Source organism: Nocardia blacklockiae (genome assembly GCF_015477355.1).
Taxonomy (GTDB): domain Bacteria; phylum Actinomycetota; class Actinomycetes; order Mycobacteriales; family Mycobacteriaceae; genus Nocardia; species Nocardia blacklockiae.
Genome location: NZ_JADLRJ010000023.1, coordinates 1 through 57671, shown reverse-complemented (window position 1 = coordinate 57671; position 57671 = coordinate 1). Strand labels below are relative to the sequence as shown.

The window sequence follows — 57671 nt, the reverse complement described above, 5'->3', positions numbered from 1 at the left end:
GGTGCGGCGTTGATAGGCGTCGCCGGCGCGCAGGACGGTCGCCTCGTCGAAATGCCGGCCGCTGACCGACATCGACAGCGGAGTGGTGTCGGCGGACAAACCGATTGGTACGGCCAGCGTGGGATTTCCCAGCGGATTCCAATACGGCGTGTGCAGCGAGGACAGCGCGCCCAGCGGCCGCAGCGGATCCAGGGTGGCCAGCGGCGGCGCGCCCAGGTGCCCGGTCGGCGTGACCACCAGGTCGACCCGGGTGAACAGCTCGGCCATCCGCCGCCGCGCGACGTGCCGAACCCGTTGCGCCTGGACGTAATCCGGCCCGGTGACCGCGGCGCCGCCGGCGAGCACGATCCGGGTGCCGCGCCCGTAGTCGGTCCACCGCTCGCGCAGGTCGCCGCGGTGGTAGGCGTGCGCCTCGGCGAGCATCACCAGCAGGTCGACGGCCACCAGCTCCGGATACATCGGCAGTTCCACCGGGACCACCGCGGCGCCGGCGGCCCGCAGCGTCTCGACGGCCTCGGCGAACAGCCGCGGCTGCTCGGGATCGATGCCGCCGTCGGCGAACCGGTTCAGATCGTCCACGCCGACCGTGACGCCGTGCAGGTCGCCGGTGAGCGCGGCCGGGTAGTCGGCGGCCGGGACGTCGGCGCTGTACGGGTCGTCGGGATCCGGGCCGGCGAGCACCGAGAGCAGCAGCGCGCAGTCGGCGGCCGAGCGGGCCAGCGGGCCGACGTGGTCGAGGGTGTAGCCGAGCGGCACCACGCCGGACTTCGGCACCCGGCCGAACGTGGGCTTGAGCCCGGTCACGCCGTTGAACGCGGCCGGGATGCGGATGCTGCCGGCGGTGTCGGTGCCGATCGCGGCCAGGAAATGCCCGGCCGCGACCCCGGCGCCCGAACCCGAACTGGAACCGCCGGCCCAGCGCTCGCGGTCCCAGGCGCAGCGCGGCACCGGGAACGGCTTGTCCGGGTCGGGCACGCCGATGGCGAATTCCATGGTGCTGGTCTTGCCGGTGATCACGGCCCCGGCCTGCTCGAGTCGGCGGACCACGGCGCAGTCCCCGATCCCGGCCGACCACGCGGGGTCCAGCACCAGGCTCTGCGCGGTGGTCGGTGTGGGGGAGTGGGCCAGAATGTCCTTGACGCCCACGGGAATTCCGGCGAGCGGCGGCAAAGCGGCGCCGGCGGCCAGCTGCCGATCGATCTCGGCCGCGCGGTCGCGGGCGCGGCCGTCGTGGCGGGTCAGGTAGACGCCGAGATCGTCGGTCGTCGCGAGGGCGCGCTCCACCAGTTCGGTGGCGGTGACGTCGCCGCGGCGCAGCGCCGCGGCCGCGTCGGTCACGGTGTCGAACGAGGTGGGGCGAAGGGCGGTGTCGGTCATAGGGAGTCCTTCCGGTGGGCGCCGGTGAGATCGACGCGGGGAATGTGGCCGATCTCGATGAGCAGTTCGTTGCGGCAGGTGCCGAGCGCGTAGTCGACCACCCGGCCGGCCGCGTCCCGCAGGCGCTGCTGGACCAGCAGCACCGGCTCGCCCGGCAGCACGTGCAGCAGCGCGGCGGTGTGGCCGTCGGCGGCGGCGGCCTGCACGCCGACGTCGCAGCTGGCGGTGTCGATGCCGCCGGAGTGCAGCAGCGCGTAGAAGTCGCGGCGGAACAGGGACTGGTCGACCCGGGCGGCCTCCGGCGCGCGAATGTAGTTGGTGAACACCGCCAACGGCCGCTGCTCGGCGAGCAGGACGTATTCGACGCACAGGCAGTCGTCGCCGGCCGCGGTGTCGTCGAGGTGGGCGGCGATCACCCGCGGCGCCGGCGTCCAGGCCCAGTGCAGCAGGCGCGGCGTGATCCGCCCGACGGCCAGATGCTCGTCCAGCGCGTGGCCCTGCGGCGGCAGCGCGCCCGGCACCACGTATTCCGCTCGCACGGCCGAGGTGCCAAGCCCGCGCCGCCGCTCGATCAGCCCGTCGCGGCGCAGCAGGTCCAGGGCCTCGCGCAGGACGTCGCGCGGCACCCGGTACTGCGCCATCAACTCGGCCTCGCCCGGCAGCCGCCCGCTGCCGAATTCACCGGCGCGCAGGGCGGCCCGCAGCAGGTCCCGCACGCGCCGCGCCGCCAGATGCGAAGCGGTGGGCAGTATTTCGCGCACCTGCTCACCGAAGAGCCGACGCTCGCGCGCCGCGTCGGAGGACCGAGGGCCCTCGGATGCGGCGTGTTCGCCGCCGGGCCGGACCGTGCTGAAGGACATGGCCGTAGCGTGCCCACCGCTCGATTACGCGGCGCGACATCGCGGTAAAGGTCGAGTTACGCGGCCCGCGACACCGCCTCACAGGCCGCTGACCACCGCATTCCACGCAATGCCGGAACGGTTCCGCGAGGCGGTGCGGAACTCCGAATTCGCCACCGCCGCCGGTACGGGTCGTTCTGCTGCCGTGCGGAAGCTACTTTCTAACTATTGCATTGTATAGTCAGAGTGCGTTCGAGAATGCTTGGAGGAGCGATGGATACGGTGCGGTCGGCGTACGCGGCGGTGCAGCGGGCGTGGACGGGGCAGGACTGGCGGGCCTGGGCGGACACCTGTGCCGCGGGCTACCTGTTCGACACGGGCACCGGGTTGCGGCTGGACCTGGCGGGCACGCTGGCCTGGAGCCGGGCCTGGTTCGCGGCGTTCCCGGACTATGCCGAGGAGATCGCCGAGGTGCACGTCGACGGCGATTCGGTGGTGGCCGAACTGGTCGGCACGGGCACCTCCGCCGCGGATTTCGTGCTCGGCGAGGCCACGCTGCTGCCCGCCACCGGCCGCCGTTTCCGCCTCGCCTACGCGAAGGTCCTCACCTTCGACGACGAGCGAAAAGTGGTGCGGGACCGGCAATATCAGGATCGCCTCGGCCTCTACCAGCAGCTCGGCGTCGCGGTGCCGGGCGGGCGCTGAGGCGGCTACCGCACGGCGTGGGGGAGCAGCGCGAGAATCTCCGCGGTGGTGGCGGTCTCGCCGAGACGCGGGAAGATCTTGGTGACGCTGTGCGCGTGCGAGTCGGCGTCCCGGTCGGCGCTCGCGTCGGTGGCGACGGTGACGTGGTAGCCGTGCTCGTACGCGGCCCGCGCGGTCGACTCGACGCCGATACTCGTCGCGACGCCGCCCAGCACGATCCCGGTCACGCCGCGGCGGCGCAGTTGCAGGTCCAGGTCGGTGCCGTGGAACGCGCCCCAGTTCCGCTTGGTGACCACGATGTCGCCGGGTTGCACGTCGAGCTGGTCGACCAGGGTGTCCCAGCCCTGCGGCCGCGGCCCCGCCGCGCCCGGCACCTCGGTCCGGCCCTGCGGCGCGTCGGCCCCGTCGTCGGCGAACGAGACGCGCACGAGGACCACCGGCTGCCCCGCCTCCCGAAACGCTGCGGCCAGCTCCGCGCTGCGGGCGAGCACGTCGGGCACACTGTGCGGCACGGTCGGCGCGCCGACGATGCCCCGCTGTAGATCGATGAGGACCAGCGCGGTGTGCGGGTCGAGGGTGGTGGCGGGCATGAAATCCTTCCTCCAATAATCAGTCGTCGAGCAGCCGGCGCAGCAGCGGAATCGCCGCGAGCAGCGAATCCTGTTCGGCGCGCGAGAGTTTCGCCGCCAGCGCCTGCGCCAGCCAATCCTCCTTGGCGGTGCGCGCGGCCGTGATCAGCCGCTCGGCCGCCGCGGTCGGGCGCAGCAGCACCTGCCGCTGATCGGTCGGGTGCGGTGCGCGTTCGACCAGGCCGCGCTCCGCCAGCGCGGCGACCGTCAGCCGCATCGATTGCGGCCGGACGTTCTCGGCGCGGGCCAGCGCGGCCACCGTGGCCGGGCCGTCGGTGAGCAGGCGGCTCAGCGCCACCGACTGCGAGGGCGTCACCTCGAGACCCGAATAGGTGGCGCGCAGCTGTCGTAGCAGCCGGCTGACGGTCACCCGCAGTTCGGCCGCCGCGGCGGCCAACTCGCCCGCGGTACGGCCGTCGGCGGGGTCGGAATGCCGGTCGGCCGCTGTTGCCATACCGCCCAGTCTGTCATTCGACAGTAAGACTGGCAAGTTTCCCTGTCTTTCAGTGACCGACCGACCAGCCTCTTGTATATATAAAGATGCGTGCATATGATCGCGGACGGCGCATTCGAGCGAGAAGGGACGACGATGGGCGCAGGACACGCACACGGCCACGCGGCGGGGCATTCGCACACGCACGCCACACCGGACAGCGACAGGCGCTGGCTGGCGGGCGCGCTGGCGCTGATCGTGGTCTTCCTGCTCGGCGAGGTCGTGGTGGGCGTCGTCGCGGGATCGCTGGCCCTGCTGTCCGACGCCGCGCACATGCTCACCGATGCCGCCTCGATCGCGTTGGCGCTCTGGGCGATCCGGCTCGCCGCCCGGCCCGCCGCCGGGCGGATGACCTTCGGCTGGAAGCGGGTGGAGATCCTGTCCGCGCAGGCCAACGGGCTCACGCTGCTCCTGCTGGCGGTCTGGCTGGCCTACGAGGCGATCCGGCGGCTGGCCGACCCGCCCGAGGTCACCGGCGGGCTGGTGCTGGGCACCGCGCTGGTCGGCATCGTGGTGAATCTGGCCGCCACCTGGATGATCTCGCGGGCCAATCGCGCCAGCCTGAACGTCGAGGGCGCCTTCCAGCACATCCTCACCGACCTGTTCGCCTTCATCGCGACCGCGGTCGCCGGTGTGGTCATCGTCGTGACCGGCTTCGCTCGCGCTGACGTCATCGCGACGCTGATCGTGGTGGCGCTGATGGTGCGTTCCGGCGTCGGGCTGGTGCGCGCGTCGAGCCGGATCTTCCTCGAGGCCGCGCCCGCCGATCTGGATCCGGCGGAGATCGGCCGGGCCATGGCCGCCCGCGACGGCGTGGTCGAGATCCACGACCTGCACATCTGGGAGATCACCTCGGGCTCGCCCGCGCTGTCGGCGCACGTGCTGGTCGAACCAGGCCGCGACTGCCACGCCGTGCGCGAGGACCTGGCGCACTGGCTGGTCCGCGAACACCACATCGAGCACGCCACCCTGCAGGTCGACCACGCGCAGCCGGAGCTGATCGAACTCGGCACGCGCTCGCCCGCGCACTGCGAGGACGCGCACGGCCCGGCGCACGCGGCGCGCTAGCCCGTGACGGCCGGGCGCTGACCGAAACACGCGACACCGCCGTCGGTCCACCGAAATCCGGCGGCGCGGGTGGACCATGAAGGTATGACGCGACCTCGCTCGCTCGCGCTGCGCATCGTGCTGGTCGCCGGATCGGCCGCGGGTCTGCTGGCGGCCGGTTCCGGGCTCGCGACCGCGGCGCCCACGGCGGCATTCCAGGGTGGCACCACCATCACCGCGCACGTCACCGGGGCCAAGCCCGGCTACGACTGTCAGATCGCCGCGCGCGACATCGACGGACCGTGGCGGGCCGTGTCCGCCGACGGCGTCGTCGATCTCGATTCCGGGCCGGTACCGGCCGGACCGCACCGGGTGCGGATCCTGTGCGAGGACCGCAAACGCGGCGACGTCGCCACGCACCTCGTCGGCCGCGAGGCCGAGGTGCGCACCGGCTGACCTCGCCTCAGATCTTGCGGATCACCGTGACTACCTTGCCCAGGATCTGGGCGTCGTTGCCGGGGATCGGCTCGAACAGCGGGTTGTGCGGTAGCAGCCAGACCTGCTTGCCGGCCCGCTTGAACGTCTTCACCGTGGCCTCGCCCTCGATCATCGCGGCCACGATGTCGCCGTTGTCGGCGACGTTCTGCTGGCGCACGACCACCCAGTCGCCGTCGCAGATGGCGGCGTCGACCATCGACTCGCCGACGACCTTGAGCAGGAACAGCGAACCCTCGCCGACCAGCTCGCGGGGGAGCGGGAACACGTCCTCCACGGCCTGCTCGGCCAGGATCGGGCCACCGGCGGCGATGCGGCCCAGCACCGGCACGTAGGTGGGGGCGGGCTGATCCGGGGAGGCCTCGGTGTCCACCGCGCGCAGCTGCGCGACGTCGCCGACCGCGCGCACCACCGTCTCGTCCAGGCCCCGGACGTCCACGGCGCGTGGGCGATTCGGGTCGCGGCGCAGATAGCCCTTGCGCTCCAGCGCGCGCAGCTGATGAGCGACCGAGGAGGTCGAGGTGAGGCCGACCGCGTCGCCGATCTCGCGGATGCTGGGCGGGTAGCCGCGCTCGCTGACCGAGCTGCGGATCACCTCGAGCACCTTGCGCTGACGGACGGTGAGATCCGCCCCGGCGCCGGGTGATTCGACGCCGTCGGTTGCGGTGGCGGGGGCGTCCACCTCGGGATGCCCGCCTACCGTGCGTTCGCTCACTGTCGCCGTCCTCCGTTCCTGGGATGTGCTGGTCCTGCGCTCGACTCGGGGTCGCACCGAATGCGTGCCTCGAATGTAGTCCGCCCGCCACCAGGTTTCAAACATCTGTTCGACGCATGTCGCGCGAAGTCGTGACTTTGTCGGTGCCCCGTGGTAAGAATCGAACATCAGTTCTTCGAACAGATGATCGAATGCCGAGTATCCGTCACGCACAGGGTTCCGTCCCGCACCCACCTGGAGGTCTGTCCGATGCGCACCGCGATCCGTGAAAACGACTCCGCCGAAGGCGATCTGGGCTTCGACACCGTCCCGCGCGTGGCGTGCCCGCCCGCGCGCTCGCGCACCCTCGCCCGCCCGGACGGTGACCCGCGCCGTCCCCGGGGCGACCGGCCGCGCTCGGCGGTCGTGCGCTACGACCGGCCGCGCACCGAGCTGTCGCGGGGCCCGCACCCGGCCGAGCGCGTCGAGCGGGCCCGGCTCGGTTTCGCGACGCTGGCGGTCGCGGCCTTGGTGAGCGCCGCGGTGGTGTGCGGCCTGATCGGCGTGGCGCAGCTGCGGGCGGGCGCCCCGGCCCGGGAGTCGACGCAGACGGTGCAGGTCGGCGAGGGCGAGTCGCTGTCCGAGGTGGCGGTGCGGGTGGCGCCCGGCGCGCCGGTGCGCGATACGGTGCGAAAGATCGTGGAGCTCAACGGGTTACGTGGCTCGGAGGTGACTTCGGGACGTACCCTGATCGTCCCGGCGTCCGAGCGGTGAGGGGTAGCGGCGGCGGGCGAATCCGCCGCGCACCGGCCTGACCGGTCGGTTCGAGCCGTGATCCGAGCGGGGTTGTCCGGGGTGCACCCGGTCATCGTCGCTGTCCTGCGGGTATCCTCGGGGTTGCTGTGCGTCACACACAGCGTGCGCTGGACCCAAGCGGTGGCGACCCACGTCGCCGTAGCCCGATGCAGGCATCGACGAAGGATCTCGGATGCATTGCCCGTACTGCCGGCACCCGGATTCGCGGGTCGTCGACTCGCGTGAGGCCGAGGAAGGCTCGGCCATCAGGCGTCGCCGTGCCTGTCCGAAGTGTGGGCGGCGGTTCACCACGGTCGAGACCGCGATCCTGTCGGTGGTGAAGCGCAGCGGCGTCACCGAACCGTTCAGCCGCGAGAAGGTGATTCGCGGCGTGCGTCGCGCCTGCCAAGGGCGCGAGGTCGACGACGACGCCCTGAACCTGCTCGCCCAGCAGGTGGAGGACGCGGTGCGCGCGAAGGGCTCGCCGGAGGTGCTCAGCCACGAGGTGGGGCTGGCGATCCTCGGTCCGCTGCGCGATCTGGACGAGGTGGCGTACCTGCGGTTCGCCTCGGTGTACCGATCCTTCAGCTCAGCCGAGGATTTCGAGCGCGAGATCGCCGACCTCCGCCGGCACCGCACCGAACACGCGGTCGGCGCCGGCGCGGACTGATTGCCGGATCCGCGGTTCAGCGCGGCGTTTTCGCCGGCGTCGAGCGCACCGCGGCGATCGCCTTCTCGATGCGCTTGGCCGACACCGGATACGGCGTGCCGAGCTGCTGGGCGAACAGGCCGACCCGCAATTCCTCTGTCATCCACCAGATCTCGGTGACATCGCGGCCGGTGCGGCGCGCCTCCGGCAGGCCGTCGAGCAGGCGCTGATACGCGGCGAGCGCGCGATCCAGTTCGGCCATCCCACGCCGATCGCGGTCGGCCGAGGACGGCAACGCCTCCAGGCGGATCACCGCGCCCTGCAGGTAGCGGGGCAGCTCCCGCAGGCGCGCGCTGCCGAACTCCCGGACGAACCCGGGGAAGACCAGCTCGTCGAGCTGCTGGCGGACATCCTCGGCGATCTCGCGATCGGTGGTGTCCGACAACGCCGTTCGCACCCGATGTGCCTCGGCGAGCACCGGGACCACCAGCCGCACGATCCGGGCGACGGTGGCCGAGAACTGGGGCCGGATCGCGTCCACCAGCGCCCGGAACTGCTCCGGGCTGCGGACCGGGCCGCCGTGCGCGGCGATCAGCTCGTCGGCGGCGGCCGCGCGGCAGTCCTCGACCAGCGCGTCCAGCGAGCCGTACGGGTTCTGGCTCAGCGCCAGGCGGTCGGCCGGCGACAGGCCCGCGGTCACCGCCCGCGGCGAGGAGGGTAGCTCGCGCAGCACCAGCGCACGGGTCCCGGCGCGCATGGCGGCGGCCTGCTGCGCCGGGGAGGACAGCACCCGCACCGCGACGCCGTCGCCCTCGGGTACCAGCGCCGGATAGCCGGTGATGGTCTGGCCGCCCACGTCGCGGCGCACGGTCGGCGCCAGGGTGCCCAGCGACTCGGAGGTCCAGACGGTCGCCGGGGCCCGCTCGGCGGCGGCCGTGGCGCGCGCGACCGACTTCGAGACCTGGTCGGCCAGCGCGGTTTTCAACGCCGCCAGGCTCTTGCCGCGGTCGATCACCGTGCCGTCGGGCGCGGTGGCGGCGAAGGTCATCCGCAGGTGGTCGGGCAGTGCCGCCGGATCAAGGTCGTTCGGCGTGATGGTCACCGAGCCCAGCCGCGACAGTTCCCGGGCCAGTCCGGTGCGCAGCGGTTCGGCCCGCGGGGTGAGCCGCGCCAGCGCCGCGCGCGCGAAGTCCGGCGCGGGAACGACGCTGCGGCGCAGGTGTTTCGGCAAGGTCTTGATGAGCGCGGCGGCCAGTTCCTCGCGCATGCCAGGAACCAGCCAGTCGAATCCGACCGCGCGCACATGCGCCAGCTGGGCGACCGGAATATGCACCGTCACACCGTCATCGGCCTGTCCCGGCTCGAATTGGTAGGTCAGTCCGAGAGTCAGTTCGCCCTGACGCCAGCTGTCCGGGAACGCCGTCGGATCCAGGCGGGCCGCGCCCTCGTTGACGACGGTCGCGGCCGAGAAATCGAGCAGTGCGGGATCGTCGCGTTTCGCTTTCCGCCACCAGCTGTCGAAATGCCGCACCGACACGATGTCGGCGGGGACGCGCTGGTCGTAGAACTCGAACAGCACCTGGTCGTCGACGAGAATATCGCGCCGGCGCGCCCGGTTCTCCAGATCGGCGACGTCCTCGAGCAATTCCCGATTGCGGTGGAAGAACTCGTGGCGGGTCTGCCATTCCCCTTGCACCAGCGCGTGTCTGATGAACAGCTCGCGCGACAACTGCGGATCGATGCGGCCGAAATCGACGCGCCGCTGCGTCACCAGCGGAATGCCGTAGAGCGTGACCCGTTCGTATGCCATGGCGGCGCCGCGCTTGGACGACCAATGCGGTTCGGAATAGGTGCGTTTCACCAGATCGCCGGCCAGTCGCTCGGCCCATTCCGGTTCGATGCGGGCGGCCATGCGCCCCCACAGCCGCGACGTCTCCACCAATTCGGCGGCCATCACCCAGCGCGGTGGTTTCTTGGCCAGCGTCGAGCCGGGGAAGATCATGAACTTGGCATTGCGCGCGCCCAGGAATTCGCGGGTCTCGGCCTCCCGCACGCCGATGTGCGAGAGCATGCCCGCCAGCAGCGACTGGTGCACGGCGGTGGCATCCCAGGGCAGCGCGTCGGTCTCGTCGGGCATGGGCGCGATCGACCCGTCGCTGTGCCAGCCCAGACCCTTGGTGATGGTGCGCAGTTGCCCGTGCAGGTCCTGCCATTCCCGGATGCGCAGGTAGTGCAGGAACTCGTCGCGGCACTTGCGGCGGAACTGGTTGGACGACAACGCCTTCCGCTGCGCGCGCAGGTAGTCCCACAGCCGCAGGTAGGCCAGGAAGTCCGACCCCTCGACGGTGAACCGGGCGTGCTTGGCGTCGGCCGCCTGCTGGAATTCGGCCGGCCGCTCGCGCACGTCCTGGATCGAGAGCGCGGCCACGATCACCAGCACCTCGGGCAGGCACCCGTTGCGGTTGGCCTGCACCAGCATTCGGCCCATCCGCGGATCGACCGGGATCTGCGCCATCTCGCGCCCGACGGGCGTGAGCACGAGATCGCCGACCATCGCCTCCTGGCGGCGGCGTCCGCGCCGCGCACGAGGGGCGGGCTCGGCGGTCGCCTCGGGCTCGGAAGTGTCCGGGACCGAAGGCTTCTCGTCGTCGGGGCGCCGTGCCAGCGCGCCCAGTTCCTCGAGCAGCGCGATGCCGTCGCGGATGGCGCGGCGGTCCGGCGGTTCCACGAACGGGAAGCTCTCGATGTCGCCGAGTCCGAGCGCGGCCATCTGCAGGATGACCGCGGCCAGGTTGGTGCGCAGGATCTCCGGTTCGGTGAACTGCGGGCGCGCCTCGAAATCCGCCTCCGAGTACAGCCGGATACAGATGCCGTCGGCGACGCGGCCGCAGCGACCGGACCGCTGGCGGGCCGACGCCTGCGAGATCGGCTCGATCGGCAGCCGTTGCACCTTGGTGCGCATCGAGTAGCGGGAGATTCGCGCGGTGCCGGGATCCACGACATAGCGGATGCCGGGAACGGTGAGCGAGGTCTCGGCCACGTTGGTGGCGAGCACCACCCGTCGGCCGGTGTGGGACTGGAAGACCCGATGTTGTTCGGCCGCCGAGAGCCGGGCGTACAGCGGCAGGATCTCGGTGCGCGGCAGCCGCAGATCGCGCAGCGCGTCGGCGGTGTCGCGGATCTCCCGCTCGCCGGACAGGAAGACCAGCACGTCGCCGTCGCCCGCGGCGAGCAGCTCGGTGACCGCGTCGCCGATGGCGTCCACCGGATCGCGCGCGGTGCCGAGCCCGGCGGCGCGGTCGGCGGGACGCGGGTCCTCCTCCTCCTCGTCCTCGTCGTCGGTCGCGGCCTCGGGAGCCAATGGCCGATAGCGGATCTCGACCGGGTACGACCGCCCAGACACCTCGACGATGGGCGCGGGCTCGCCCTCGGCGTCGGCGAAATGGCGCGCGAACAGCTCCGGATCGATGGTGGCGGAGGTGATGATCACCTTCAGATCCGGCCGCCGCGGCAGCAGTTGCTTCAGGTAGCCGAGCAGGAAGTCGATGTTGAGGCTGCGCTCGTGCGCCTCGTCGATGATGATCGTGTCGTAGCGGCGCAGCAGCCGGTCGCTCTGGATCTCGGCGAGCAGGATGCCGTCGGTCATCAGTTTGACCAGCGTGCGGTCGGAGGCCTGATCGGTGAAGCGGACGGTGTAGCCGACCACGTCGCCCAGTTCGGTGCCCAGCTCCTCGGCGATCCGTTCGGCGACGGTGCGCGCGGCCAAGCGGCGCGGCTGGGTGTGGCCGATCGTGCCGCGGATGCCGCGGCCCAGTTCGAGGCAGATCTTCGGGATCTGCGTGGTCTTGCCCGACCCGGTCTCCCCGGCCACCACCACGACCTGGTGCGCGGCGATGGCCGCGGCGATGTCGTCGCGGCAGGCCGACACGGGTAGCTGTTCGGGGTAGCGGATCTCGGGCACGGCGGCGCGCCGGGTGGCGATGCGCTGTTCGGCGGCGGCGATGTCGTTCTCGAGGTCGCCGAGATCGCTGCCGCGGGCCTTGTCGAGCCGCCGGCGCAACCGGTGTTCGTCGCGGATCGAGAGATCGGCCAGGCGGGTGCGGAGCTCGCGGGGAAGGGCGGCGGTCCTGGTCATTGCATCAACCAGGGTAGCGAAGTCGCCGATGCGGCCGGGTGGCGCGGGTCGGCCCGCGGATTACCGAACGATTGCTATCGGATCGCGGACGTTCCTTGCGTACCGATCGGTATGCCACCATCGGGACATGACCGCTGGTACCGGAACGCCGAGGTGGGTCCGCGCCCTGCGAGTGGTCTCCGTGCTGCTGGGGATCGCGGCTCTGCTCAGAGACGGGGCCCGCGCCCTCACCGCGCGGACCGCCGCCGGGCTGCGCGGCCCGGCCGACCGCATGCGCGACGGCGGTCGGGGACAGCCGCTCGGCTCGTCCTGAACCCGGTGGATCCGGGTGCGTAGTCCGCCGACATACTGATCGCCGCGTCCGCTTCCGACATGCGCGGAGTGCGTCGATGATCCATCGGCGACGTGTTTCCACGTGCCATGATCGACGGCATGGCCACCGGAGTGGGGACGCCGCCGTGGATTCGGCTGCTGCGGATCGGGTTCGGGGTGCTCGGTGTCGTCGCGCTGGTGTGGATCCCGGTGCGCAACAGCGGGGCGGGCGGCTTCTCGCTCGCCAACTATCTGAGTTACTTCACCATCGAATCGAACATCCTCGGTGTGCTGGTGCTGCTGGTCGGCGGTCTGGTCGACCCGCGCGGTCGGCGCTGGCAGCTGGTGCGCGGCGCGAGCGCGCTGTACCTGCTGATCACCGGGGTGGTCTACGCGGTGCTGCTGGCCCACATCGACGTGATGCTCAGCGACAAGTGGATCAACGACGTCCTGCATCGAGTGCTGCCGATCGTGCTGGTTGCCGACTGGCTGCTGGTCCCCGCCCGGCTCGGGGTGACCGCGAAGCTGATCGGCGGCTGGCTGATCTTTCCGGCGGTCTACGGCGGCCACAGCCTGATTCGCGGCGCGTTCGTCGACTGGTACCCCTACCCGTTCCTCGACCCGCGCGATCAGGGCTACCCATCGCTACTGATCGGCCTGGTCCTGCTCGCGGTGGTGTTCGCCCTGCTGGCGACCGCCGTGGCGGGGGTGGGCGCGCTGCTCACGCGCCCCGGCCACGCGGCAGGTCCCCGCGGACCAGGAACGGTCGCGGGCGACGGCGAGAGGAGCCGCCCGCGCGGGTAGTCTGGCCCTGCGGTACGGGTTTCGGCCCTGCATGGTCGACAATCCGAGTAGCCGGATATTCGCTTCGCGGCGCGGTGTCGCGCTCGTGGTGTGGGCGACATGCTCGCGCTGCGGGTGACGTGCTCGTGGTGCGGGCGATGCGCTCGCGGTGTGGGTGACGTGCCTGCGGTGTGGGCGACGTGCTCGTGGTGCGGGCAACGCGCGCGACGTGTGGACTGGACGGTAGTGCCGCGCGGTGCCGTGGGGCGGATGTGAGGAGAGGAGCCCTGGATGGGTGCGTTGTGGCATGGGTTCGCGGATATGGCGGGCGTCGAGCGGGACGGTGCGTTCGTGGTCGCTCGTGGCGAGGGCGCCTACGTGTGGGACGAGGCGGGTAATCGCTACCTCGATGCCACCGCCGGTCTCTGGTTCACCAACGTGGGGCACGGCCGCCGGGAGATCGCCGATGCCGTCGCGGCGCAGCTGTCGAACCTGGCGCACTACTCCAACTTCGGTGACATCACCGCGCCGGTGACGCGGGACCTGGCGCAGCGGCTGTCCGAGCTGGCGCCCGTGCCGGGCAGCAAGATCATGTTCACCTCCGGCGGCTCCGACTCGGTCGACACTGCGGCCAAGCTGGCCCGGCGGTACTGGCAGGAGCTGGGCCGCCCGGGCAAGACGCTGCTCGTCGGCCGTCGGCTGGCCTACCACGGCATGCACGTCGCGGGCACGGCGCTGGCGGGCATCGCGGTCAATCACGACGGCTACGGCGAGCTGATGCCGGACGCGCGGACCGTCGAGTGGAACGACGCCGGCGCGCTGCGGGCGCTGATCGACGAGGTCGGCGCGGACCGCATCGCGGCGTTCTTCTGCGAGCCGATCATCGGGGCGGGCGGGGTGTACCTGCCGCCCGAGGGCTATCTGGCCGAAGTGCGCCGGCTGTGCCGCGACAACGACATCCTGTTCGTCGCCGACGAGGTGGTCACCGGGTTCGGGCGGATCGGCGGATCCTGGTTCGCCTCTTCGCGTTTCGGCCTGGAGCCGGATCTGATGACCACCGCGAAGGGCCTCACCTCCGGCTACCTGCCGATGGGCGCGGTGTTCGTGGCGCCCCGGGTGGCCGAACCGTTCTTCGCGGGCGGGGTCTGGTTCCGGCACGGCTACACCTACGGCGGCCACGCGGGCGCCGCGGCGGCCGCCATGGCCAACCTCGACATCGTCGAGCGCGAGAACCTGCTCGACGCCAGCAAGAACCTGGAATCGATGCTGCACGAACACCTTTCGCCGCTCTCGGCGCATCCCCGGGTGGCCGAGGTGCGCAGCGGCCTGGGCGCGGTCGCCGCGATCCAGTTGACCGATCCCACCGCCGGCCCCGCCATGGTGAAGGCCCTTCGCGCACAGGGTGTTTCGGGCCGCGCCGCCGGCCAGGGCGCCCTCCAGATCTCGCCCTCGTTCGTTATCACCGAAGACCAAGTCGCCGAACTGGCCGCCGCACTCGCCCGCGCACTCGGCTGACGCCCCCGATACTTCTCCCCGGCGGCAGCCCGATTCCGGGTGCGGTGATCCAACGTCGGGCGGGGGAGTGCGATGTCGTGCGGCCTTCCTATGCCGGGCGCGCTCGGCGGTATCGCCCGTAAAGGCAGCGGGGGGACAGGTCAGGGGCAGGGGGGTAAGGCTGTTGTCGGTGCACATCTCGATGCGAGCATGGAGGGGACCGGCTCGGCGGCGAGAGGTGTGGTGTGGGCGCTTTCGTGGTGGAGTACGAGGGACTGCGCTGGGGTGTGACGGCGGCGTTCGCGGTGACAGCCGTGCTCGTGGCGGCGCGGCTGGTGGCGGCTCCGGCGGTGGAAAACGACGGCGGCACACCGGTTTTCGTGTCGCCGATGGATCGGGAGTCCGACGCGGCCCATCTGCTGATGTGCCTGGTGATGCTGGCGATGCTGATGTTCCCGGCCGCGCCCGCGGCGGTACAGGGCGTCCTGACCGCGATGGTGGTGGTCTACGGGGTGCTCCTGGCCGGGCGGGTGCTACAGCGGCGCGCCGCCGCACCCGGCGCGATGGTCCCGCCCGTGGCCCCGCTCGTCTACCACGTGATCGCGGCCGCAGCCATGCTGTGGGCGATGTCCGGGCACGCCCACGGCGCCCACCACAGCGCGCCGCAGTTGCCGATGTTCCTGCTGGCCGTCCTGTTCACGGTCGACGCGGTGCTGCTGCTGTCGCCCGGCACGAGAAACCCGCTGCCGCACGTCTTTCCGCACCACGCCGGGCCCGCCGCCGTCGTCCCGCACCTGGTGATGGATCTCGGCACGGCCTACATGCTGGTCGCCGCGGCGCTGGGCTGAACCCTCAGACGACCACCGGGTGATCGGCGACCGTGCGCCCGCCCAGCCGGACCCACCCGTCGGAGTCCCACTCGGTGAACAGCTGCGAGCCCGCGCCCTGGGTGATGATCAGGCCGCGGCGCAGCCGTGCGGTGAGCGCGATCGCGGCCGCGCCGGTCGCCTCGTCCTCGGCGATGCCCATGGCGGGGGCGAACATGCGGGTGCGCACCACGCCGCGTGCCTCGTCGGTCCACGCCCACACGTAGTGCTGGCCGTCGGGGAAGTCGGCCGGGTCCAGGGTGGTGAGCAGCTCGAGATCGTCGAATTCGTGGAAGGTGAACGCCGGCGCCCATTCCGCGCGGGCCTGCACCCACGTCAGCCCCTCGACCGGGGTGACTGCGACCGGCCCCGCGGGCACCTCCAGCACCTTCACCGGCGTGCCCTGCTCCGACAGCCACCACGCGGTGCCGACGGTCGGATGCCCGGCGAAGGGCAGTTCCACGGCAGGGGTGTAGATGCGCAGCCGCGCGATGTCGTTCACCGGCTGTTCGACGACCACCGTCTCGCTGTACCCGGCCCGGGCCGCCAGTGCCTGGTGGTCGACGTCCACCACGTCGGCGGCGCGCGCGATGCCCAGCGGATTGCCGAACCGCCCCGCCGCGTCGGTGAAGACCCGGACCACCTCGAGCTGCGTCCCGTCGCTTTCCAGTACGCCCATGGTCGCCAGCCTACTCGCGGCAAACGTGCCCGCGAGCGGCGAGGCGCTCGCACCGCCGGCTCGGGTCGCGGCGACCCGCCCCGGGATCGCCGTGTCTGCGCGGCGGCGCTCCCGCTCCCTCGCCCGGGCATGGCGTACATACGAGAAGTGCCCTGCCCCAAGCGGATCGGGGCAGGGCACTGCTCGTACCGGAACTCAGACGGTGGCGGCGGCCAGCGTCTCGGTGGTCTGCACAGCCTGGCCGACACCGGCGACGATGGCGGCCACGCGCAGCGCCTCGAAGATCACCTCGCGCGACACGCCCGCCTCGCGGAGGGTGTGCTCGTGGGCCTCGAGGCAGTGCTGGCAACCGTTGATCGACGAGACCGCGAACGACCACAACTCGAAGTCGGCCTTGTCGACACCGGGGTTGCCGATGATCTGCATGCGCAGGCCCGCCCGCAGGTCGTCGTAGCGACCGTCGAGGAAGGCCTTGCCCCGATAGAACACGTTGTTCATGCCCATGATCGAGGCGGCGCCGAGGGCGGCGTTGTAGGCCTCCGCCGACAGCGTGTCGGCGGCCTCCTCGGCGATCTCACGCAGCGTGCTCGCCGAGCGGGTGGCCGCTGCGGCGGCGAGCAGGGTGCCCCACAGCTGCTGCTCGTTCAGCACGGTGGACCGCGCGATCGAGGACAGGTTGAGCTTGAGGTCCTTCGCGTACTCGGGAAGCGAGTTCTTCAGGTTCTCGACAGACAAGTGATGCTCCTGTTCGAACAACGGCGCCGGCGCGCCGCGAATCAGACGCTGGCGGACAGCAGTTCGCCGGCGTTGATGGTCGGGTCGCCCTTCTTCCAGTTGCAGGCGCACAGCTCGTCGGACTGCAGCGCGTCGAGCACCCGCAGCACCTCGTCGACGTTGCGTCCGACCGAGCCGGCGGTCACCGACACGAACTGGATCTCGTTGTTCGGGTCGACGATGAAGGTGGCGCGGTCGGCGACGCCGTCGGCGTTCAGCACGCCGGTGGCGGTGGCCAGCTCGCGCTTGATGTCCGACAGCATCGGGAACGGCAGGGTCTTCAGGTCCTCGTGCTGGGCGCGCCACTGGAAGTGCACGAACTCGTTGTCGACCGAGGCGCCGAGCACCTGGGCGTCGCGGTCGGCGAACTCGTCGTTCAGCTTGCCGAACGCGGCGATCTCGGTCGGGCACACGAAGGTGAAGTCCTTGGGCCAGAAGAACACGATCCGCCACTTGCCCGCGTAGTCGTCGCTCGAGACCTGGGTGAAGTAGTCGTCGGGCTGCTGAGCATTCACCTTGGACAGATCGCCACCGATCACCGCGGTGAGGTTGTAGGCGGGGAACTGGTCGCCGATGGTCAGCAGGGCCATGCTTGCTCCTTCTTCGTTTGTCGGGGTTGCCGTGCGAAGTGTTCGCGGTTGATCTTGCACGGAGGCCGGTAAAAGGTAAAGGTGATCAGTCGCACTACACTCATAGGCGTGACTGATCAGACTTATCAGCCCACCCTGTCACAGCTGCGTGCGTTCGTGGCGATCGCCGAGTATCGCCACTTCGGCACCGCGGCCGCCCGGCTATCTGTGAGCCAACCCACGTTATCGCAAGCGTTGGCATCACTGGAAAACGGGCTGGGCCTGCAACTGATCGAGCGCAGTACGCGCCGGGTGCTGGTGACCGCGGCGGGCAAAAGGCTACTGCCGCAAGCGATGGCGACGCTCGAGGCCGCCGACCGGTTCGTCGCCTCGGCCGCGGGCGACGGACTGCGCGGCACGCTGCGCCTGGGTCTCATCCCGACCGTCGCCCCGTACGTGCTGCCCCGCCTGTTACCCGAATTACGCAGGCGGTTACCTGCATTGGTGCCGCACGTGATCGAGGACCAGACCGCCCGATTGCTCGACGGGCTGCGCACCGGGGTGCTCGACGTGGCGCTGCTCGCCTTGCCGAGCGAGGCCACCGGGCTCGTCGAAATCCCGCTCTACGCCGAGGAATTCGTGCTGGTGACCCCGCCCGGTCACGAGCTCGCGGGGCAGACCGGCGTGGCGCCGGCCGCGCTGGACAACCTGCCGCTGCTGCTGCTCGACGAGGGCCACTGCCTGCGCGACCAGACCTTGGATCTGTGCCGGTCGCAGGACGTGCGGCCCGGACCGGTCGGTGACACGCGCGCGGCGTCGCTGGCGACCGTGGTGCAGTGCGTGGCGGGCGGGCTCGGGGTGACCCTGATCCCGGAGATGGCCGTGGCGACCGAAACCGGCCGCGCCACACTGGATATCGCGCGGTTCGCGCCGCCCGCGCCGGGACGCACGCTGGGCCTGGTGTTCCGCGGGTCGACCGCGCGCACCGAGGACTACGAACAGCTCGCGGAAATCATTCGCGCACAGCGTCCGGTGTGAGTTCGCACAACCTCCGCCGCGACCGCTCGGCCCCGCTGCCAGTGCGATTGACCAGCGGCGGAGCGTCTGGGACCCTTCCGACGTGCGGATTCATCACCTCAACTGCGGCAGCATGGCCCGCGGCATGGTCGACCACTGCCTGCTCATCGAGACCAGGGCCGGTTTGGTGCTGGTGGACACCGGCTTCGGGCTCGACTGCGTGCGCGAGCCCGGGCGGCTGGTGGGTCCGAGCCGGTACCTGCTGGGGGCGCGGTTCGCCGAACACGAGACCGCGATCCGGCAGCTCCAGGGCCTCGGCTACGACCCCGCCGACGTGCGGCACATCGTGCTCACCCATCTCGACCTCGACCACGCGGGCGGGCTGGCCGACTTCCCCGAGGCGACGGTGCACGTGCACGGGCCGGAGTTCCGCGCCGCGACCGCGGGCCGCACCGCCTCCGAACGGATGCGCTACCGGGCCGCGCAGTGGGCGCACGGCCCGCGCTGGATGGTGAACGAATTGGAGGGCGGCGACGAGTGGTTCGGCTTCCGCGCGGTGCGCGACCTGCCCGGGCTGCCGCCGGAGATCCTGGTGGTGCCGCTGCCCGGGCACACGCGCGGGCACGTGGGCGTCGCGGTCGACACCGGCCGCGGCTGGCTGCTGCACGCGGGCGACGCCTTCTACGTGGACAGCGAGATCGACCCGGCGGGCCCGCGCACGCCGCTGGTGTGGCAGCTGTACGAACTGGGATCGATCGTGCGCGGGGCCTACCGCGAGAACCGCCGCCGCCTGGTCGAACTCAACCGGGCGCACGGGCACGAGATGACGATCTTCTGCTCGCACGATCCGCACGCGTTCGCGCGGCTGTCGGGATCGGCGGTGCGGCCGGCGGGCGGACGCTGAGCGCTCCAGCTATCGGTCAGCGTGCGCTATTTGCCCGGAGTGGGCGGCTTTTCGCGGTCGGTGCGGTGTGCCTCCTAGTTGTTGTCGCGGTGACTGTCACCCGCCGGTAATGCGGTTATACCGTGGACAAACGCGGGGTGAGAAGGGTCACGTCGGCATCCGGCCCGGTGCGCGGCGGGCATTCGGCACAGTGGACGCATGGGATGCGAGTGTGCGACGGCGAGTGTGCTCGGAAATGCGGCAACAGATCAGCGAACCGTTGATCCGTGGCGGGGTGCGGCGTGAACGCCCGCCCGTCCGCGCGCCTCGACGGTGTGGGGGACCGGTTGTTCGTCTACGGCACGCTGCAATTCGGCCCGGTGCTGGAGGCGCTGCTCGGGCGCACGCCGGACCACGACCTCGCCGTGGCGCCGGGCCACCGCGTGGCGGCGCTCCCGGGCCGGTTGTACCCGGGCCTGGTGCCGCGGCCCGGCCGGATGGCGGGCGGACTGGTCCTCAACGGTTTGACCCGCGCCGAATGGGAGACCATCGACGCGTTCGAGGACGACGAGTACCACCTCGAGGCGATCCCGCTGATCGGCTACGAGAAGCCGGTCCCCACCTACCTCTGGACCGCCGACGTCACCCGAAACGACTGGCTCGCAGAGGTTTTCGCCACCGACCACCTCGACCGCTACCTCGCCCGCCTCACTCGCGCCGGGGAGGCGTCGGCCCGCTGAGCGGGGGTTGCTCCCGGGGCGGGTTGGGCAGACCCAGTGCGGAATTGAGGCGGTAGGCGCCGCCGAGGCCGTGGAATATCGCCATGGCCAGCATGCCGGTCAGGAGCGCGGCGAGTCCCGCGGAGGCGTGGGCGGGGACATCGGCCCACCAGCCGCAGGCGACCGCCAGCGCCAGTCCCAGGGCGCCCGCGACGGCATTGCGCAGCGAGTTGCCACCGCCGACGAGGATCCCCGAAAGGCGTTGGGATCACGGCATTTTCAGCCGTGCCTGGTTGCGCCGCCCACATCGTCTCGGTGGAAGGTCAGGCGACGGTGGCGCGGAAGGCGCTGGGGCTCAGGCCGCGGTGGCGTTTGAAGGCGGCGCTGAAGCCGAAAGCGTCGGCGTAACCGATGGTTTCGGCGATGCGGGCAATGGTGAGGTCGGTGTCGGAGAGCAGCACCTCGGCCTCGTCCATGCGGCATTCGGTGAGGTAGGTCAGGGGTGGGCGGCCCATCACCTCGGTGAAGCGTTTGGCGAAAAGCGCTCGGGAGACGCCGGATTCGGCGGCCAGTGCCGCGACGGTCCAGCTGCGCGCCGGACGGTCGTGGAAGGCGCGCAGCGCGGGCGCGAGGACCGGATCCGACAGTCCGCGATACCAGCCCGGCGCGTCGGCGCCCGCCTGGTCGAACCAGGTGCGCAGCGTGCAGACCAGCGCCCAGTCCAGCAGCCGGTCCATCAGCGCCTGCGCGCCGGGCGAGCGCAGCGCGGCATCGGCGGCGGCGGACTCGAGCCACGCGCAGACCTCGGTGTCCTCGGTGACCACGAGAACCGGCGGCAGCGCGCGCAGCAGACGCTCGTGCCGGTGGCCCGAGGCGCGGTAGGCGCCCGCGATCAGCGCCGTCGCGCCGTCCGGGTCGTTGCCCCAGCGGATTCCGCCGAGCTCCTGCGCGGTGCATTCGACATCCGGTGTGAAGCAAGCGATCTCGTACTCGACCGGGGCGCGGTCCGAATCGGCGGGGTGGTGGGCCAGCCGGAAGGGTTCGGGACCGCGCACGACGGCGGTGTCACCCACGCCGAGCGTGCGCCGGCTGCCGTCGGCGAGCAGCAGCGTGCCGCCGCCCCGCAGCACGCTGACCATGGTGAGCGGCGCGCGGTCGGCGAAGCGGACGGTCCACGGCGCCGACAGCACGGCGTAGCTGACCACCGATCCCTCGGCCCGGATGCCGCCGAGAAGCGAACTCAAAGGATCCACCTCGCCCAGCGTAGACGATCTCCTATATTTCGGAGCGTTTCTCCCATGGATCATCCATTTGTTGCCGGGTGTACTGGGACGGACCCGATCGCCGACAGTAAGGAGACATCGTGCAGCACAACGCAACCGCGTCCGCCCGGACCGCGCTCGTGGTCGTCGCGCACCACCGGTCCGATTCACTCACCGCGCACACCGCGCGCCGGACCGCCGCGCAACTCGAGGCCGCGGGTTACCGCGTCGACGTCCTCGATCTGCACGCCGAGGGATTCGACCCGCGCATGACGGTCGAGGATCAGCCCGACTGGGGCAACCGCGACAAGGAGTACTCGGCCGAGGTGCGATCGCACATGCGCCGCCTACTCGCCGCGGACGTCGTGGTCGCGGTCTTCCCGGTGTACTGGCAGCACCTGCCCGCGGTCCTGAAGGGCTGGATCGACCGGGTGTGGAACTACGGATTCGCCTACGGCCGCAGCAAGCCCCGCCTGGCGGGCAAGAGCGTGCTGTGGCTGGGTCTGGCGGGCGCGACGTCCGACGACCAGATCATCCCGGGCATGCAGGCCATCCTCGACACCGCGCTCAACGAGGGCATCGCCTACTACTGCGGATTCGCCCGGTCGTCCGTCGGCCTGCTGCCCGACGCGGAGGAGCGCCCGCAGCGCCTCGACGCCGACGGCAACCTCCTCGTCGGCGACGCGGTCGCCGGTGCGGAACGCGAGGCGCAATACGCCGACTTCGATCGCCGCGCGGCGGAACTGGTGGAGAAGTTCCTGACGGGCGAGCCGGTGGCGGCCTGATCGGGCCGGTGTGTTGGCCGCGGTGCCGCCCGGCCCTCGGTATCGTGGCGTGTTACGGATCACACCACACCGCACACACTGCATAGCCGGTGCCAAGTTGGGTGACGCCGATTTGCGCACTTTGCTCAAAAATAGATCCATCTATTGATCACTCAGCGCTGCGGGGACAGGATGGCGGCGACGAATGCTCAACTAGGACGGCGCCCGACCGGCGCCGACCGGACGGGTGGAACGATGACCGAGCTCGCCGACCGCGAACTGATCACAGCACCGTACGACCTCGCCGACCGCTACCGCGTCGGCGCGGGCACCGTCGTCCTGACCGGCGTGCAGGCGATCGCCCGGCAACTGGTCGAACAGCACGTCCGCGATCTGCGCGCCGGGCGCCGGGTGGGCACCTTTGTCTCCGGATATCAGGGCTCGCCGCTGGGCGGGGTGGACCGCATGCTGCACGGGATGCCGGAGGTGCTGGCCGAGCACGACATCCGATTCGTGCCCGGGCTGAACGAGGAGCTGGCCGCCACCTCGGTGTGGGGCAGTCAGGGACAGCTGCCCGCCGGGCACGCCACCCACGACGGGGTGGTCGGGGTCTGGTACGGCAAGGGCCCGGGCCTGGATCGGTCGACCGACGCGCTGCGGCACGCGAACATGTACGGCGCGAACCCGGACGGCGGCGTGCTGCTGCTCGTCGGCGACGATCCGGCGGCGAAGTCGTCGACCGTGCCCGCGGTGTCCGAGCGGTCGCTGGCGGCACTGAACATCCCGGTCCTGTTCCCGCGCAACGCTTCCGAGATCGTCACGATGGGCCTGCACGGGGTGGCGCTGTCGCGCGCCTCGGGCTGCCTGGTGGCGTTGAAGATCGTCGCCGACGTGGCCGACGGCGCCTGGACCGTTCCCGGCACGGTGGGCGACATCGAGACCCTCGTTCCGCGAATCGACTGGGAGGGAATGCCTTTCACCTACCGGCAGCGCCCCATGGCGGCACCGGCCGACAGCGTGCTCGCCGAGGCCGATCTGTACGGCCCGCGCTGGGCGCTCGTGCAGGCCTACAGCACGCTCAACGAGCTCGACGTCCTCGAGGCGGATCCGGACCGGGCGAGCGTCGGAATCGCCGCCACCGGAACCACTTTCGACGCGGTCCGGCAGGCGCTGCTGGACCTTGGCGTCGACGACGACGCGCTCGCCCGCGCGGGCGTCCGGCTGCTGCGCATCGGCATGCCCTTCCCGCTCGCCCCGGAGCGGGTCCGGCAGTTCGCCGACGGGCTGTCCCGGGTGATCGTGGTCGAGGACAAGTCGGCGTTCCTCGAGACCCAGATCCGCGACATCCTCTACGGCGCCGCGGACGCGCCCCGGATCATCGGCAAGCGCGACGACGCGGGCCGGCCGCTGTTCCCGCAGGACGGCGAGCTGACCGCGGGCCGGATCGCGGGACCGCTGCGGCGCGCGCTGGACGGCTGCGTGCCGACGAAACGCCCACTGCCGCAGCCGTTGTCGCTGTCGGTGCTGTCCACCAAGCGGGCCGCGTACTTCTGTAGCGGCTGCCCGCACAATCGGTCCACGGCCGTGCCGGAGGGTTCGCTGGCCGGCGGCGGCATCGGCTGCCACACCCTGGTGACGATGTCGGGACGCGACGACAGCCGGGTCACCGGACTGACCCAGATGGGCGGCGAGGGCGCGCAGTGGATCGGGCAGGCCCCGTTCACCGATGTGCCGCACCTGTTCCAGAACATCGGGGACGGCACGTATTTCCACTCCGGCCAGCTGGCGGTGCAGGCGTGTGTCGCGGCGGGGGTGAACATCACCTTCAAACTGCTCTACAACGACGTGGTCGCGATGACCGGCGCCCAGGACGCCGAGGGCGCGCTGGCGGTGCCGCGGTTGACGCACAAGCTGACCACCGAGGGCGTCGGGCAGATCATCGTCTGCGCCGACGAGCCGAAGAAGTACCGCCGGCGCGACCTCGCCCCGGGAACGCTGCTGTGGCACCGCGACCGGCTCGACGAGGCGCAGCGCACGCTGCGCGAGATCCCGGGCGTGACGGTGCTGATCTACGACCAGCACTGCGCGGCGGACGCGCGTCGGCAGCGCAAGCGCGGCACGTTACCGGCGCGGCGCACCCGGGTGGTCGTCAACGAAGCGGTGTGCGAGGGCTGCGGCGACTGCGGGGTGAAGAGCAACTGCCTGTCGGTGCAGCCGGTGGAGACCGAGTTCGGCCGCAAGACTCGCATCGACCAGACCTCGTGCAACACCGACTACAGCTGCCTGGACGGCGACTGCCCGTCGTTCGTCACCGTGGAGCTGCCGGAGCCGTCGAAGTCGAAGCGTCCCAAGGAGTCCCGCCCCGAGCCGCCCGCGCTCGACGAACTCGCGCACACCGCTCCGGCCACCACCCAGAACGTCTTCCTGGCCGGGATCGGCGGCACCGGCATCGTCACCGTGAACCAGGTACTGGCGACCGCGGCGATGCGGGCCGGGTACGAGGTGGCGAGCCTGGACCAGATCGGGTTGAGTCAGAAGGCGGGACCGGTGGTCTCGCATCTGCGATTCGCGCCGGGCGCGCTGGAGCCGTCCAACCGGCTCACTCCCGGTTCGGCCGACTGTGTCGTCGCGTTCGATCTGCTGGCGGCCGCGGACGCCAAGAACCTGGCCTACGGGTCGCCGGAGCACACGCTGTCGGTGGCCTCGACCAGCCGCACCCCGACCGGGGACATGGTGTACGACAAGTCCGTCGAGTATCCGGAGACCGACGAGTTGCTGTCCCGGCTGCGTCGGGTGTCGCGCACGGTGCGGTCCTTCGACGCGCTCGCGGCCGCGCAGACACTGTTCGGCAGCACGGCCGCCGCCAACTTCCTGCTCGTGGGCGCGGCCTGCCAGCTCGGCGGAATCCGGTTGCCCGCCACGGCGATCGAGGAGGCCATCGAGATCAACGGCGTCGCGGTGCGTACGAATATCGCGGCGTTCCGGTGGGGCCGCGCGGCGGTGGCCCGGCCGGCGGAGTTCGCCGCCGCCACCGCGCCCCAGCGGCCCCGGCGCGCTGAAACCGCCCTTCCCGCAGACCTTTTCGACGGACTGACCGCGACGGGGGAGACCCGCCGCCTGATCGAGGTGCGCGCCGCGGAGCTGATCGGCTTCCAGGGCGTGCGGGTCGCGCGGGACTACGTGCGTTCGATGGAACGGATCTGGCAAGCGCAGCGGCGAGTCACCGACCGCACCGAATTCGGCGAGGAGGTCGCGCGCGGGCTGTACAAGTTCACCGCCTACAAGGACGAGTACGAGGTGGCGCGCCGCCTGGTCGACCCCGCCTTCCTCGACGAGGTGGCCGCGCAGGTCCCCGGCGGCGCACGCCTCACCTACCGTCTGCACCCGCCCGCGCTGCGGGCGCTGGGCCGCACCAAGAAGATCGGTGTCGGCCCCCGCGGCCACGTCGCGCTGAAGCTGCTCGCCAAGGGCAAACGCCTGCGCGGCACCAGATTCGACCCCTTCGGCTACGCCCACGTGCGCAAGGTCGAACGCGCCCTGCTGGCCCACTACACCGACATGGTCACCACGCTGGCCGCCACCCTCGCCGACGACTACGACCGCGCGGTAGAGGCCGCCGCCCTGCACGACGTGGTCCGTGGCTACGAGGACATCAAACTCGCCAACGTGGAGATCTACCGAAACAGGCTGCGAGAACTGGGAATCGAACCGCCTGCCCTGCCGTAGGAAATGCCCGCCCGGGTGCCGTGCTTCCGTGAAACCACCACGCCGACAAGGGCACTCGGGCATACTGAGGAGGTCACCGGCGCGTGTGGCGGATGCCGCGCGCCGGTCCCGGCACATCGGTGTGCCTTTCGCGCGATCGCTCCCTCAGCTTGTCCCGGCACGACGACTGCGCAGGAGGTCGGCATGGCCACGCTCACCCAGGACTATCGCACCGGCTATCGAGCCGGATACCGCGACGGCGTCGCGTCCGCTCGTGCGGCGCGCGGCGAAACCGCCGCCGGCACACCGAATCCCCCGCCCGGCGAGTACGGGGAGGGCTATGCCGCCGGCTACGTCAGCGGCTACCGGTGGTACCAGGTCGAACTCGCCGTCACCGACGAGCTCTGACAGCGAAACGCCCGCCCGGGCACGCTATCCGGGCGGGCGCCAGGCGCGGCGCGGGCCGCCCAGTCAACCGACGGCGGCGCCGATCCGCAGCGCGTGCGGTTCGATCGCCCCGCGCACCAGGGCCCGCTCGTCGACGGTCTCGGCCCGGTAGGGCAGCCGCGACAGCTTCTCGGTCATCACCGCCACCGGGTCGGCGACCGGCTCCGCGACACCGAACAGGAACGTCCACTCGTGCTCGTCCGAGCTGTAGGGCACCACGGTGTCGAACAGGTCGCGGAAGCGCTGCCACGACCGCTTCAGGGTTTCGTTGCGCCACATGGTCGCACAGCCCGCCTGTGCCGCCAGTACGCCGCCCGGGGCCAGCAGGGCCCGACATCGGGTGAGGAATTCCTCCTCGTACAGGCGGTTGTGCTGCGCGTCCTCGACCCGCTCGTCGGGCAGGTCGATGACGATGACGTCGTAGCGCACGCCCTCGGCCTCGGCCTTGCCGAGGAAATCCCAGCCGTCGGCGTAGTGCATCCGGATCGGCCCGTCGCCCGCCACGGCCGCGGCCAGGTCGGCCTCGGTGTAGCCGTAGGGCAGATGCTTCGCGCACAGCTCCACCTCGAGCTGGTCGATGTCGACGTGATCGACGCGCGACGCGCCCGCCGCCACCGACATCTGACTGGCCACGCCCTCGCCCGACCCGATGATCAGCACGTTGTCCAGCTTCGCCGCCAGCGCGTACGCCGGGACCAGCATGGCCTCGTGATAGGTCAGCTGGGAGAACTCGGTGGACTGGCGATCGTCGTCGGAGAACAGCGACACACCCTGCTCGGTGCGCGCGATCACCATGTGCTGGAACGGGGTTCGGGTGTCCACCAGCACCTCGTGCAGATCCCAGACGCGGGTCAGCCCGGCGCCGACCGGCTCGTGGATGCGGCGCGCGCTGTGCCCGCGCTGGATCACCTCGGTGTGCACCGTGGCCGGCGACAGCTCCGCGGCCAGCAGGTCGACGGCCCGGGTCGCGCCCGCGCCGATGCTGCCGCAGGTGAACACGTCGACGAAGATGTCACCCGACTCCGGGTAGGTGTGGATGGAGGCGTGCGACTCCGACAGCAGCGCCAGCACCGTGACACCCATCGGCTCGAACTTCTTGTGCACCACATCGCAGATCGTCACGCCCGCGGCGACCAACGATTTTCGAAGCGCTGCTTCGAGTCGTTCGAGATCGTCGCAGAGTGCTACGTCGACACCACCGAACTCGGCCAGCACGTGCCAGCCGGTGAATTCTGCCGTCATGGGCAAACTCACTCTCGCTCAGCGCCGATGACATGGACAGTCAAAGGCGGAAAACCGTTGAAGGACACCGACGAATAGCTCGCCGTATAAGCGCCGGTATCGAGGATCCGAACGGGATCACCGGCTCGCAACGTGGTCGGCAGCAGGACCCGTGTGCGTTGATAGAGTACATCGTCTCCGTCGCAGGTCGGACCGGCAATCACCGCCTCGTCGCGGGGGTCACCGTCTCGTAAGGTCTCGATCCGGTAGGCGATGTACTCGTTCTCGGTCTCGGCCATGCCGTTGTAGCGGCCGATGTCGAGGTATACCCAGCGCCGCCCGTCCGGCGCAGTGCGGATGTTCACGACCTCGGCGTGGATCACGCCGGCGTTGCCCACCAGGGCGCGGCCGGGTTCCACCACCAGTTCGGCGTGCTCGGGCAGGTGGCGGGCGGCCGCGGCGGCGATCGTCGCCCCCAGTTCGGGCAGTGCCGGCGCCGGATCGACGTACGAAATCGGCAGTCCGCCACCGATATTCACCGACCGCACCGGAATATCCTTGACCGCCAGCGCTTCCGCGATGGCCCCCGCCTGCTCGATGCCGATCTCCCACGCCGCCGGGTCCAACTGCTGGGAGCCGACGTGGAAGTACGGGCCCACCGGCCGCAGCCCCAGGTCGCGGGCGCGCACCAGCAGGCGCACCGCCTCACCGGGCGCGCAGCCGAACTTGGTGCCGAACGGCGTCTGCGACTGCGGCGCGGACGCCAGGAACCGGCATTCCACCTCCGCGCCCGGGGCGTGCTCGGCGATGCGGTCCAGGTCGTCCTCGGTGTCGAAGGCGAACCGGCGCACCCCGGCGGCGTACGCCGCGGCGGTCTGGCTCGCCTTCTTGATGGGGTTGCCGTAGCAGAGCACCGCCGGGTCCACGCCCAGTTCCAGGCACTGCCGGATCTCGCCGGGGCTGGCGACGTCGAATTCCGCGCCGCGGGACGCGAGCAGCCGGATGATCTCCGGCATCGGAGAGGCCTTGACCGCGAACCGGATTCGCGCGGTGGGGAGAGCCGATCGCAGTGCTTGATAGTTCTCGCGCACCCGGGCGAGATCGATGACGAGACGGGGCGACTCGGGCGCGTTTGATCCGAACAATCTAAGGGAACTCTCTTTCTTCTGGGCAGCCTCCCGCTACAGGCAGCGAGCGAGAGAGTATCAGCGGAACGGCGGGCGGAACGAACCGGCCGGAACGGGTCTTCGGAACGCCGGCCGAATCATCCCGCCGTCACCGTCACCTCGTCGAACACCACCTCGCCGGCGGCGTCGGATTCGGTCAGGTCGACGATCGCGTCGACCGACCAGCCGTGGTCGCCGGCCGGGTCGTCGAGCACCTGGCGCACGTGCCAGAAGCCGGGGCGCCGCTCCACCTGGAACAGCTGCGGTCCGCGCGCGTTCGGGCCGGTGCCGATCTCGCCGTACTCGGCGAAGTAGGGCGCGAGTTCGCGCTCCCAGTCCGGGCCGTCGCCGAGGTCGTCGAGCGCCTGCCAGCGGCGCAGCGCGGCCAGTTCGACGCGGCGGAACACGGCGTTGCGGACCATGACGCGGAACGCCCGCTCGTTGGCCGAGATCGGCCGCACCGTCTCCGCCCCGAACGCCAGCTGCTCGGCGTCGTTCTCGGCACCGGGATCGGTGAGCTGCTCCCACTCGTCGAGCAGGCTCGAATCCACCTGCCGGACCAGTTCGCCGAGCCACTCGGTGAGGTCGTCGAGTTCCTCGGTGCGCGCGGACTCGGGCACGGTGCGGCGCAGCGCGCGGTAGGCGTCGGCGAGGTACCGCAGCACCATGCCCTCCGAGCGCGCCAGCTCGTACTCGCTGATCAGTTCCGCGAAAGTCAGTGCGCGCTCGATCATTTCGCGCACCACCGCCTTGGGCGCCGGGCTGAACTCGGAGACCCAGGGATGACCCGCGCGGTAGGTCTCGTAGGCCGGTTCGATCAGTTCGGCGAGCGGTTTCGGCCAGGTGATGTCCTCGATGAGCTCCATACGCTCGTCGTATTCGATGCCGTCGGCCTTCATCTCGGCGATGGCCGCGCCGCGCGCCTTGTGCTGCTGGGCGAGCAGCAGCTGGCGCGGGTCCTCCAGCGTCGCCTCGATGATGGACACCACATCCAGTGTGTACGTGGGGGAGTCGGTGTCAAGGAGCTCCAGCGCGGCCAGCGCGAACGGCGACAGCGGCTGATCGAGGGCGAAGTCGCGCTGCAGGTTGATGGTCAGCCGGGCGCGGCGGCCGTACTCGTCGGGTTCGTCGAGTTGCTGGACGACGCCGGCGTCGCGCAGCGCCCGGTAGAGCCGAATGGTTTTCAGGATGTGTTTGCGCTGCGCCGGGCGCGGCTCGTGATTGTCCTCGAGCAGGTGGCGCATGGAGTCGAAACAGTTGCCGGGGCGGGCGATCACGTTGAGCAGCAGCGAATTGGTGACCCGGAAGCGCGACACCATCGGCTCGGGCGCGGCGGCGACCAAGCGGTCGAAGGTGTCCTCGGACCAGGAGACGAAACCCTCGGGCGGCTTGCGGCGCTGGACCTTTCGCTGTTTCTTCGGATCGTCGCCCGCCTTGGCGAGCAGTCGCGCGTTCTCCACCTCGTGGTCGGGAGCCTGCACGACGACCGTGCCGGTGGTGTCGTAGCCGGCGCGCCCCGCCCGGCCCGCGATCTGGTGGAACTCGCGCGCCTTGAGCCGGCGGGTGCGGGTGCCGTCGAATTTGGTGAGGCCGGTGAGCAGCACCGTGCGGATCGGCACGTTGATGCCCACGCCGAGGGTGTCGGTGCCGCAGACGACCTGCAGCAGACCCTCCTGGGCGAGGCGTTCCACCAGGCGGCGGTACTTGGGCAGCATCCCGGCGTGATGGACGCCGATGCCGTGGCGGATCAGGCGCGAGAGCGTCTTGCCGAAGCCGCTGGAGAAGCGGAACGCGCCGATCGCCTCGGCGATCGCTTCCTTCTGCGCCTTGCTCGCGAAGTTGACGCTGGTCAGCGCCTGCGCGCGCTCGAGGGCGGCGGCCTGGGTGAAATGCACGACGTAGACGGGGGACTGGTGGGTGGTGACCAGTTCCTCGAGCGTCTCGGTGATGGGCGTGCGCCGATAGGAGAAGGTCAGCGGCACAGGGCGTTCCGAGCCCGCCACGACGGCGGTGGCGCGGCCGGTGCGGCGCTCGAGATCGCGTGCGAAGAAGTCGACCTCGCCCAGCGTCGCCGACATCAGCAGGAATTGCGCCCGGGGCAGTTCGAGCAGCGGCACCTGCCAGGCCCAGCCGCGGTCCGGGTCGGAGTAGAAGTGGAACTCGTCCATCACGACCTGGCCGACGTCGGCGGCGGCACCCTCGCGCAACGCCAGGTTGGCGAGGATCTCGGCGGTCGCGCAGATGATGGGCGCGGTCGGGTTCACCGCGGCGTCGCCGGTGACCATGCCCACCCGGTCCGCGCCGAAGACCTCGCACAGCGCGAAGAACTTCTCGCTGACCAGCGCCTTGATCGGCGCGGTGTAGTAGCTGCGCGCACCGCGATTGAGGGCCGCGAAGTGCGCGCCGATCGCGACCATCGACTTTCCCGAGCCGGTGGGCGTGGCGAGGATGACGTTGGCGCCCGTCATCAGCTCGAGCAGGGCCTCCTCCTGCGCCGGGTACAGCGTCAGGCCCTGCTCGACGGTCCAGTCGGCGAAGGTTTCGTACAGCCAGTCCGCGTCCACGTCGGGCACGACACGGTCGGGGATCAGGTCGGACAGCTGCACGTGCCGCAACGTTACCGGGACAGACCCCGGCAGGCGCAAACCGCGACCGTACTACCGCAGGTCGCCACCCTCGGGGCCGTCGCCGTCGCCGAAGCCGGACTGCTCGGCGAGGAAACGCTCGAACTCCGCGCCCAACTCGTCGCCGGTCGGCAGGTCCGCTTCGCGCGCGAGCAGGCTGGACTGGCGCTCCTGTGCGGTGACGAAGCTGTCGTACTGCCGCTCCAGGGCGTTGACCACCGTCTCCACCTCGGTGTTGCCGGCGATGTGCTCGTTGACCTGTTCGCGCACCCGGGCCGCCGCCTCGCTCAGCGCGGCGAGCGGCAGTTCCAGCTCCGCGTTCTCCGCGACGTTCTCCAGCAGCGTCTGCGCGGCCTCCGGATAGGCGGTCTGCGCCAGGTAGTGCGGCACGTGCACCGAGAAACCGATCGACTCGTGGCCGTGCTGCGCCATCCGGTACTCCAGCAGCGACGACGCACTGCCCGGCACCTGCAGCTCGCCCGGCCAGCGCTGATGCTCGCCGATCAGGTCGCGGTCGCTGGCGTGCGCGGTGACGCCCAGCGGGCGGGTGTGCGGGATCGCCATCGGGATCGCGGACAGGCCGATGGTGCGGCGCACGCCCAGCTGTTCGGCCAGCAAACGGGTGGCGGTGACGAACTTCTCCCACCGCAGATCCGGCTCCAGCCCGGCCAGCAGCAGGAACGGGGTGCCCGCGGTGTCGCGCAGCGCCCACAGATTCAGCTCCGGGTCGGCGTAGTCGGAGAAATGATCGGTCTTGAACGTCATCAGCGGCCGCCGCGAGCGGTAGTCGAGCAGCTCGTCCACATCGAACGAGGCGACCAGTTCGGACTCCAGGCTCTCCCGCAGATGGGTGGTCGCCAGGCGGACCGCGTGGCCGGCGTCGGTGAAGCCTTCCAACCCGTGCACCAGTACCGGACCAGCGCCGTCGGCGGACGACAGCTGCGGAGCGGGGAACTCCAGCTCGTACATTCGCGACTCGTAGTCCATCGCGTACTCCTTCCTGCGTGGCCCGCCCGCATCCGCCGCGCCGAGTCGAGCGTGACCGACGGGATTTCGGATGCGCCGTCGCGAACCACCTTCATTGTCTCTCATGTTCTTCGGAGGCCGCGCCGGGTGGGGGCACCACACCATCGAACAACCGGTCGCACCCGACCCGCATTCCCGCCGGCCGGAGCCCGGCGTGGCGGTGCGGGCGAACGACGAGCGTTCGGCATAGTGAATCGGGTGATCGTGCCGGAGCCGCCGGACCCGCGACCGCGTCCCCATCGGGGCGGGGTCGGGCGCGCGCTGGCCGGGTTGCTGCTGTCGGGGCTGGTCGCGGGGTGTGGGTCGACGGTGTCCGGGCATCCCGAAGCCGCTCGGCCGACGGAGATCACCCGGCACGTGGGGACGGCGTTGCCGCAGTTGTTGCCGGGGCCGGACCGCTTCCCGGCGGGTTATACGACCGTGGTGCTGAGCGCCGACCAGGCGCGGCGGGCGATCGGCGATCTCGCGGGCATCCCGGCGGGGGCGCGGGCCGATCCCGAGGACTGCGCGCCCGCGCCGCCGCGGTTCGACACCGATCGCACGGCCGTCGTCGTCGGCACCCACGGCGACACGCGCGCCACCCTGACCGTCGAGCTCACCCGCACCGATCAGCCGCTGATCGCGTTGCGAGATCAGTTGCGGCGCTGCGACACCGTGCGCGTGCAACGCGGTCCGCTCGCGAACGCCGTTGTGACGCAACTCGATTCGACGCCGACGGTGGTGGCCGACGACGCACTCGCGATGCGCCGCACGGTATCCGGGCCGGTGGGCGGCCCGGGGCTCACGCAGTCGATGCGCACGCGCCTGGCGCAGGTCGGCGATGTGCGGGTCAACGCCACCTATATGACGTTCGGTGACGGCGCGCCGGATACGGCCGCGCTGGATCGGGTTTTCGACGCGACGGTCGGGGGCGTCCGGCGCGGCTGAGGGCTCCGCTCGCTGTCGTGCCTGCCCGGCCCGCACCGCGTCGCGGAGTACGTTCGAGATCATGGCCAAACTCGGTACGACCGACCTGGACGTGTTCCCCCTGTGTCTCGGTGGCAACGTATTCGGCTGGACCGCGGACCGGGACGGTTCGTTCGCGGTGCTCGACGCCTACGCCGCGGCCGGCGGGAACTTCATCGACACCGCCGACATCTATCCGGCCTGGGTGCCGGGCAACAGCGGCGGGGAATCGGAGACCATCCTCGGCGCGTGGGTGGCCGCGCGCGGCAACCGCGACGACATGGTGATCGCCACCAAAGGCAGCCGCCTGCCGCCGCACGACGGGCTGTCCGCCGCCGCGATCCACGGCGCGGCCGAGGCGTCGCTGCGCCGGCTCGGCACCGACCACATCGATCTGTACTACGCGCACTACGACGATCCCGAGATTCCGGTGGCCGACATCGTCGCCGCCCACGACGAACTGGTGCGGGCGGGCAAGGTGCGGTACGTGGCCGTGTCCAACATGGCCACCGACCGCATCCGCGAGGCGCTGGCCGTCGCCGACCGCGAGGGCCTGGCCCGGTACGTGGCCGTGCAGCCGCACTACAACCTGATGGAGCGGACGGCGTTCGAGCGCGACATCCTGCCGCTGGCGGAAGCCGAGGGACTGGCGACCGTTCCCTACTACGCGCTCGCCAAAGGCTTCCTGACCGGCAAGTACCGTCCCGGCGCCGAGGTGGACAGCCCACGCGCCCAAGGCGCGGCCGCCTACCTCGACGAACGCGGCGCCCGGGTACTCACCGAACTGGACCTGGTCGCCGCTGCCCACGGCGTCTCCGTGGCCGCCGTCGCCCTGGCCTGGCTGGCGGCCCAACCCACCGTCGCCGCCCCCATAGCCAGCGCCCGCACCCCCGAACAACTCGCCGACCTCCTGCCGGTAGGCGAACTCCAGCTCTCCGAAGCCGAACTGGCCGCCCTGACCTCCGTATCGAACTGAGTGTCGGCCACTCCGTAGTCGTTGGTGAGCAGGACATCGGCGGGTTTGATGTCGCGGTGCAGGCCCTCGCGGTGGTTGGCGCAGATGTCGGGGCTAGGCATGGCTGCCCGCTCGGACCGTAGCAAGCGGGTGTGACAGGCGGCGCGCGTTCGGGGATGCGATGAGCGTGTCGTGCACAGGGAAGCGGGTTGTCCCCAAGGCGGATGAAAGCCCAGCTCGGCGGCACAGTGCTGCCGGAGAGGCAAAGCACGCTGGGCCGCATGACAACTCACGCCGAATCCGCTTTCGCCGACGACGAATCCACCGGGTCCGCGCCACACCCCTCCAGCCCTCCGCGCGACGACCACACGGAGCCGAGAAGGTCCGCGCCACACCCCTCCAGCCCTCCGCGCGACGACCACACGGAGCCGAGAAGGTTCGCGTCGGCCGACGACACCGCGCCGCACCCCGACGGCACCGCGCGGCACTGTGGCGACGTCGTGTCGAACTGTGGCGATGTCGCGCGGCGCTGTGGCGACGCCGGCCCGGACTGGCGGGATGCCGCGCGGCGGTGTGGGGACGGCGGCCCGGACTGCGGGGATGCCGCGCGGCAGTGTGGGGAGGCCGAGCAGGGCTGCGGGGATGCCGCGCGGCGCTGTGGCGACTTCGAGTCGGACTCCGATGACGCCACGCAGCACTGTGGTGACCGTGCCACGGCGGAGACTCCCCGTCCGGCCGATCCGCTCTGGAGCGATCCGGGGCTGCGGGTCGACGAGGCGGCCGAGTTCATCGCGGCCGTGCCTGCGTTGCTGGGGTTCGTGCCGCGGCGTTCGCTGGTGGCGTGCATGTTGCGGGAGGATCCAGAGAATCCCGGGTCCGTGCATCTCGGGGCGATGGCGCGTCACGATCTCGATGTGCCCGGTTGCGGGGCGTGGCTGCGGATGGCCGCGCAGCTGGCCGGCCTGTGTGCCCAGGAGCGCGCGGTCGGCGTGCTGGCGCTGGTCGTGGACGATCGGGCCGCCGCACCCCGAGCGGGACGCCCCGGCGCTCGCGCCGCACGGCATCGCGATCTGATTCGTGTCCTCGCCGGCGCCCTGCAGGCCGAGGACATCGAGTTGGCCGACGCCTGGGCGGTGCGCGAGATCGCCGCCGGCTGCGCATGGTGGAGCCTGATCGAGGCCGACTGTCTCGGCGCGCAGACCGATCCGGCGGCCTCGCCGATCGCGCTCGCGCACGTGCTCGAGGGCCGCCCGATCCGCGCGTCCAGAGAGGAGCTGACCGCGGTCGTCGAGGCGGATCTGCGAGCGCGCGAGGCGGTCGCGGGCGTTCTCGACGACGCCTGCGCGACGGCGCGGCAGCGCTACCGGCAGGCGGCGTGCCGCTGCGAGACGAGTTCCTACACCCGTGCGGCCCTCGAGTCGGTGCTGCGGCGCATCGCCGATATCGAGGCCACCGACGTCGGCGTCGACCCGGCCGGTCTCGCCGAAGTCGCTGTGGCACTCCGTGATTCGGCCGTGCGCGACGCCATGTTCGCGCTGGCGCTGGGAGAGCGGGCGGCCGCGGCCGAGGTGCTGTGGTCGATGCTGTGCCGCGCGCTCACCGGAGCGGACCGCGCCGAGGCGGCCACCCTGCTCGGCTACAGCGCCTACGCCAACGGCGACGGCCCGTTCGCGGGGGTGGCGTTGGAGGCGGCCCTGGCGGCCGACCCCCAGCACAGCATCGCGCAGCTCCTCGACACCGCGCTGCGCACCGGCATGCGCCCCGCCGAAATACGCAAACTCGCGCTGTCCGGGCGTGCGAAAGCCGCCGGGCTCGGCGTCGAGATCCCCGTCGACCCGTCGCACTGCGGGCCGTGAGAGCCGTTGTGCGCCAGCGGAACTACCGCGCGCTGTGGGCGCGGTCGCCGAGGGCGCGCAGGAATTCCCAAGCGTCGGAGACGATCTCGTCGAGATCGTTGTGCCGCGGGTTCCAGCCCAGCTCGGCGACGGCGCGCTCGCTCGAGGCGATCAGCACGGCCGGGTCGCCCGGGCGGCGCGGGGAATCCACCGCCGCGATCGGGCGGCCGGTGACCCGCTCGCACGCCGAGATCACCTGGCGCACCGAGAAACCGGTGCCGCTGCCGAGATTGAAGATGCGGTGCTCGCCCGGCCGGGAGTCGGCCAGCGCCAGCAGGTGCGCCTGCGCCAGATCCAGGATGTGGATGTAGTCGCGGATCGCGGTGCCGTCGGGGGTCGGGTAGTCGGTGCCGAACACCGAGATCGACTCCCGGTGCCCCAGCGCGGTCTGCAACACCAGGGGGATGAGATGGGTTTCCACCACCCGGTTCTCGCCGAGCCCGCCGTAGGCGCCGGCGACGTTGAAATAGCGCAGGCTGGTCGCGGCCAGCCCGTGCGCCACCGCATAGGAGGTGATCGCGTGATCGATGGCCAGCTTCGACGCGCCGTACGGATTGGTCGGGCGGGTGGCCGCGGCCTCGGTGATCGGCACCTGCTCGGGCTCGCCGTACACCGCCGCCGTCGAGGAGAACACCAGCCGCGGAGTTCCGGCACGGCGCATCGCCTCCAGCAGCGCCAGCGTCTTCACCACGTTGCCGTGCCAATACTTCTCCGGCTGCTGCACCGACTCGCCGACCAGCGATTGCGCGGCGAAGTGCAGTACGCCGTCGAAGGATTCGGACTCCACCAGCTCGACGCCCACCGTCGCGATGTCGCCGTCGACGAACTTCGCGCCGTTGGGAACACCCTCGGCGTTGCCGGTGGACAGATCGTCGACCACGACAACCTCGTGGCCGTCCTCGATCAGCACCTGCGCGCACACGCCGCCGACGTAGCCGGCGCCACCCGTCACCAGAAGTTTCATTCCTCAGACCAGTTTCACCTGGACGGCATGCGCCATCTCGTCGGACAGTTCGTATCCCTCGTGGCCGGGCACCGAGATGATCACCAGGCCCGGCTTGGTCTCCACCGTCACGCGGGCATCGGGCACGACGCCCGCCTGGCGCAGCTGGCCGATGACGTCGGGATCGTTCTGGATGTGCTCGGACAGCCGGCGCACCACCACCGCCGACACCTGACCGGTGGGCAGGTCCGACAGCCGGATCAGCTTCTCCTCGCCGGCGTCGTTCAGTGCCACGCCCAGCTCGTCGAGGCCGGGAATCGGGTTGCCGTAGGGCGAGGTGGTGGGGTTGTTGAGCACCTCGACCAGCCGGCGCTCGACGTCCTCGCTCATCACGTGCTCCCAGCGGCAGGCCTCGGCGTGCACGTTCTGCCAGTCCAGGCCGATGACGTCGACGAGCAGGCGCTCGGCGAGCCGATGCTTGCGCATCACCGCGATCGCCATGGCGCGGCCCTTGTCGGTCAGCTCGAGGTGCCGGTCGCCGGCCACGGTCAGCAACCCGTCGCGCTCCATCCGAGCGACCGTCTGACTGACCGTCGGACCGCTCTGCTCGAGGCGTTCGGCGATGCGCGCGCGCAGCGGCGTGACGCCTTCCTCCTCGAGGTCGTAGATGGTACGGAGATACATCTCCGTAGTGTCGACCAGATCCTTCACCTTTTACCCCTTCGTCGGCACGAATTCTACCTACGTGCGGCCGCGATACCGCACGTCGGCCTATGGCGCTCGTCTCGTGGAAAACCGGAGGGCACCGACGTGCCCTCGGCGCGCAACCGCCGCGGCGCGCGCTCGCGCTGTCTTGCATTTCTACTGCATGACAACGACAAATTGGGTCCGCTGCTTCCCCGTGTTCGGTTCCGCGCCCGCGAGTGGCCGGGTCGCGGTGGTCGTGCGTTAGCGTGGCAGCCATGGCGAGCGCTGCCACCGTGGTGTGGACCGACCGGTTCCTGGACTACAGCTGGACGCCGGAACACCCGATGAAGCCCGCTCGCCTGCGCTTCACCATGGCGCTGGCCCGCGCGCTCGGGGTACTCGACGGCATCGAGACGCTGGAGCCCGCGCCCGCCGCGGAACCGGACCTGCTGCGCGTCCACGCCCCCGCGTATCTGGCGGCCGTGCGCGCGGCGACACCGGTCGCACCGGGTGCCGCGCCCGCGGTGGCCCCGCCGTTCGGATTGGGGTCGGAGGACAACCCGGTGTTCCCGCGCATGCACGAGGCGGCGTCGGTGATCGTCGGTGGCACCCTGGCCGCGGCCGGTGAGATCGCGGCCGGGCGCACCCGCCGGGCGGTGAGCATCGGCGGCGGCATGCACCACGCGATGCCGGATTCGGCCGCCGGTTTCTGTATCTACAACGATGTCGCCGTGGCCATCTCGTGGTTGCTGGACAACGGGTTCGACCGCATCGCCTACGTCGACGTCGACGTCCACCACGGCGACGGGGTACAGCGCGCGTTCTACGGCGACCCGCGCGTGCTGACCGTCTCGATCCATCAGCATCCGGCCACGCTGTGGCCCAACACGGGCTGGCCGGAGGAGACCGGCGGGGGCGCGGCGGCGGGTACCGCGGTCAATCTGGCGATGCTGCCGGGAACGCGAGATGCCCAGTGGCTGCGCGGTTTTCACGCGGTGGTGCTGGGCGCGCTGGCGGCGTTCCGGCCGCAGATCCTGATCAGTCAGTGCGGCGTCGACACTCATCGCGAGGACCCGCTGGCCGATCTGAACCTCACCGTGGACGGCCAGCGAGCCGCGTTCGCGGCCCTACGCGACCTCGCCGACCGCTACGCCGAAGGCCGCTGGCTGGCCGTGGGCGGAGGTGGCTACGGCCTGATCCGAGTGGTGCCGAGATCCTGGACGCACCTGCTCGCGACCGCCCTGGATCGGGACGTCGCCCCCGCGACGGCGATACCAGCCGAGTGGCTGGACCAGGTGCGGTCCTACGCCCCCGCGGTGTCGCCGCCGCTCACCATGGGCGACGGCGGCGACACCGCCTACACCCGCTGGGACGGCCCCGGCGGCACCCGCGAGACCGGTGACGAGCGCCTCGACCGCGCGCAGCGCGCCGTCGACACGGCCGTATTGGCCACCCGCCGAGCCACTTTCGGACTACTGGGCCTGGACCCGGAGGACCCCCGTGACTGACCCCGACCACCCCGACCCCACACCCCGGCCTGCCGCCGCCCACGAAGCCGAGCCGCCGCCTCCGCAACGCGCCCGGGGAGCCGAGTCGCCGCAACCGCAACGCGCCCGGCGAGACGAGCCGCCGCATCCGGAACACGCTGGGGGAGCCGAGCCGCCGAATCCGGAACACGCACGGAGCATCGGGCCGCAGACAGCCGGGCAGCCGGGGGCTGCGCACTGGGGCGCCGACACTCCGCAGGAGCCGCCGCCTCCGCCGCAGCACTGGGTGGCGGATGTGCTGGCGGCCGACGGGGGTGTGGTGCGGCTGCGGCCGATTACCCCCGGCGATGCCGAGGCCCTGCAGGAGTTCCACGCGCTGCTGTCCGACCGCACCCGGTACCTGCGGTACTTCGGGCCGTATCCGCGAATGACGCCGAAGGACCTGTATCGCACCACCCACGTCGACTACCGGGACCGGGTCGGGCTGGTGATCGAGCTGGGCGAGACGATCATCGCGGTCGGCCGGTACGAGCTGCTGGCGGACCGGGAGGGGCCGCGGGCGGCGGAGGTGGCGTTCGTGGTGGCCGACGGGCACCAGGGCCGGGGGCTGGGCTCGATCCTGCTCGAGCACCTGGCCGGGGCGGCCGCCGAGAACGACATCGCGACCTTCGTCGCGGAGGTGCTGGCCGAGAACAACGCGATGGTCACCGTCTTCCGCGACGCCGGCTACCAGGTGCAGCGCAGCCGCGACGGCTCGGTCCTGCACCTCGAATTCGCGATAGACCCCACCGAAGCGCTGCTGTCCGTGCGGGATTCGCGCGAACGCGCCTCGGAGGCCCGCAGCGTCGGCAACCTGCTCAGCCCGCGCTCGATCGCGGTCATCGGCGCCACCCCGTCGGCGGGCCGGGTCGGCGGCGCGGTGCTGGCCAATCTGCTGTCGAGCGTGTTCCAGGGCCCGGTCTTCCCGGTGAACCCGAACCGCAGTTCGGTGCGCGGCGTGCGGGCCTACGCCACCGTGCGCGACATCCCCGACGAGGTGGACCTGGCCGTCGTGGCGGTGCCGGCCACCGAGATCCCCTCGGTCCTCGACGACTGTATGGCCAAGGGCGTCAAGGGTTTGGTGGTGCTCACCGCCGGCTTCTCCGAGACCGGCCCGGCCGGCTTCGCCGCCGAACGCGACCTGGTCGCCGCGGTGCGCGGGCACGGCATGCGGGTGGTCGGCCCGAGCGCGCTCGGCATCGCCAACACCGACCCCGCGGTGTCGCTGAACGCCACGCTGGCCTCGGTACTCCCCGGTCGCGGGCGGGTGGGCTTCTTCTGCCAGTCGGGACCGCTGGGCGCGGCCATCCTCGGCGAGGCCGCGGCCCGCAATCTGGGTCTGTCGACGTTCGTCTCGGCCGGCAACCGCGCCGACGTCTCCGGCAACGACCTGCTCCAGTACTGGGACACCGATCCCGGCACCGACGTCGTGCTCCTGTACCTGGAGACCTTCGGCAACCCGCGCAAGTTCTCCCGCATCGCACGGCGGGTGGCGCGTACGAAACCGATCGTGGCCGTCAGCAGCGGGCGCAACGCCACCCGCACGATGCCGGTGAGCGAACTGGAACGCTCGGTGGAGCGAGACCTGTTCGCGCAGGCCGGGATCGTGCAGGTCGACACCATCTCCGAATTGTTCGACTGCGCCATGCTGCTGGCCTACCAGCCGCTGCCGGGCGGGCCGCGGCTCGCCGTCATCGGCAACAGTGCCGCGCTGGGCTGGCTCGCGGTCGACGCGGCGCGCGGTGAGGGCCTGGCGGTGCGCGCGCCGACCGACCTGGGCCCGCAGGCCGACCCGGCCGATTTTCACGCCGCGGTGGCGGCGGCGATGGACTCGTCCGACGTCGATGCGGTGATCGTGATCTTCGCGCCGCCGGTCCCGGTGTCGGTGGCGTCCTTCGCGGAGGCCATCCGCGCCGGGGCGCACGCGGGCGCCAAACCGGTGCTCACGACGTTCGTCGCCGATCAGGGCATGCCGAATCTGCTGACCGTACGGGGCGCGGGCGGCACGGTGGAGCGCGGCTCGATCCCGTCCTACCCGGATCCCGAGCGCGCGGCGCGGGCGCTGGCCCGGGTGCGCCGCTACGCGGACTGGCGCACCCGCCCCGCCTCGGCGGTCGTGCGGCCCGCCGACGTGGACACCGAGCGAGCGCGAAACCTGGTGGGGGAGTGGATGTCCCGGGCTCCCGAGGGCGGGTGGCTCGGCGATCTCGAGGCGGTGGACCTGCTGGCCTGCTACGGCATCGGGGTCGTGGAGTTCCGGGAGGTCCGCGACGAGGACGCCGCCGAGCGGGCGGCCGCCGAGCTGGGTTACCCGGTGGCGGCGAAGGCGACCGGCGAGCTGTGGCGCAACCGCCCCGACCTGACCGGTGTGCGGCTGGACCTGTGGCGGCCCTCGGCGGTGCGCCGCGGCTACACCGACCTGGCCGAGGTCTCCGGCAACGACGTCGTGCACATCCAGCGGATGGCGACCAAGGGTGTCGGCTGTGTGCTGCGCGTGCAGGACGACCCGTCGTTCGGTTCGGTGATCAGCTTCGGCCTGTCCGGCACCATCATCGACCTGCTCGGCGACCGCGTGTACCGCGCCCTGCCGCTGTCGGAGGCCGAATCGGTGGCGCTGATCGACGCGCCCCGCGCCGCCCCGCTGCTCGACGGCGAGACCGGAGTCCCCGGCAAGACCATCGGCGAGCCGGTCGACAAACGCGCCCTCTCCGCACTGGCCCAACGCATCTCGGCACTCTGCGACGACCTCCCCGAAATCCGCGAACTCTCGGTCGAACCCGTCCTCGCCTCACCCCGAGGAGCCGCAATCCTCTACGCCCGAGTACGAATCGGCCCGGAACCCAGCCGCTTCGACATCGGCCCCCGCCGCCTAGCCTGAGAAACCTGCGCCCCGGGTGGTCAGGGCCGGGAGCGGGTGATCTTCTCCACGGCGGCCAGGGCTTCGGGGAGGGTGGTGAAGCCCTCGGCGGCGAGGAAATGGCCGCCGCCGGGGACCTCGATGCGTTCGGCGCGCAGGTCGGCGGCGAGGGCTCGGGAGGAGGCGGGCGGGACGATCTCGTCGTTGTCGGAGTGGATCATGGTCCGGGCCTCGATGCGCGGGGCCAGGGCCGCGGCGTCCGGGGCGTCGGTCAGGTAGGCGTCGAGCTCCGGGAGCGCGGGCAGGGGGCTGAGGAAGCCGGAGACGGCGACGAAACCGCCCAGGCGCCAATCGTTGTCGAGTCCGGCCAGGAAGCGCAGGGCGGTGATGGTGGCGAGGCTGTGGGTGACGAGGACGGTGTCCGCGTCGACCGTCCCGATCTCGGCGGCGAGCCGAGCCTCCCACTCCTCCCGGACGGGCGCGTCGGGCGTGGGCAGCGGCACCACCGAGACCCGATGCCCGGCGGTCGCGAGCCGCTCGGCGAGCCAGGGGAACCAGTGGGCGGAGACGTCGGCCGAGTAGCCGTGGACGATGAAGATATGCACGCATGCGGAACCGGCCGTCCGCCGACGGCTATTCCGCGACCTCGCGGTGATCGTTTCCACAACGCCTCGCCCCGGCATCCCGGCGTGACCGGCGCCACCGTAGCTCGCGCACGCCGATGGTCGATACTGGGCCTATGCGCGAAGATCAGATCGAGGCTGCGACCGCGCCACTGCGGGACGACATCCGCTTCCTGGGTGCCATCCTGGGCGAGACGATCCGCGACCACGAAGGTCCCGAGGTGTTCGACCTGATCGAACGGGTCCGGGTGGAGGCGTTCCGGGTGCGCCGCTCGGAGGTGGAGCGCAGCGCGGTCGCGGACATGCTGCGCGACACCGACATTCGCGTGGCCCTGCCGCTGATCCGGGCGTTCAGCCACTTCCTGCTGCTGGCCAACCTGGCCGAGGACCTGCAGCGCGACCGTCGGCGCGCGGTGCACGTCGCGGCGGGCGAGCCGCCGCAGGAATCCAGCCTCGCAGCCACCTACCGCAAGCTCGACGCCGCCCGCCCGGACGGCGCCGCGGTCGCCGAACTGCTGGCCGACGCGCTGATGTCGCCGGTGATCACCGCGCACCCCACCGAGACCCGCCGCCGCACCGTCTTCGACGTGCAGTCCCGCATCACCGAGTTGATGCGCCGCCGCCAGCGCTACGCCGACACCGAACCGGAGTACGCCGAGATCGACACCCAGCTGCGCCGCCAGGTGCTGCTGCTGTGGCGCACCGCGCTGATTCGCCTGGCGCGCCTGCGCATTCAGGATGAGATCGAGGTCGGCCTGCGCTACTACGACATGACGCTGCTCGAGGTGATCCCGCGCATCAACGCCGACGTGCGCGCCGCCCTGCGCGCCCGCTGGCCCGGCCACGACCTGCTCGCCCGCCCGATCCTGCGGCCCGGCTCCTGGATCGGCGGCGACCGCGACGGCAACCCGAACGTCACCGCCGAGGTGGTGCGGCGGGCCACCCATCGCGCGGGCACCGTCGCACTCGGTCACTACCTGAAAGAGCTTGTCGGCCTGGAGAAGTCGCTGTCCCAGTCGGCCCGCCTGGTTCCGATCACACCGGAACTGGCGGAACTCGCCGACGCCGGATTCGACGAATCGCCCCAGCGCGCCGACGAACCGTACCGCCGCGCCATCCGCGCGATCCGGGCCCGCCTGACCGCCACCGCCCACCGCGCCTTGGGCGAGGTCCCGGGGGAGGGCGTCGGCGCGACAGCGTCCGGCGAGCGGGCCGCGCGCCCGTACGGCTCACCCGGGGAACTGCTGGATGATCTGAACGTCGTGGACGCCGCGATGCGCGCCTCGGGCGACGGGCTGCTCGCCGACGATCGCCTGGCCGCCCTGCGCGGCGCGGTGGAGACCTTCGGTTTCCACCTGCAGGGCCTGGACATGCGGCAGAACTCCGAGGTGCACGAGCAGGTGGTGGCGGAGCTGTTCGCCTGGGCCGGAGTGCATCCGGACTACGCGAGCCTGCCCGAGCCGCAGCGGGTCGAGCTGCTGGCCGCGGAGCTGAGCACCCGCCGTCCGCTGCTGGGGCCCACCGCGCGGCTCAGCGATCTCGCGGCGAAGGAACTCGGCGTATTGCGGGCGGCCAAGGCGGCGCTCGACGACCTGGGCCCCGACACCGTGCCCAACTCCATCATCAGCATGTGCACCTCGGTCAGCGACGTGCTGGAGGCGGCGCTGCTGCTCAAGGAGGCCGGCATCCTCGACCCCGGCGACGCCGACACTCCGCCGAGCAGCCCGACGGGCGTGGTGCCGCTCTTCGAGACCATCGACGACCTGCGGCACGGTGCCGAAACCCTGGTCGCGGCGCTGGAGGTGCCCGCGTACCACCGGCTGGTCGCCGCGCGCGGCATGCAGCAGGAGGTCATGCTCGGGTACTCCGACTCCAACAAGGACGGCGGCTACCTGGCCGCCAACTGGGCGCTCTACCGCGCCGAACTCGACCTGGTGGAGGCGGCCCGCAAGACCGGAATCCGGTTGCGGCTGTTCCACGGTCGTGGCGGCACCGTCGGCCGCGGCGGCGGCCGCAGCTACGACGCCATCCTCGCCCAGCCGGCCGGCGCGGTGCGGGGTTCGCTGCGCCTGACCGAGCAGGGCGAGGTGATCTCCACCAAGTACGCCGAACGCGGCACCGCGCACCGCAACCTCGAGGCGCTGGTCGCCGGCACGCTGGAATCGACACTGCTGGACGTCGAGGGCCTGGGCGCCGACGCCGAACCGGCCTACGAATTGTTCGACGAACTGGCCGAACTGGCCCGGCAGGCGTACGCGCGACTGGTGCACGACACTCCCGGTTTCGTCGACTACTTCCGCGCGTCGACTCCTATCGCCGAGGTGGCCGACCTCAATCTGGGCAGCCGCCCCGCCTCTCGCAAGCCGACCAGCTCGGTCAGCGACCTGCGCGCGATCCCGTGGGTGATGGCCTGGAGTCAGTCCCGGGTGATGCTGCCCGGCTGGTACGGCACCGGTTCGGCGATCGAGCAGTGGGTGGGCGGCGACCCGCAGCGGCTCGCCACCCTGTCGGATCTGTACCGGCGCTGGCCGTTCTTCCGCACCGTGCTGTCGAATCTGGCGCAGGTGATGGCCAAGGCGGACCTGGACATCGCCGCCCGCTACGCGGAGCTGGTCGAGGATACGGCCTTGCGCGACACCATCTTCGGCATGATCCGCGACGAATTCGACCGCACCGCGCGCATGCACGCCGCGATCACCGGCAGCGATCAGCTCCTCGCCGACAACCCGGCCCTGGCCGAATCCATCCGCAACCGGTTCCCGTACCTGGAACCGTTGAATCAGATGCAGGTCGAACTGCTGCGCCGCCGCCGCGCGGGCGACGACTCCGAACTGGTCGAACGCGGCATCCTGCTCACCATGAACGGCCTCGCGACGGCCCTGCGCAACTCGGGCTAGCGGTCATGTCGCCCTCCCCGCCTCCGCCGAGAGTGCGGTCATGTCGCCCTGCCCACCTCCGCCGAGAATGCGGTCATCTCCGGCTGGCGGTCATCGACCGGCTGAGAAAGGTTGTCGACTGATCAGCGCCGACCGGTTCGCGCTGTGCCCGGAGGGGACGGGCCGCGCGGGCGCCGGCCGGCGCTCGTGATGATCACCAACCCATGTGATCATCGCGGGGGTGCTGGGCCGGATTCCGGACGGCCCAGCGTCTGTGGGGGCCTACCGGCCCGGTACTCAGCTGGCGTAGGCGCGCAGCCGGTCGGCTCGCTCGCCCTTGCGCAGCTTGGCCATGACCTCGCGCTCGATCTGGCGCACCCGCTCGCGGGAGAGCCCGAACAGCTTGCCGATCTGGTCCAGGGTGCGCGGCTGGCCGTCGTCCAAGCCGAAGCGCAGCCGGATGACCTGCTGCTCACGCTCGTCGAGGGTGGCGAGCACGCTGCGCACATCGCGGTGCATCAACCCGGCGATGACCGCGCTCTCGGCGGAGGTGGCCTCGGAATCCTCGATGAAATCGCCGAGCGGGGCCTCTTCGTCGCTGCCGACCGGCATGTCCAGGCTCACCGGGTCGCGGCTGTGGTCGAGCAGGTCGGAGATCTTCTCCTCCGGAATGCCCGACTCCGCGGCCAGTTCCGCGTCGGTGGCCTCGCGGCCGAGCTGCTGGTGCAGTTCGCGCTTGATCCGGGCCAGCTTGTTGACCTGCTCGACCAGGTGCACGGGCAGCCTGATGGTGCGGCTCTGGTCGGCCATGCCGCGGGTGATGGCCTGCCGGATCCACCAGGTGGCGTACGTGGAGAACTTGAAGCCCTTGGTGTAATCGAACTTCTCCATCGCGCGGATCAGGCCCAGGTTGCCCTCCTGAATCAGGTCCAGCAGCGGCATGCCGCGACCGGTGTAGCGCTTGGCCAGCGACACCACCAGCCGCAGGTTCGCCTCGAGTAGATGCTGGCGGGCGGCCTGGCCGTCGCGGACCAGGATGGCCAGGTCGCGCTTGCGGGTGGCGGACAGCCGCTTACCGGTCTCCAACAGGTGCTGGGCATAGAGGCCCGCCTCGATGCGCTTGGCCAGCTCGACCTCGTCGGCGGCCGTGAGCAGCGCCGTCTTGCCGATTCCGTTCAGGTACACGCGTACCAGGTCGGCGGCGGGGCTCTGGGCGTCGAGGTCCTGTTCGCTGGCGCGCACTCCAGTGGTGGCGGGGCTTGTCATGACTTGCCTCCTGTCGGTGGTGTCTCACTCCGAACAACGGACCCGACACTGGGAAAGTTCCCCGCCACGGTCCCGGTAAACGCAGCTGAGCTGCGGGTTTCACCACTTCCATCTGAGAAGTTCCTAAGAAGGAGCGGCTACCGGGAACGCCGGGCGCGCGTTGTTGCCGAGCGTCTACCCAGAGGTCGTCGAACTACACGGGACGGATCAGGCCGTGCCGGACGAGACCGGTGGTGAGAGACAGGGCGGCGGCGCGCAACTCGGGTGTGGCCGTGGTGCCGGTGTGGCCGATTGCCAGCAATTCGACCAGCTCTTCCAACGGCAGGCCGTCCGCGCGCATTCCCGCGAGCAGGGCCGCGCCGGTGTCGTCGATCTCATGTTGCCAGCGCGGCCCGTCGCCGCGGTGCAGCCGGGCCACGACCTGCTCCCAGCCGTCCGCGCCGGGCAGCAGGACCCGCTCCAGCGCGGTGGCCGCGTCGACCTCGAATCGCGAACTCCAGGCACGGTTTTCGTCCGCCGCGACCGCGCGCAGCCAGGACGACCGCTCGAAGTACGCGGTGGCCTCGGGGCCCAGTGGATCGTCGAAGCCGTGGGTCAGGTCCTCGGCGAGCACCTCGGTGGGTCCGTCGATGGCGCGCAGGTAGACGAAGCCGAAGCCGATGCCCTCGACCTTCGCGTCGGCGAACGCGTCCAGCCAGCGTTCGGCCCGTTGCTGTGCCGCGGCATCGCGCGGATCCAGTCCGGCGTCGCGCAGCCAGGTGCCGACGTACAGCGCGGGGTCGGCGACGTCGCGCTGCACGATCCAGGCGTCGACACCGTGGTCGGGCAGCCACGACGCGACCCGGGTGCGCCAGTCCTCGCCGTCGGCGTGCACCCACGAGGCGAGCATGGCCGCGGTGCCGCCGGGTGCGAGCAGTTCGGGCGCCTGCCCGATCACCAGTTCGCTGGCGCCGTCGAGGGCCAGCCCGGAGTCGCGGTAGGTGTGCTCGACGCGAGCGGGGCCGACCACGAACGGGGGATTGGCGACCACCTGGTCGAAGCGCCGCCCGGCGACCGGCTCGAACCACGAGCCCGCCAGCAGTTCGATGTCGAGGCCGTTGAGCGCGGCGGTGGCCGCGGCCAGCCACAGCGCGCGGCGGCTCACGTCGGTGCCGGTGACCGTGCGCGCGTACCCGGCGGCGTGCACGGCCTGCACGCCGCACCCGGTGCCGAGATCCAGCACCGTGCCCACGGGCGCGGTCGGCGTGGCGCGCAGCAGCGACAGCGAGGCCTGCCCGACGCCGAGCACGTGGTCGGGTGTCAGCGTGCGCCGGTGCATGGAGTCGTCGAGATCGGACAGCACCCAGCGGGTGCCCGCGCCGAGGTCCAGCGGGCGCAGGTCGAGCGCGGCGCGAATGTCGTCGCCGTCGCGGGCGAGCAGACCGGCGGCGACCGCCTGCGCGAGATCGACGGGCGCCAGGGCCGCGGCCGCCTCGCGTTCAGGCACCGGGTCACCGAGCAGCAGCAACCGCACCAGGGTCCCCAGCTCGCCGGCCGCCCGTGCGGCGCGGCGCACCGGCACCGGCTCGGAACGGCCGAGAGCGCTGTGCGCGTCGTCCCCGAGCACTTCCAGCAGGGTGTCGGCGTCGTAGCGGACCCGGGTGAGCGCGACGCGCAGCTGCGGTGCGAGGTCGGCGAGCGCGGATCCCGCGGCGGCCGGGGCACTGTCCCCCCGGGACACGGCTGTCGGATTCGTGGGCATGATCGAGAACTCTGCCACCGCAACCCCCGGGCATCCCGAGGAGGCCATCGACCCGAACGCGCCGCCCAAGGCATGCGGTCGCGCCTTTTTTGCGAGTCGGCGCGCGTTCGGCGATGATCCCGGTCACGAACCGGCGCATGAAAGTCCTTGTGGCACCGAGGTTTCGAGGCCGTACCTCGCCCGGCGAGTGATGTCAGCCGAGCATGCGCGCGCCGAGAGGGTTCGGACCCGTCCCTCGCCCGGCGATAGGTGCCAGCCTGGCGTGCGCGCGTCCGAGAAGGTTCGGACGCTGTCCCTTGTCCGACGGGAGGTATTAGCCGGGCGTGCCCGCGTCCGAGGAGGTTCGGAGGCCGTCCTCGCCCGGCGCGAGGTGTCATCCGGGCGTGCGCGCGTCCGAGGAGGTTCGGAGGCCGTCCTCGCCCGGCGCGAGGTGTCATCCGGGCGTGCGCGCGTCCGAGGAGGTTCGGAGGCCGTCCTCGCCCGGCGCGAGGTGTCATCCGGGCCTGTGCGCGTCCGAGGGTTCGGACGTCTCCCTGGCCCGGCGGGTGGTGTCAGCCGGGCGTGTGCGCGTCCGAGGCTTCCCTCGCGGACCGCGGGCCGGAGCGGAAGGTCTTGCGGTAGGTCAGCGGCGGCACGCCCAGTTCGGCGCGCATGTGGTGGCGCAGGGACGCGGCCGTGCCGAGGCCGGCCGCGCGGGCGACCTCGTCGATCGGCAGGTCGGTGGATTCCAGGAGGTGACGGGCGTGCCGCAGGCGCTGTTGCAGCAGCCACGCGCCGGGCGCCAGTCCGGTCTCGGCCTTGAACCGCCGGGTGAAGGTGCGCACGCTCATCCGCGCGTGGGCGGCCAGGGCGGCCAGGTCCAGCTCGCGGTCGAGGTGCCGCAGCGCCCACGCGCGGGTGGGCGCGGTGCCGTGCGTGCCGTCCTCGGGCACATTGCGGTCGATGAACTGCGACTGGCCGCCCTCGCGCCACGGCGGCACCACGCAGTAGCGCGCCACCCGGTTGGCGACGTCGCTGCCGTGGTCGCGGCGCAGCAGGTGCAGGCACAGATCCAGCCCCGCCGCCAAACCCGCTGAGGTGCAGAGGTTTCCGTCCTCGACGAACAGCAGGTTCTCGTCGAGCAGGACCCGCGGGTAGAGCCGCCGGAAGTCGTCGGCGAACGACCAGTGCGAAGTGGCGCGGCGGCCGTCGAGCAGGCCCGCCGCGGCGAGCACGAAGGCGCCGGTGCAGATCGACACGATGCGGGCCCCGGGCCGGATCGCGGCGAGCGCGTCCGCGAGTTCGGGGGTGAGCGTTCCGTGCCGGCGCGGTTCCGGCATCTGGGTGCCGGGCACGATCACCGTGTCCGCGGCGGCCAGCCAGTCCGGCCCGGCCTGCGGGATGATGGCGTACCCCATCGTGGTCGGCACGGGATCGCCGCTCAGCCCGCAGACGCGCACGTCGTAGAGCCGGACTCCGTCGGCGGTGGCGGCGTTGCCCAATACCGTCGGCGGGATCGTCATGTCGAAGCCCACCACCGGTGCGAGGGCGAGCACGGCCACCCGGTGCGGCGCGGTCATCGCGGCACTCTTCCGGTGTGCGGGTCGCGGGCGGTGAGGCAGTAGCGGTTGCCGGTCGGGTCCCGCATCACCAACCACTGTGCGCCCCAGGCGATCCGGCGCGCGCCGAGGGTCTCGTGCCAGGCGGCGGTGGCCTCGATATCCGCGCACGCGAGGTCGAGGTGTGCCGTGGCGGGGCCCTCGGAGTCCTTGCGTTGCAGCAAGATCCGGACCGGCAGGCGGTCGGGCACGCCGAGGCGGGTGAACTCCGGGCGGGCGCTGGGCCGCAGTTCCCATCCGGTCAGTCCTGCCCAGAATTCGAGTTCGCGGTCGTACCCGGCGGGGCCGATGTCCAGGCACACCTGGTCGAGGCGGCTGAGCGCGCCGCCGGGACCGGCGATCGGGGGCGGCACCCGCTCGCCGTCGCCGGTGGTCAGGCAGAACACCGTGCCGCTCGGTGAACGCAGGACGCAGAAGTCGCCTCGATCGGCGACCGGTTCCGCGCCCAGGTCCACCGCGCGGCGGCGTGCCGCGCCGAGGTCGTCGACATCGAGATCCAGATGCGCGCCGCCGGGACCGCCGACGCGTTGACCTCGCACGCACGGATCGCCGCCGTCGGGATGCAGCGTGACGAATTCGCCGTGATCACCCCGCGATTCGGACCGCTCGGTGCCGCTGACGACGGTCCAGAACGCCATGGCCGCGTCGAACTCGTCGGCCGGCCGGTCGATGAAGGCGCAGTTCCAGCGAATCATGCGGGTCCTTCCAGTGTGGCCAGATATTGACGGATTGTGGCATTCAGGCCACTCGCCGGGCAAGCGGTCGTACCGCACGATCTTCTCGTGACCGAATTGCGCGACCCCGCAGCAGAATTCACCGACCCGGCAGCGCGCCCCGGGCGGTTCCGGCTCCCGCACCCGGCCTGGGCGGTGGCGGCCGCCGGTTTCGTGGCGCTGATCGGCGCGGCCGGATTCCGGTCGGTGCCCAGCGTGCTGATGGATCCGCTGCACGAGGAATTCGGCTGGTCGCACGGCACGATCGGGGCGGCGGTCTCGGTGAACGTGCTGCTGTACGGGCTGATCTCGCCGTTCGCCGCGGCGCTGATGGACCGGTTCGGCATCCGCCGGGTGGTCGCGGGCGCGCTGCTGCTGGTGGCGGCGGGCAGCGGGCTGACGGTGTTCATGACCCAGTCGTGGCAGCTGTTGGCGACCTGGGGTCTGCTGGTGGGCGTCGGAGTGGGCTCGATGTCGATGCCGTTCGTCGCCACCATCACCGGACGCTGGTTCGTGCGGCACCGCGGCCTGGTCACGGGAGTGCTGACCGCCGCGGGCGCGACCGGTCAGCTGGTCTTCCTGCCACTGATCTCGGCGCTCGCGCAGGCACACGGCTGGCGGGTGCCGTCGCTGGTGGTGGCGGGTACGGCGCTGGCGGTGGTCCCGCTGGTGTTGCTGTTCATCCGCGATTTCCCCAGCGACGTCGGCGTACGCGCCTACGGTGCCGAGCCCGGCGACTCGACCGGGGTGCGGGTGGCGGTGACCGGCGGGGCCACGCGCGCGCTGGCGGTATTGGCCAAGGTCGCGCGCACGCCGCAATTCTGGCTGCTGGCAGGCGGTTTCGCGGTCTGCGGGGCCTCCACCAACGGCCTCGTCGGCACCCACTTCGTCAGCGCCGCGCACGATCACGGCATGCCACCGACCACCGCGGCCGGCCTGCTGGCCGTGGTCGGCGTCTTCGATGTGGCGGGGACCATCGCCTCCGGCTGGCTCACCGACCGCGTCGACTCGCGCCACCTGCTGATCGGCTACTACTCGCTGCGCGGTCTGTCGCTTCTGATCCTGCCCGCGCTGTTCGCCCCCGACACGCGGCCCAGCATGTGGGTCTTCATCATCTTCTACGGCCTGGACTGGATCGCGACCGTGCCGCCCACCGTGGCCCTGTGCCGCAAGCACTTCGGCGCCGACGGGCCGATCGCGTTCGGCTGGGTGTTCGCCTCCCACCAGGTCGGGGCCGCGCTCGCCGCGACCGGTGCGGGCGTCATCCGCGATCTGCAGGGCAGCTACGACCTGGCCTGGTACCTGGCGGGCGCGCTGTGCGGGGGAGCGGCGCTGATGTCGGCCGCGATCCGGCGCGGGTCAGCTCTCGATCGGCCGGTGACCGCCTGACTCGAGGGCCTTGGCCGCGCGGCGCTCGTCCCAGCGGCTGGGCTCGTCCTTGCGGCGGGGCGGGCGATCGTTGGCGATCAGCACCGCGATCCACGGCAGCGGGATCGAGACGCCGATGATCGCCAGTGAGATCCACGGATTGGCCCACAGCCCGTAGGCCACCGCCGCCAGCACCAGGCACGGAATGCGGAACGCCATGATGATCGTGTATCGGCGCACCCGATCCCGATGCTGCTGCTCCAGCGACGGCGCGGCCTCGGTGATCAGTGCCGGATGCCGGTTCTCGCCGGGGAAATAGCCGCCGGACGGCCGCGACGGGCGGGGAATCGAACCGGGTGGACGCATCTCGAACTCGGGGCGAATCTCGTCGTCGCGGTCTTCGGCTTCGGGGGATTCGCCGTCACGCTCCATACCTCGAGTCTTCCACTCGGGCGAGTCGATTGCACACACGGATCCCCCGGCCCGCGACCCCGCCCCGCCGAGGCTGGCATCATAGGACAGGTGAGTACCGACACCCTGGTCCGTCCGGATACGACCACCGACGAGTCGACCACCGACGACACCCCCAAGTACTTCCACTACGTGAAGAAGGACAAGATCGCCGAGAGCGCCGTCATGGGCACCCACGTGGTAGCCCTGTGCGGCGAGGTCTTCCCGGTCACCCGCTCGGCGAAGCCCGGCTCCCCGGTCTGCCCGGAGTGCAAGCGGGTCTACGAGATGATGAAGAAGGACTAGGTCTTTCGCTGGTCAGGGGCTTCTGGTCGGTTGACCGGGGCCCCAAAGTGTCATTTTCATTGGATAAACGCTGATCAGGCGTGGTGTCGGCAGCCGTTGATCGGTGCCATGGGTGCCTGCTCGACAGGGCAGAGCGTCCACTCTGGTGGCCGGGCAGCCGGCTGCGGGTGTCACAGGAGGATGACGGTGAGTCGGACGATGTCCTGGTGGGACTCGATCAGGAAGGTCACCACAGACGGCGAGCGGTCCTCCTCGGGGAATCTTCGAAGGTTGGGACCAGCTTCGTCGGCGGTTCGGACTCGAGCACCTTGCCGACGACGTCTATCTTGCCGGAGCCGTCGGCGCGGCGGTGCTCCCAGGGTGAGCCGGGCTCCCAATCGGACACATTCTCGTGAACCAGTACTGGCGGTCAGGTCAGCGTCGGTCAGCGCCTTCCATACCTGTTCGACGCTGGCGTATATAGGTGACGTAGACGTAACTCGGCACGGTGGCGGTCATGGCGTACTCCTCTGCCTGGTTCTTGATGGCGCGCAGGACATTCAGCCGGGGCGGTCGAAGGCGGAGATCCAGCGCTGTCGATGTCGTGAATCGGTGTCGGATTGATGTAATGCACCCGCGCGCGCCCACGCCGCAGCACAGTCACCAGGCCGGCTCGCTCGAGAATGTCGAGATGCTGGGTCAACGACTGCCGGGCCATATCGACCCGCGGCAGTCTCCGGGCATCGACCGCAGCACATCGACTCCGACACCGAACCGGGCCGCGTGCAGCACCGCGTGAACCGCATGCTCGCCCCACTCGTCGAGCGGCCGGCTATTCCGGATCGAGTCTCGGTCCAGACCACGATCGCCAGCCGTAGTTCGGCCCGGGTTCCCCGGCGCTGCCGGTCGAGAACATTCTTCTGTAGGAGCGCCAAGAACGACTCCATCACCGCGTTGTCATCACACGCGCCGACTCGGCCCATTGACCCTCGTAACCCGTTGACCGACAACGCATCAACGAACTTCGAGAGCGAAACTGGCCTGACTGCCCCTGTCCGAATGCACGACCGTCGCGGTCGGCGAGCGGAACGCGATCGCGAGATCGGTGTCGGTGTGGCAACGGCACTCGGTCGTCATGGCGGTCGCGAGGACATCGCGAATCTTTCTTCCCCACTTCACCTTATATCAGAACGGGGGGCTTGCCGCAAGGTCGGGGTGATACCGCAGAATGGCCGTTCCCTGGGTTCCGGCAGTCCGAGCGAAGCTTTTCGGAACCGTCGGCTCCGACCACCCCATTCCGCTGAAGGAGAAGTTTGTGACGGATCTGAAGTCTTTCGCCGAGCTGGTGCCTCTCGACTACGGACTATCCGTCGCGATCACACTGCGCCCCGAGGGCACACCGCACGCCACTGTCGTCAACGCCGCCGTGATACCCCATCCGATCACCGGAACCGACGTCGTCGCCTTCGTATCGCCCAGTGCCACTGTGAAACTCGCCAACCTTCGAGCGAACCCGGCCATCGCCCTCACCATTCGCAGCGGCTGGCAGTGGGTCACTGTCGAGGGAAAAACTCAGCTGGTCGGGGCCGACGACCCAAATCCCGATATCGACGCCGAAAAACAGCGGCTTTTAATTCGTGAGATCTTCGGAAACGCCGGTGTCACCCAGGACTGGGATACCTACGACCAGGTGATGCGCGACAAACGTGGCACCGTTGTTTTCGTCACGCCGACCCGTGTCTATACCAACGCCGCGATGTGATGATGTCACAGCGGTGCTGGTTTCATCGACTCAGGCCGGTGTGGTCGCAGTATCGGCGTCGTCAGCGAAGGCGCGGTGTCCTCGAAGTCTTGCCGAACCGAAATCGGCGGAGCCGATTACATTTCGATAGCAATGGCCGTCTCTCGTATAACTCGACAGAAGGATGAACTTATGCAGATCCTGGCACGCCTGTGCATGACCGCCGACGGTTACGTGACGACTCCGGACGGCTGGCCACCTCAAGTCATCGACCCGGTACACGGGCCGGGCAGTCACGGTATCGCCGACTTCCTGCAGACCTGCGAGGCTGCCCTGATGGGCCGCACCACCTTCGAGCCTGCGCTCACCGCAGATCGCTGGCCTTGGCCGGAGTTGGAGGTCTTTGTGCTGGGTTCGCATCGGCCCGAGGGCACTCCCGACGATGTCACTGTCGACAACGATCCGGTGCGGCTGCTGGAGAAGATCCGCGCGGCCAATCGCGGTGGCGATGTCCATCTCATCGGCGGGCCCGGCACGATCCAGACCTACCATTCCCTCGGCGCTCTCGACAAACTCGAGCTCGTCGTTCTGCCGTTCTTCGTCGGCGGCGGCATGCGCCTGACCGATTCTCTGGACCCCCGGACCGACCTGGAATTCGAGAGTTCACGGCCACTGGACGGTGGTGGAGTGGAGATCGTGTACCGAGTGCTGCGCACCACTGACGTGAGGAACGCAGAAGGTCAGGGGCTTGGTTGACCCCAGGCCCGAGGCGCGAGTTCGTCGCGCGCCTGTCCCGCTGCGAAGGGCTGTCCCGACCGACAGGCTGCAGGACCGCCTCTCGGCATTCGGCGAGATCGGTGACATCACCGTCGGCATCACGCCGAAACGGTCATCTCGGTCGGATTCGATATCTGCTGCGTCAACTCGCGGACAATGTCGTCGAGCTCGCTCGATGAGGGGTTGGCGCAAACATAATGGTCGGGACGGAGCACGACGAACGGCTGCCGTTTGAAGTACGGGCGGGCAACGTCGTCGAGGTCTTCGAGGATCTGCTGCGTCGCATCGCAATGGACGGGGCGTCGTCCGGGTGAGGTCAGTGTTACACAGGTTGCCTCGAGGGCGTCGTCGGCGATGCGGCGGCCGAGTGCCGACAGCGCTTGGCGTGGATCGGTTTCCCAGCCGATGATGCGCCAGCCGGAACCCGCGATGTCGTCGAGCCGATGTCGTGTTCCGCTGAAGGTTCGCACGAGGGGCTGGGGGAACAAGCGGCCGACCGGCGAACGCGGCGAAGGCGGTGCCAGAAGCAAACCGTGCCGGTACCTCGCAGGCGGACGCCATCGGCCTTGGCGAGCGCGTTCCCGAAGTGGCGGGATGCGCAGCAGCGCCCCGGCCACCGCATCGCGAATCGTTGCTGCCGAACGCGATTGCATGGTGACCAGACGGCCGGCCCGGACCGACATCTTGGTTATCGCGTCGGCGTGTGGCCGCCGCTCCGCCTCGTAGGTATCGAGAATTCGCAGTGGCGCACCGTCGTTCACGACTGCCGCGATCTTCCAGGTCAGGTTCGTCACATCCCGGATTCCTGAGTTCAGGCCCTGTCCGACCATCGGAGGCATCAGATGGGCCGCGTCCCCGCACAGCAGGACTCTCCCGACCTGCCAGCGCTCTGCGGTCTTGGCTCGGAACGTGTAGACGAGATGACGCAGGATCTCCGCCGTGTCGGGGTTGGCGTCCTCGGCGATCACTCGTCGCGCGGCCTCCGGTGTGAGGATCTCGTCGCGATCCTCCCACGGCATCACCTTCCGTTCCCAGCGGTGCCCGCCTGCTGCGAGTCGGCCTGTCAGGCGAGGTGCCGTGGGATCCAGCGTCATCTGGAAATAGGGAATGTGAGCAATCGGCTCCGGCAACTTGGCATCGACGATGAGCCAGGTATCTGTGTACTCGGAGCCGACCAACCGGACGCCGACCGCGTCGCGGGTGGCGCTGTTGGCGCCATCGCAGCCGAGGACGAAGCGTGCCCGCGCGTTCGCGGTGACGCCGTCACTTGCGCGAAATATCAATTCGACGCCTTCATCGTCCTGCGTCAAACCGGTGAGCCGATGGCCCAGACGGATATCGACTTCCGGGTACTCCGCGAGGGCTGTTCGCAGTTGCTCATCGAGCAGTGGCTGATAGATCGCCGATATCCACGGATGCCCCTGTAGCTGCTCGGTGGGCAGCGTCGTCGCGACGACCTTGCCGCGAGCCGAGACCCATTGGGCGCCCGCGCCGAGGAGCATGTCGCCGGCGACGCGTTCGTACACTCCGGCCTTTTGCAGGGTACGCAGGGCTTCGCCGTCGAGCACGCCGACTCGAGGATTGGGGTAGACGTCGCTTTCCCGCTCCAGCGCGAGGACTTTCAAGCCCGCACGTGCCAGAAGAAGTGCGGCCAACTCCGACCGGGCCCAGGCCGATGACAGCAACATCGAATGTCATCACAAGCCTCGACGACCCGTGGAAGCGGTCACCTCGATGCGTGCATCGCCGACCAGCGACTCGTCCATCGTCAGCACGCTTCGGCCGTGCGGCATCAAGCAATCGTCAGGGATCATCGCGTCTCCAATGTCGACACCGGGTGAGGATCGTTCCGTGCGTCGCAGTGTATGACGATTACGTCAATAATGAAAGAGTCGTCATAATCGGTCGCCTCAACGGGCAAACGCATCACTCGATGGTGGGAGCGGTCATCCGGTCATTCCCATCAGTGCGGCGGTCAGTCCGAGGTCGGGACCGAGGTCTTCGACCTTGCCGGTCCGGCAGCCGTCCGCGCGCATCTGGATGCGCTCGCAGAACAGACTGACGACTTCGGTTGCAGAGATACCCAGTACGGCGTGTGTGCGGAGATGTCGGCCGCGCTTGTCCATGGCCCGGTCGATGTTCTGCAGCAGCAGCGGCGCGACGTCGACGACCTCGGTGACGCCGGCGGCGTTGGCGCGCAACTGATCCGTGACCGCCGTCAGCCCGGACAGGCTGGACGCCAGCTGATCCTGGTAC

At 70.7% G+C, this 57671-nt stretch carries 48 protein-coding genes and 2 pseudogenes (1 of these 50 running past the window's edge); 25 read left to right on the top strand and 25 right to left on the bottom strand.

The window, feature by feature from the left end; translation table 11 throughout:
- Positions 1-1377, bottom strand: the 5' portion of a protein-coding gene (locus IU476_RS35385) for an amidase (protein WP_195106710.1). It extends 30 nt beyond the left edge of the window; the window shows 1377 of its 1407 coding nt (coding positions 1-1377); it begins with the start codon at positions 1375-1377; the stop codon falls past the left edge of the window.
- Entirely contained in the window at positions 1374-2237 is an 864-nt protein-coding gene (locus IU476_RS35380) for a GntR family transcriptional regulator (protein ID WP_195106709.1), read from the bottom strand. Before IU476_RS35380 ends, IU476_RS35385 begins: the two co-directional genes overlap by 4 nt.
- Positions 2238-2489: 252 nt before the next feature.
- Here IU476_RS35380 and IU476_RS35375 point away from each other — a divergent pair, with 252 nt between their 5' ends.
- Positions 2490-2921: an ester cyclase gene (locus IU476_RS35375; RefSeq protein ID WP_195106708.1), complete on the top strand. Its 432-nt coding sequence runs from the start codon at positions 2490-2492 to the stop codon at positions 2919-2921.
- 5 nt (positions 2922-2926) lie between these two features.
- Here IU476_RS35375 and IU476_RS35370 read toward each other — a convergent pair whose 3' ends face one another.
- Both IU476_RS35370 and IU476_RS35365 read right to left on the bottom strand, forming a co-directional pair.
- Positions 2927-3511, bottom strand: a complete 585-nt coding sequence (locus IU476_RS35370; protein WP_195106707.1) for a hydrolase — start codon at positions 3509-3511, stop codon at positions 2927-2929.
- 19 nt (positions 3512-3530) lie between these two features.
- A complete protein-coding gene (locus IU476_RS35365; RefSeq protein WP_195106706.1) occupies positions 3531-4004 on the bottom strand; it encodes a MarR family winged helix-turn-helix transcriptional regulator in 474 nt (157 codons plus the stop codon).
- A gap of 135 nt (positions 4005-4139) precedes the next feature.
- Between IU476_RS35365 and IU476_RS35360 the strand changes: the two genes are divergently transcribed.
- Both IU476_RS35360 and IU476_RS35355 read left to right on the top strand, forming a co-directional pair.
- Positions 4140-5111, top strand: coding sequence for a cation diffusion facilitator family transporter (locus IU476_RS35360; RefSeq protein WP_195106705.1), 972 nt, complete (start codon positions 4140-4142; stop codon positions 5109-5111).
- An 84-nt stretch (positions 5112-5195) separates the two neighbouring features.
- Positions 5196-5546: a hypothetical protein gene (locus tag IU476_RS35355; protein ID WP_195106704.1), complete on the top strand. Its 351-nt coding sequence runs from the start codon at positions 5196-5198 to the stop codon at positions 5544-5546.
- Between the two features lie 7 nt (positions 5547-5553).
- Here the strand turns inward: IU476_RS35355 and lexA are convergent, their stop codons facing one another.
- The gene (gene lexA, locus IU476_RS35350) at positions 5554-6267 is read right to left on the bottom strand and encodes a transcriptional repressor LexA (protein WP_195106720.1); all 714 of its coding nucleotides are present in this window, start codon (positions 6265-6267) and stop codon (positions 5554-5556) included.
- Between the two features lie 282 nt (positions 6268-6549).
- Here lexA and IU476_RS35345 point away from each other — a divergent pair, with 282 nt between their 5' ends.
- Positions 6550-7053, top strand: coding sequence for a LysM peptidoglycan-binding domain-containing protein (locus IU476_RS35345; protein ID WP_195106703.1), 504 nt, complete (start codon positions 6550-6552; stop codon positions 7051-7053).
- Between the two features lie 214 nt (positions 7054-7267).
- Positions 7268-7744 (top strand): transcriptional regulator NrdR, encoded by a 477-nt coding sequence (gene nrdR / locus IU476_RS35340; protein WP_195106702.1) that lies wholly within the window; start codon positions 7268-7270, stop codon positions 7742-7744.
- A gap of 16 nt (positions 7745-7760) precedes the next feature.
- Here the strand turns inward: nrdR and hrpA are convergent, their stop codons facing one another.
- Positions 7761-11858 (bottom strand): ATP-dependent RNA helicase HrpA, encoded by a 4098-nt coding sequence (gene hrpA / locus IU476_RS35335; protein WP_195106701.1) that lies wholly within the window; start codon positions 11856-11858, stop codon positions 7761-7763.
- Positions 11859-11985: 127 nt separating this feature from the next.
- On the opposite strand from hrpA, the gene IU476_RS35330 reads away from it, so the two are divergent.
- The 4 genes from IU476_RS35330 (at position 11986) to IU476_RS35315 (ending at position 15295) form a co-directional block, all read left to right on the top strand.
- The gene (locus tag IU476_RS35330; protein WP_195106700.1) at positions 11986-12171 is read left to right on the top strand and encodes a hypothetical protein; all 186 of its coding nucleotides are present in this window, start codon (positions 11986-11988) and stop codon (positions 12169-12171) included.
- A 119-nt stretch (positions 12172-12290) separates the two neighbouring features.
- Positions 12291-12974 (top strand): Pr6Pr family membrane protein, encoded by a 684-nt coding sequence (locus IU476_RS35325; RefSeq protein ID WP_195106699.1) that lies wholly within the window; start codon positions 12291-12293, stop codon positions 12972-12974.
- 270 nt (positions 12975-13244) lie between these two features.
- Positions 13245-14468, top strand: coding sequence for an aminotransferase family protein (locus IU476_RS35320; RefSeq protein ID WP_195106698.1), 1224 nt, complete (start codon positions 13245-13247; stop codon positions 14466-14468).
- Positions 14469-14692: 224 nt separating this feature from the next.
- Positions 14693-15295: a DUF5134 domain-containing protein gene (locus IU476_RS35315; protein WP_195106697.1), complete on the top strand. Its 603-nt coding sequence runs from the start codon at positions 14693-14695 to the stop codon at positions 15293-15295.
- A gap of 4 nt (positions 15296-15299) precedes the next feature.
- Here IU476_RS35315 and IU476_RS35310 read toward each other — a convergent pair whose 3' ends face one another.
- The 3 genes from IU476_RS35310 to IU476_RS35300 all read right to left on the bottom strand — a co-directional run bounded on the left by IU476_RS35310 (position 15300) and on the right by IU476_RS35300 (position 17356).
- Positions 15300-15992, bottom strand: a complete 693-nt coding sequence (locus IU476_RS35310; RefSeq protein WP_195106696.1) for a PhzF family phenazine biosynthesis protein — start codon at positions 15990-15992, stop codon at positions 15300-15302.
- 195 nt (positions 15993-16187) lie between these two features.
- Positions 16188-16727, bottom strand: a complete 540-nt coding sequence (gene ahpD, locus IU476_RS35305; protein WP_195106695.1) for an alkylhydroperoxidase, AhpD family — start codon at positions 16725-16727, stop codon at positions 16188-16190.
- A gap of 41 nt (positions 16728-16768) precedes the next feature.
- On the bottom strand, positions 16769-17356 hold the full coding sequence (locus tag IU476_RS35300) for a peroxiredoxin (RefSeq protein ID WP_195106694.1): 588 nt from the start codon (positions 17354-17356) through the stop codon (positions 16769-16771).
- A gap of 108 nt (positions 17357-17464) precedes the next feature.
- Between IU476_RS35300 and IU476_RS35295 the strand changes: the two genes are divergently transcribed.
- The 3 genes from IU476_RS35295 to IU476_RS35285 all read left to right on the top strand — a co-directional run bounded on the left by IU476_RS35295 (position 17465) and on the right by IU476_RS35285 (position 19975).
- The gene (locus IU476_RS35295) at positions 17465-18373 is read left to right on the top strand and encodes a hydrogen peroxide-inducible genes activator (RefSeq protein ID WP_195106693.1); all 909 of its coding nucleotides are present in this window, start codon (positions 17465-17467) and stop codon (positions 18371-18373) included.
- 82 nt (positions 18374-18455) lie between these two features.
- Entirely contained in the window at positions 18456-19256 is an 801-nt protein-coding gene (locus IU476_RS35290) for an MBL fold metallo-hydrolase (RefSeq protein ID WP_195106692.1), read from the top strand.
- Between the two features lie 281 nt (positions 19257-19537).
- Positions 19538-19975 carry a gamma-glutamylcyclotransferase family protein gene (locus tag IU476_RS35285; RefSeq protein WP_324194587.1) on the top strand — a complete coding sequence of 146 codons (438 nt, stop codon included), beginning with the start codon at positions 19538-19540 and terminating at the stop codon, positions 19973-19975.
- Between the two features lie 302 nt (positions 19976-20277).
- Here the strand turns inward: IU476_RS35285 and IU476_RS35280 are convergent, their stop codons facing one another.
- A complete protein-coding gene (locus tag IU476_RS35280) occupies positions 20278-21207 on the bottom strand; it encodes an AraC family transcriptional regulator (protein WP_324194586.1) in 930 nt (309 codons plus the stop codon).
- A gap of 110 nt (positions 21208-21317) precedes the next feature.
- On the opposite strand from IU476_RS35280, the gene IU476_RS35275 reads away from it, so the two are divergent.
- The 3 genes from IU476_RS35275 (at position 21318) to IU476_RS35265 (ending at position 26093) form a co-directional block, all read left to right on the top strand.
- Positions 21318-22001 (top strand): NAD(P)H oxidoreductase, encoded by a 684-nt coding sequence (locus IU476_RS35275; RefSeq protein WP_195106690.1) that lies wholly within the window; start codon positions 21318-21320, stop codon positions 21999-22001.
- Between the two features lie 234 nt (positions 22002-22235).
- Positions 22236-25706: an indolepyruvate ferredoxin oxidoreductase family protein gene (locus IU476_RS35270; RefSeq protein ID WP_195106689.1), complete on the top strand. Its 3471-nt coding sequence runs from the start codon at positions 22236-22238 to the stop codon at positions 25704-25706.
- Positions 25707-25889: 183 nt separating this feature from the next.
- A complete protein-coding gene (locus tag IU476_RS35265) occupies positions 25890-26093 on the top strand; it encodes a hypothetical protein (RefSeq protein WP_195106688.1) in 204 nt (67 codons plus the stop codon).
- Positions 26094-26156: 63 nt separating this feature from the next.
- On the opposite strand, the gene speD is transcribed toward IU476_RS35265, so the two are convergent.
- From speD to IU476_RS35245, 4 genes are all read right to left on the bottom strand, one after another.
- Positions 26157-27374 (bottom strand): adenosylmethionine decarboxylase, encoded by a 1218-nt coding sequence (gene speD, locus IU476_RS35260; RefSeq protein ID WP_195106687.1) that lies wholly within the window; start codon positions 27372-27374, stop codon positions 26157-26159.
- Between the two features lie 8 nt (positions 27375-27382).
- On the bottom strand, positions 27383-28498 hold the full coding sequence (locus IU476_RS35255) for a type III PLP-dependent enzyme (protein WP_228824828.1): 1116 nt from the start codon (positions 28496-28498) through the stop codon (positions 27383-27385).
- A gap of 119 nt (positions 28499-28617) precedes the next feature.
- Positions 28618-31125: a DEAD/DEAH box helicase gene (locus tag IU476_RS35250; protein WP_195106686.1), complete on the bottom strand. Its 2508-nt coding sequence runs from the start codon at positions 31123-31125 to the stop codon at positions 28618-28620.
- 51 nt (positions 31126-31176) lie between these two features.
- Positions 31177-32130, bottom strand: coding sequence for a PAC2 family protein (locus IU476_RS35245; protein ID WP_195106685.1), 954 nt, complete (start codon positions 32128-32130; stop codon positions 31177-31179).
- Positions 32131-32367: 237 nt separating this feature from the next.
- Between IU476_RS35245 and IU476_RS35240 the strand changes: the two genes are divergently transcribed.
- From IU476_RS35240 to IU476_RS35230, 3 genes are all read left to right on the top strand, one after another.
- Positions 32368-33096 carry a DUF5642 family protein gene (locus IU476_RS35240; RefSeq protein WP_324194585.1) on the top strand — a complete coding sequence of 243 codons (729 nt, stop codon included), beginning with the start codon at positions 32368-32370 and terminating at the stop codon, positions 33094-33096.
- 61 nt (positions 33097-33157) lie between these two features.
- A complete protein-coding gene (locus IU476_RS35235; protein ID WP_195106684.1) occupies positions 33158-34090 on the top strand; it encodes an aldo/keto reductase in 933 nt (310 codons plus the stop codon).
- A gap of 260 nt (positions 34091-34350) precedes the next feature.
- Positions 34351-35925 carry a DUF4192 domain-containing protein gene (locus IU476_RS35230; protein ID WP_228824827.1) on the top strand — a complete coding sequence of 525 codons (1575 nt, stop codon included), beginning with the start codon at positions 34351-34353 and terminating at the stop codon, positions 35923-35925.
- A gap of 22 nt (positions 35926-35947) precedes the next feature.
- Here the strand turns inward: IU476_RS35230 and galE are convergent, their stop codons facing one another.
- Both galE and IU476_RS35220 read right to left on the bottom strand, forming a co-directional pair.
- Complete coding sequence (gene galE / locus IU476_RS35225; protein WP_195106683.1) at positions 35948-36928, bottom strand: UDP-glucose 4-epimerase GalE; 981 nt, start codon at positions 36926-36928, stop codon at positions 35948-35950.
- A gap of 3 nt (positions 36929-36931) precedes the next feature.
- Positions 36932-37618, bottom strand: coding sequence for an iron-dependent transcriptional repressor DtxR (locus IU476_RS35220; RefSeq protein ID WP_195106682.1), 687 nt, complete (start codon positions 37616-37618; stop codon positions 36932-36934).
- Between the two features lie 251 nt (positions 37619-37869).
- On the opposite strand from IU476_RS35220, the gene IU476_RS35215 reads away from it, so the two are divergent.
- Both IU476_RS35215 and IU476_RS35210 read left to right on the top strand, forming a co-directional pair.
- Complete coding sequence (locus IU476_RS35215) at positions 37870-39102, top strand: acetoin utilization protein AcuC (protein ID WP_195106681.1); 1233 nt, start codon at positions 37870-37872, stop codon at positions 39100-39102.
- A 178-nt stretch (positions 39103-39280) separates the two neighbouring features.
- A complete protein-coding gene (locus tag IU476_RS35210) occupies positions 39281-41998 on the top strand; it encodes a bifunctional acetate--CoA ligase family protein/GNAT family N-acetyltransferase (protein ID WP_195106715.1) in 2718 nt (905 codons plus the stop codon).
- A gap of 20 nt (positions 41999-42018) precedes the next feature.
- Here IU476_RS35210 and IU476_RS35205 read toward each other — a convergent pair whose 3' ends face one another.
- Positions 42019-42582, bottom strand: coding sequence for an RBBP9/YdeN family alpha/beta hydrolase (locus IU476_RS35205; protein ID WP_324194584.1), 564 nt, complete (start codon positions 42580-42582; stop codon positions 42019-42021).
- 134 nt (positions 42583-42716) lie between these two features.
- Here IU476_RS35205 and ppc point away from each other — a divergent pair, with 134 nt between their 5' ends.
- The gene (ppc, locus tag IU476_RS35200) at positions 42717-45497 is read left to right on the top strand and encodes a phosphoenolpyruvate carboxylase (protein WP_195106679.1); all 2781 of its coding nucleotides are present in this window, start codon (positions 42717-42719) and stop codon (positions 45495-45497) included.
- Between the two features lie 276 nt (positions 45498-45773).
- Here ppc and IU476_RS35195 read toward each other — a convergent pair whose 3' ends face one another.
- The 4 genes from IU476_RS35195 to IU476_RS35180 form a co-directional block, all read right to left on the bottom strand.
- A complete protein-coding gene (locus IU476_RS35195) occupies positions 45774-46742 on the bottom strand; it encodes a sigma-70 family RNA polymerase sigma factor (protein WP_195106678.1) in 969 nt (322 codons plus the stop codon).
- Between the two features lie 193 nt (positions 46743-46935).
- The gene (locus IU476_RS35190; protein WP_195106677.1) at positions 46936-48483 is read right to left on the bottom strand and encodes a DUF7782 domain-containing protein; all 1548 of its coding nucleotides are present in this window, start codon (positions 48481-48483) and stop codon (positions 46936-46938) included.
- 551 nt (positions 48484-49034) lie between these two features.
- A complete protein-coding gene (locus IU476_RS35185; protein ID WP_195106676.1) occupies positions 49035-50042 on the bottom strand; it encodes a GlxA family transcriptional regulator in 1008 nt (335 codons plus the stop codon).
- Positions 50039-50776, bottom strand: a complete 738-nt coding sequence (locus IU476_RS35180) for a VOC family protein (RefSeq protein WP_195106675.1) — start codon at positions 50774-50776, stop codon at positions 50039-50041. The genes IU476_RS35185 and IU476_RS35180 overlap by 4 nt, the downstream gene beginning before the upstream one ends.
- A gap of 96 nt (positions 50777-50872) precedes the next feature.
- On the opposite strand from IU476_RS35180, the gene IU476_RS35175 reads away from it, so the two are divergent.
- Positions 50873-52183 carry an MFS transporter gene (locus tag IU476_RS35175; RefSeq protein ID WP_228824833.1) on the top strand — a complete coding sequence of 437 codons (1311 nt, stop codon included), beginning with the start codon at positions 50873-50875 and terminating at the stop codon, positions 52181-52183.
- Here the strand turns inward: IU476_RS35175 and IU476_RS35170 are convergent.
- A complete protein-coding gene (locus IU476_RS35170; RefSeq protein WP_438944105.1) occupies positions 52154-52528 on the bottom strand; it encodes a DUF3099 domain-containing protein in 375 nt (124 codons plus the stop codon). The two genes, IU476_RS35175 and IU476_RS35170, sit on opposite strands and share 30 nt — an antisense overlap.
- Positions 52529-52684: 156 nt before the next feature.
- Between IU476_RS35170 and IU476_RS35165 the strand changes: the two genes are divergently transcribed.
- A complete protein-coding gene (locus IU476_RS35165) occupies positions 52685-52918 on the top strand; it encodes a DUF3039 domain-containing protein (protein WP_195106672.1) in 234 nt (77 codons plus the stop codon).
- Between the two features lie 827 nt (positions 52919-53745).
- Here the strand turns inward: IU476_RS35165 and IU476_RS35160 are convergent.
- Positions 53746-53995 (bottom strand): annotated as a pseudogene (locus IU476_RS35160) (IS3 family transposase); the annotation flags it as partial.
- A gap of 217 nt (positions 53996-54212) precedes the next feature.
- Here IU476_RS35160 and IU476_RS35155 point away from each other — a divergent pair.
- Together IU476_RS35155 and IU476_RS35150 are read left to right on the top strand one after the other, a co-directional pair.
- Complete coding sequence (locus tag IU476_RS35155) at positions 54213-54659, top strand: pyridoxamine 5'-phosphate oxidase family protein (RefSeq protein WP_324194581.1); 447 nt, start codon at positions 54213-54215, stop codon at positions 54657-54659.
- A gap of 171 nt (positions 54660-54830) precedes the next feature.
- Positions 54831-55394: a dihydrofolate reductase family protein gene (locus IU476_RS35150; RefSeq protein WP_195106670.1), complete on the top strand. Its 564-nt coding sequence runs from the start codon at positions 54831-54833 to the stop codon at positions 55392-55394.
- A 119-nt stretch (positions 55395-55513) separates the two neighbouring features.
- Here the strand turns inward: IU476_RS35150 and IU476_RS35145 are convergent, their stop codons facing one another.
- Both IU476_RS35145 and IU476_RS35140 read right to left on the bottom strand, forming a co-directional pair.
- Positions 55514-57103 (bottom strand): FAD-dependent monooxygenase, encoded by a 1590-nt coding sequence (locus tag IU476_RS35145; RefSeq protein ID WP_195106669.1) that lies wholly within the window; start codon positions 57101-57103, stop codon positions 55514-55516.
- Positions 57104-57361: 258 nt separating this feature from the next.
- A pseudogene (locus tag IU476_RS35140) lies at positions 57362-57671 on the bottom strand (mammalian cell entry protein); the annotation flags it as partial.

Bases quoted from the DNA above. Each gene is read 5' to 3' on its own strand.
- IU476_RS35380 (WP_195106709.1), bottom strand. From the start codon at position 2,237: ATGTCCTTCAGCACGGTCCGGCCCGGCGGCGAACACGCCGCATCCGAG.
- IU476_RS35375 (WP_195106708.1), top strand. From the start codon at position 2,490: ATGGATACGGTGCGGTCGGCGTACGCGGCGGTGCAGCGGGCGTGGACG.
- IU476_RS35370 (WP_195106707.1), bottom strand. From the start codon at position 3,511: ATGCCCGCCACCACCCTCGACCCGCACACCGCGCTGGTCCTCATCGAT.
- IU476_RS35365 (WP_195106706.1), bottom strand. From the start codon at position 4,004: ATGGCAACAGCGGCCGACCGGCATTCCGACCCCGCCGACGGCCGTACC.
- IU476_RS35360 (WP_195106705.1), top strand. From the start codon at position 4,140: ATGGGCGCAGGACACGCACACGGCCACGCGGCGGGGCATTCGCACACG.
- IU476_RS35355 (WP_195106704.1), top strand. From the start codon at position 5,196: ATGACGCGACCTCGCTCGCTCGCGCTGCGCATCGTGCTGGTCGCCGGA.
- IU476_RS35345 (WP_195106703.1), top strand. From the start codon at position 6,550: ATGCGCACCGCGATCCGTGAAAACGACTCCGCCGAAGGCGATCTGGGC.
- nrdR (WP_195106702.1), top strand. From the start codon at position 7,268: ATGCATTGCCCGTACTGCCGGCACCCGGATTCGCGGGTCGTCGACTCG.
- hrpA (WP_195106701.1), bottom strand. From the start codon at position 11,858: ATGACCAGGACCGCCGCCCTTCCCCGCGAGCTCCGCACCCGCCTGGCC.
- IU476_RS35330 (WP_195106700.1), top strand. From the start codon at position 11,986: ATGACCGCTGGTACCGGAACGCCGAGGTGGGTCCGCGCCCTGCGAGTG.
- IU476_RS35325 (WP_195106699.1), top strand. From the start codon at position 12,291: ATGGCCACCGGAGTGGGGACGCCGCCGTGGATTCGGCTGCTGCGGATC.
- IU476_RS35320 (WP_195106698.1), top strand. From the start codon at position 13,245: ATGGGTGCGTTGTGGCATGGGTTCGCGGATATGGCGGGCGTCGAGCGG.
- IU476_RS35310 (WP_195106696.1), bottom strand. From the start codon at position 15,992: ATGGGCGTACTGGAAAGCGACGGGACGCAGCTCGAGGTGGTCCGGGTC.
- IU476_RS35300 (WP_195106694.1), bottom strand. From the start codon at position 17,356: ATGGCCCTGCTGACCATCGGCGACCAGTTCCCCGCCTACAACCTCACC.
- IU476_RS35270 (WP_195106689.1), top strand. From the start codon at position 22,236: ATGACCGAGCTCGCCGACCGCGAACTGATCACAGCACCGTACGACCTC.
- IU476_RS35265 (WP_195106688.1), top strand. From the start codon at position 25,890: ATGGCCACGCTCACCCAGGACTATCGCACCGGCTATCGAGCCGGATAC.
- speD (WP_195106687.1), bottom strand. From the start codon at position 27,374: ATGACGGCAGAATTCACCGGCTGGCACGTGCTGGCCGAGTTCGGTGGT.
- IU476_RS35245 (WP_195106685.1), bottom strand. From the start codon at position 32,130: ATGGACTACGAGTCGCGAATGTACGAGCTGGAGTTCCCCGCTCCGCAG.
- IU476_RS35235 (WP_195106684.1), top strand. From the start codon at position 33,158: ATGGCCAAACTCGGTACGACCGACCTGGACGTGTTCCCCCTGTGTCTC.
- IU476_RS35230 (WP_228824827.1), top strand. From the start codon at position 34,351: ATGACAACTCACGCCGAATCCGCTTTCGCCGACGACGAATCCACCGGG.
- galE (WP_195106683.1), bottom strand. From the start codon at position 36,928: ATGAAACTTCTGGTGACGGGTGGCGCCGGCTACGTCGGCGGCGTGTGC.
- IU476_RS35215 (WP_195106681.1), top strand. From the start codon at position 37,870: ATGGCGAGCGCTGCCACCGTGGTGTGGACCGACCGGTTCCTGGACTAC.
- ppc (WP_195106679.1), top strand. From the start codon at position 42,717: ATGCGCGAAGATCAGATCGAGGCTGCGACCGCGCCACTGCGGGACGAC.
- IU476_RS35195 (WP_195106678.1), bottom strand. From the start codon at position 46,742: ATGACAAGCCCCGCCACCACTGGAGTGCGCGCCAGCGAACAGGACCTC.
- IU476_RS35190 (WP_195106677.1), bottom strand. From the start codon at position 48,483: ATGCCCACGAATCCGACAGCCGTGTCCCGGGGGGACAGTGCCCCGGCC.
- IU476_RS35185 (WP_195106676.1), bottom strand. From the start codon at position 50,042: ATGACCGCGCCGCACCGGGTGGCCGTGCTCGCCCTCGCACCGGTGGTG.
- IU476_RS35180 (WP_195106675.1), bottom strand. From the start codon at position 50,776: ATGATTCGCTGGAACTGCGCCTTCATCGACCGGCCGGCCGACGAGTTC.
- IU476_RS35170 (WP_438944105.1), bottom strand. From the start codon at position 52,528: ATGCGTCCACCCGGTTCGATTCCCCGCCCGTCGCGGCCGTCCGGCGGC.
- IU476_RS35150 (WP_195106670.1), top strand. From the start codon at position 54,831: ATGCAGATCCTGGCACGCCTGTGCATGACCGCCGACGGTTACGTGACG.
- IU476_RS35145 (WP_195106669.1), bottom strand. From the start codon at position 57,103: ATGTTGCTGTCATCGGCCTGGGCCCGGTCGGAGTTGGCCGCACTTCTT.